The 57,671-nt window shown below is 59.5% G+C and carries 46 protein-coding genes (1 of these 46 cut by a window edge); 13 read left to right on the top strand and 33 right to left on the bottom strand.

Annotated elements, in window-relative coordinates; genetic code table 11:
* Positions 1-13: 13 nt before the first annotated feature.
* From FBAL_RS16345 to FBAL_RS16365, 5 genes are all read right to left on the bottom strand, one after another.
* On the bottom strand, positions 14-880 hold the full coding sequence (locus tag FBAL_RS16345) for a hypothetical protein (RefSeq protein ID WP_013346698.1): 867 nt from the start codon (positions 878-880) through the stop codon (positions 14-16).
* On the bottom strand, positions 867-3,293 hold the full coding sequence (locus FBAL_RS16350) for a fimbria/pilus outer membrane usher protein (RefSeq protein ID WP_013346699.1): 2,427 nt from the start codon (positions 3,291-3,293) through the stop codon (positions 867-869). The genes FBAL_RS16345 and FBAL_RS16350 overlap by 14 nt, the downstream gene beginning before the upstream one ends.
* Positions 3,293-3,979 (bottom strand): fimbria/pilus periplasmic chaperone, encoded by a 687-nt coding sequence (locus tag FBAL_RS16355; RefSeq protein WP_013346700.1) that lies wholly within the window; start codon positions 3,977-3,979, stop codon positions 3,293-3,295. Before FBAL_RS16355 ends, FBAL_RS16350 begins: the two co-directional genes overlap by 1 nt.
* Positions 3,980-4,042: 63 nt before the next feature.
* Positions 4,043-4,582 carry a hypothetical protein gene (locus FBAL_RS16360; RefSeq protein ID WP_245544359.1) on the bottom strand — a complete coding sequence of 180 codons (540 nt, stop codon included), beginning with the start codon at positions 4,580-4,582 and terminating at the stop codon, positions 4,043-4,045.
* A 130-nt stretch (positions 4,583-4,712) separates the two neighbouring features.
* A complete protein-coding gene (locus tag FBAL_RS16365; protein ID WP_013346702.1) occupies positions 4,713-5,390 on the bottom strand; it encodes a response regulator transcription factor in 678 nt (225 codons plus the stop codon).
* 385 nt (positions 5,391-5,775) lie between these two features.
* Here FBAL_RS16365 and FBAL_RS16370 point away from each other — a divergent pair, with 385 nt between their 5' ends.
* The gene (locus FBAL_RS16370; protein WP_013346703.1) at positions 5,776-6,132 is read left to right on the top strand and encodes a YibL family ribosome-associated protein; all 357 of its coding nucleotides are present in this window, start codon (positions 5,776-5,778) and stop codon (positions 6,130-6,132) included.
* A 60-nt stretch (positions 6,133-6,192) separates the two neighbouring features.
* Here the strand turns inward: FBAL_RS16370 and FBAL_RS16375 are convergent, their stop codons facing one another.
* From FBAL_RS16375 to hrpB, 8 genes are all read right to left on the bottom strand, one after another.
* Entirely contained in the window at positions 6,193-6,474 is a 282-nt protein-coding gene (locus tag FBAL_RS16375; protein ID WP_013346704.1) for a YihD family protein, read from the bottom strand.
* A 103-nt stretch (positions 6,475-6,577) separates the two neighbouring features.
* A complete protein-coding gene (locus FBAL_RS16380) occupies positions 6,578-8,056 on the bottom strand; it encodes a VWA domain-containing protein (RefSeq protein WP_013346705.1) in 1,479 nt (492 codons plus the stop codon).
* Complete coding sequence (locus FBAL_RS16385; protein ID WP_013346706.1) at positions 8,046-9,677, bottom strand: AAA family ATPase; 1,632 nt, start codon at positions 9,675-9,677, stop codon at positions 8,046-8,048. The genes FBAL_RS16380 and FBAL_RS16385 overlap by 11 nt, the downstream gene beginning before the upstream one ends.
* Before the next feature lie 116 nt (positions 9,678-9,793).
* Positions 9,794-10,786: a succinylglutamate desuccinylase/aspartoacylase family protein gene (locus FBAL_RS16390; protein ID WP_013346707.1), complete on the bottom strand. Its 993-nt coding sequence runs from the start codon at positions 10,784-10,786 to the stop codon at positions 9,794-9,796.
* An 8-nt stretch (positions 10,787-10,794) separates the two neighbouring features.
* Positions 10,795-11,385, bottom strand: a complete 591-nt coding sequence (locus FBAL_RS19705; protein ID WP_013346708.1) for a 3'-5' exonuclease — start codon at positions 11,383-11,385, stop codon at positions 10,795-10,797.
* A gap of 80 nt (positions 11,386-11,465) precedes the next feature.
* Entirely contained in the window at positions 11,466-12,944 is a 1,479-nt protein-coding gene (gene yfcC, locus FBAL_RS16400; RefSeq protein WP_041251339.1) for a putative basic amino acid antiporter YfcC, read from the bottom strand.
* A 156-nt stretch (positions 12,945-13,100) separates the two neighbouring features.
* A complete protein-coding gene (gene mrcB / locus FBAL_RS16405; RefSeq protein ID WP_013346710.1) occupies positions 13,101-15,500 on the bottom strand; it encodes a penicillin-binding protein 1B in 2,400 nt (799 codons plus the stop codon).
* Positions 15,501-15,519: 19 nt separating this feature from the next.
* On the bottom strand, positions 15,520-17,997 hold the full coding sequence (hrpB, locus tag FBAL_RS16410) for an ATP-dependent helicase HrpB (protein WP_041251340.1): 2,478 nt from the start codon (positions 17,995-17,997) through the stop codon (positions 15,520-15,522).
* Between the two features lie 82 nt (positions 17,998-18,079).
* Here hrpB and thpR point away from each other — a divergent pair, with 82 nt between their 5' ends.
* The gene (thpR, locus tag FBAL_RS16415; protein ID WP_013346712.1) at positions 18,080-18,637 is read left to right on the top strand and encodes an RNA 2',3'-cyclic phosphodiesterase; all 558 of its coding nucleotides are present in this window, start codon (positions 18,080-18,082) and stop codon (positions 18,635-18,637) included.
* Here thpR and FBAL_RS16420 read toward each other — a convergent pair.
* Both FBAL_RS16420 and pepB read right to left on the bottom strand, forming a co-directional pair.
* Positions 18,612-19,091: a DM13 domain-containing protein gene (locus tag FBAL_RS16420; protein ID WP_013346713.1), complete on the bottom strand. Its 480-nt coding sequence runs from the start codon at positions 19,089-19,091 to the stop codon at positions 18,612-18,614. The genes thpR and FBAL_RS16420 overlap by 26 nt on opposite strands.
* A gap of 150 nt (positions 19,092-19,241) precedes the next feature.
* Positions 19,242-20,519, bottom strand: coding sequence for an aminopeptidase PepB (pepB, locus tag FBAL_RS16425; RefSeq protein ID WP_013346714.1), 1,278 nt, complete (start codon positions 20,517-20,519; stop codon positions 19,242-19,244).
* 91 nt (positions 20,520-20,610) lie between these two features.
* Between pepB and sfsA the strand changes: the two genes are divergently transcribed.
* From sfsA to panD, 8 genes are all read left to right on the top strand, one after another.
* Positions 20,611-21,324: a DNA/RNA nuclease SfsA gene (sfsA, locus tag FBAL_RS16430; protein ID WP_013346715.1), complete on the top strand. Its 714-nt coding sequence runs from the start codon at positions 20,611-20,613 to the stop codon at positions 21,322-21,324.
* 165 nt (positions 21,325-21,489) lie between these two features.
* Positions 21,490-21,936 carry an RNA polymerase-binding protein DksA gene (dksA, locus tag FBAL_RS16435; protein ID WP_013346716.1) on the top strand — a complete coding sequence of 149 codons (447 nt, stop codon included), beginning with the start codon at positions 21,490-21,492 and terminating at the stop codon, positions 21,934-21,936.
* A gap of 44 nt (positions 21,937-21,980) precedes the next feature.
* Complete coding sequence (gene gluQRS, locus FBAL_RS16440; protein WP_013346717.1) at positions 21,981-22,859, top strand: tRNA glutamyl-Q(34) synthetase GluQRS; 879 nt, start codon at positions 21,981-21,983, stop codon at positions 22,857-22,859.
* Between the two features lie 120 nt (positions 22,860-22,979).
* A complete protein-coding gene (pcnB, locus tag FBAL_RS16445; protein WP_013346718.1) occupies positions 22,980-24,329 on the top strand; it encodes a polynucleotide adenylyltransferase PcnB in 1,350 nt (449 codons plus the stop codon).
* The gene (folK, locus tag FBAL_RS16450) at positions 24,326-24,802 is read left to right on the top strand and encodes a 2-amino-4-hydroxy-6-hydroxymethyldihydropteridine diphosphokinase (RefSeq protein WP_013346719.1); all 477 of its coding nucleotides are present in this window, start codon (positions 24,326-24,328) and stop codon (positions 24,800-24,802) included. Before pcnB ends, folK begins: the two co-directional genes overlap by 4 nt.
* 103 nt (positions 24,803-24,905) lie before the next feature.
* Complete coding sequence (gene panB / locus FBAL_RS16455) at positions 24,906-25,700, top strand: 3-methyl-2-oxobutanoate hydroxymethyltransferase (protein ID WP_013346720.1); 795 nt, start codon at positions 24,906-24,908, stop codon at positions 25,698-25,700.
* A gap of 23 nt (positions 25,701-25,723) precedes the next feature.
* Positions 25,724-26,581, top strand: coding sequence for a pantoate--beta-alanine ligase (gene panC, locus FBAL_RS16460; protein ID WP_013346721.1), 858 nt, complete (start codon positions 25,724-25,726; stop codon positions 26,579-26,581).
* A gap of 66 nt (positions 26,582-26,647) precedes the next feature.
* A complete protein-coding gene (gene panD, locus FBAL_RS16465) occupies positions 26,648-27,028 on the top strand; it encodes an aspartate 1-decarboxylase (protein WP_013346722.1) in 381 nt (126 codons plus the stop codon).
* 59 nt (positions 27,029-27,087) lie between these two features.
* On the opposite strand, the gene FBAL_RS16470 is transcribed toward panD, so the two are convergent.
* From FBAL_RS16470 to FBAL_RS16485, 4 genes are all read right to left on the bottom strand, one after another.
* The gene (locus tag FBAL_RS16470) at positions 27,088-27,633 is read right to left on the bottom strand and encodes a hypothetical protein (RefSeq protein WP_013346723.1); all 546 of its coding nucleotides are present in this window, start codon (positions 27,631-27,633) and stop codon (positions 27,088-27,090) included.
* Between the two features lie 264 nt (positions 27,634-27,897).
* On the bottom strand, positions 27,898-28,563 hold the full coding sequence (gene trmB, locus FBAL_RS16475; protein ID WP_013346725.1) for a tRNA (guanine(46)-N(7))-methyltransferase TrmB: 666 nt from the start codon (positions 28,561-28,563) through the stop codon (positions 27,898-27,900).
* Entirely contained in the window at positions 28,563-29,333 is a 771-nt protein-coding gene (locus FBAL_RS16480; RefSeq protein WP_013346726.1) for an ABC transporter permease, read from the bottom strand. Before FBAL_RS16480 ends, trmB begins: the two co-directional genes overlap by 1 nt.
* Positions 29,330-30,268, bottom strand: coding sequence for an ABC transporter ATP-binding protein (locus FBAL_RS16485; RefSeq protein WP_013346727.1), 939 nt, complete (start codon positions 30,266-30,268; stop codon positions 29,330-29,332). The genes FBAL_RS16480 and FBAL_RS16485 overlap by 4 nt, the downstream gene beginning before the upstream one ends.
* A 192-nt stretch (positions 30,269-30,460) precedes the next feature.
* On the opposite strand from FBAL_RS16485, the gene FBAL_RS16490 reads away from it, so the two are divergent.
* Positions 30,461-31,054, top strand: a complete 594-nt coding sequence (locus FBAL_RS16490; protein ID WP_013346728.1) for a tellurite resistance TerB family protein — start codon at positions 30,461-30,463, stop codon at positions 31,052-31,054.
* Here FBAL_RS16490 and FBAL_RS16495 read toward each other — a convergent pair.
* Positions 31,051-31,839 (bottom strand): CLCA_X family protein, encoded by a 789-nt coding sequence (locus FBAL_RS16495; protein WP_013346729.1) that lies wholly within the window; start codon positions 31,837-31,839, stop codon positions 31,051-31,053. The genes FBAL_RS16490 and FBAL_RS16495 overlap by 4 nt on opposite strands.
* 324 nt (positions 31,840-32,163) lie before the next feature.
* On the opposite strand from FBAL_RS16495, the gene FBAL_RS16500 reads away from it, so the two are divergent.
* On the top strand, positions 32,164-35,277 hold the full coding sequence (locus FBAL_RS16500; protein WP_013346730.1) for an Ig-like domain-containing protein: 3,114 nt from the start codon (positions 32,164-32,166) through the stop codon (positions 35,275-35,277).
* Positions 35,278-35,331: 54 nt separating this feature from the next.
* On the opposite strand, the gene FBAL_RS16505 is transcribed toward FBAL_RS16500, so the two are convergent.
* The 6 genes from FBAL_RS16505 to FBAL_RS16530 all read right to left on the bottom strand — a co-directional run bounded on the left by FBAL_RS16505 (position 35,332) and on the right by FBAL_RS16530 (position 43,916).
* On the bottom strand, positions 35,332-35,691 hold the full coding sequence (locus FBAL_RS16505) for a hypothetical protein (RefSeq protein WP_013346731.1): 360 nt from the start codon (positions 35,689-35,691) through the stop codon (positions 35,332-35,334).
* Between the two features lie 316 nt (positions 35,692-36,007).
* Positions 36,008-38,206, bottom strand: coding sequence for an OmcA/MtrC family decaheme c-type cytochrome (locus FBAL_RS16510; protein WP_013346732.1), 2,199 nt, complete (start codon positions 38,204-38,206; stop codon positions 36,008-36,010).
* A gap of 289 nt (positions 38,207-38,495) precedes the next feature.
* Positions 38,496-39,074 (bottom strand): hypothetical protein, encoded by a 579-nt coding sequence (locus FBAL_RS16515; RefSeq protein ID WP_013346733.1) that lies wholly within the window; start codon positions 39,072-39,074, stop codon positions 38,496-38,498.
* A 166-nt stretch (positions 39,075-39,240) separates the two neighbouring features.
* Complete coding sequence (locus tag FBAL_RS16520; protein ID WP_013346734.1) at positions 39,241-41,568, bottom strand: putative bifunctional diguanylate cyclase/phosphodiesterase; 2,328 nt, start codon at positions 41,566-41,568, stop codon at positions 39,241-39,243.
* A gap of 9 nt (positions 41,569-41,577) precedes the next feature.
* The gene (locus tag FBAL_RS16525) at positions 41,578-42,486 is read right to left on the bottom strand and encodes a transporter substrate-binding domain-containing protein (RefSeq protein WP_013346735.1); all 909 of its coding nucleotides are present in this window, start codon (positions 42,484-42,486) and stop codon (positions 41,578-41,580) included.
* Positions 42,487-42,530: 44 nt separating this feature from the next.
* Entirely contained in the window at positions 42,531-43,916 is a 1,386-nt protein-coding gene (locus FBAL_RS16530; protein ID WP_013346736.1) for an aminotransferase class V-fold PLP-dependent enzyme, read from the bottom strand.
* 574 nt (positions 43,917-44,490) lie between these two features.
* Here FBAL_RS16530 and FBAL_RS16535 point away from each other — a divergent pair.
* On the top strand, positions 44,491-44,955 hold the full coding sequence (locus tag FBAL_RS16535) for a rhodanese-like domain-containing protein (RefSeq protein ID WP_013346737.1): 465 nt from the start codon (positions 44,491-44,493) through the stop codon (positions 44,953-44,955).
* 220 nt (positions 44,956-45,175) lie between these two features.
* Here the strand turns inward: FBAL_RS16535 and FBAL_RS16540 are convergent, their stop codons facing one another.
* From FBAL_RS16540 to dpdJ, 7 genes are all read right to left on the bottom strand, one after another.
* The gene (locus FBAL_RS16540; protein WP_013346738.1) at positions 45,176-45,958 is read right to left on the bottom strand and encodes a class I SAM-dependent DNA methyltransferase; all 783 of its coding nucleotides are present in this window, start codon (positions 45,956-45,958) and stop codon (positions 45,176-45,178) included.
* Between the two features lie 352 nt (positions 45,959-46,310).
* Positions 46,311-47,432, bottom strand: coding sequence for a DGQHR domain-containing protein DpdB (gene dbpB, locus FBAL_RS16545; protein WP_013346739.1), 1,122 nt, complete (start codon positions 47,430-47,432; stop codon positions 46,311-46,313).
* 11 nt (positions 47,433-47,443) lie between these two features.
* A complete protein-coding gene (gene dpdA, locus FBAL_RS16550) occupies positions 47,444-48,703 on the bottom strand; it encodes a tRNA-guanine transglycosylase DpdA (protein WP_013346740.1) in 1,260 nt (419 codons plus the stop codon).
* A gap of 75 nt (positions 48,704-48,778) precedes the next feature.
* Positions 48,779-49,636: a hypothetical protein gene (locus FBAL_RS16555; protein ID WP_148226769.1), complete on the bottom strand. Its 858-nt coding sequence runs from the start codon at positions 49,634-49,636 to the stop codon at positions 48,779-48,781.
* A 584-nt stretch (positions 49,637-50,220) separates the two neighbouring features.
* Positions 50,221-52,581 (bottom strand): protein DpdD, encoded by a 2,361-nt coding sequence (dpdD, locus tag FBAL_RS16560; protein ID WP_013346742.1) that lies wholly within the window; start codon positions 52,579-52,581, stop codon positions 50,221-50,223.
* Positions 52,578-53,129, bottom strand: coding sequence for a phospholipase D-like domain-containing protein DpdK (gene dpdK, locus FBAL_RS16565; protein ID WP_013346743.1), 552 nt, complete (start codon positions 53,127-53,129; stop codon positions 52,578-52,580). The genes dpdD and dpdK overlap by 4 nt, the downstream gene beginning before the upstream one ends.
* On the bottom strand, positions 53,126-57,671 hold the 3' portion of the coding sequence (gene dpdJ / locus FBAL_RS16570; protein ID WP_013346744.1) for a protein DpdJ. The gene runs 2 nt beyond the window's last position; 4,546 of the gene's 4,548 nt are visible here — the last part of the coding sequence; the start codon is cut by the window's right edge — 1 of its three bases falls inside, at position 57,671; it ends in the stop codon at positions 53,126-53,128. The genes dpdK and dpdJ overlap by 4 nt, the downstream gene beginning before the upstream one ends.

The raw sequence follows: 57,671 nt of genomic DNA on the forward strand, positions 1-57,671 counted from the left end.
GGGTCTGCTCCGCTCAGCGAGCAAACAGGCTGATGGTCACCACATCCTGGTATTTGCCCGCCCGGGCATAGGGCTGGGCCTCATTTTCAAACACCAGTTCAACCCGCTGACCGCGCACCGGCCGCTGGGCCACGTCGATCTTCACCTGATCCGTCAGTTGGTACTGACGCTTGGCCACCTTCACCACGTAAGGCACCTCGATATCGCTGTTGCGCAGGTGCTTCAGCGAGCCCTGGTTCTGGGACGACAGGCTCATCTGCACAAAGCCGTTGCTCTCCACCACCACCGGCAGAGTCTGACGATTGGTGCGACTCAGGTCGCCCAGCTCCAATTTCACTGACGGCCCGGTTCCGCTGATCCAGCCAGTGCCTTCGGTGGGCAATTTGGCCCGGACATAGGGCGCCACCGCCAAATCAAAGTTCAGGTTGCGCGGCCCCTCCGCCTTCTGGCCGGTGATCTGGGCGCGCAGATCCCCCGCGTAGTTGCCGGGCATCAGGTCACGCCCGCCGGGAATGTGCAGCCAGAACTCCAGTCTCTGCTTGCCGATCAATGGCATCACATAACGGTCCCGCCCGGTGGGGCTGATGTTCTGACGCAGTGCGTTGGTGATCTGGTAGGCCGGATTGGCGGCCGGGCCGGTCAGGGTCAAACGCCCTCCCCGGGCCGGTTGCAGCACAAACTCCCGCGCACAGCGCGCCAACGAGCGGTCCATCAGCAGCGTGGCCGGCACCCAGGTACCGCGGTCGCCTTTGAGATCTGAGGTGGCGGAAGCGGTACGAAACTCCACTTCCCAATTGCCCTCACAGGGCTCAGCCCGGGCGCCGAGCGGCAGCAGGCAGGTTGCCAATACTGCCAGTCCTATCATCCTACGGATTGTCACGACACTCCTCCTTCACGCATTCCACGTGATATGTCCCTAAGTTGATCAGGCTGGAATCGGACGGTGCGATCTCCAGCGACAGTGGTCGGAATCGCGGGCCCAGCACCACCAGGGTATAACGCCCCGGGCTGGCGCCCTGGATATAGAACCGGCCGGTTTTGTTGGTAAAGAAAGACAGTCTCAGGTCGCCCTGCTGCAACTCGCCCTGGCGGTAGCCAATCGGTGCGCCGGTTTCATCCAGCAGGATGCCGTGCACGGTATACGCGCTATCGGAACCCACTTCGACAAAGTGGCCGGTGGCCGCACCCGGTGACAGGGTGTAGCGGCTCTGGCCCCAGTCATACCCAAGGGGGGCGTCCTCAACACCGATGTCGACCATGTTGTTGGCGTAGGCCAGGTCCAGCGGTATCAGGCTGCCAAGCCAGGGCGTTGCCTCCGCCAGGTAACCCCCTTGGGAAACCCCCACCTGCGCCGGCGCTTCCAGTGTCGGATGCAGCTGAGTCACCAGGAAGGGGCCCGGCTGTGCCCGTCCCCACCCCACTTTGCCATCCGCAAAGCCGATGGCGGTATTGGCCCGGATTGACGCGGTATAGAGCGGCTCACCACCGCTATGACTGCGGCTTCGCTCCACCTCGCCTTCCACCCGAGCCCGGTTGGCGGTGTAGTTCAGCACCGCGGTTTCCCGGTCCTGGAAATCGTCGTATTCGGCCTGGGCCCGGAAGCCCATGCTGCCAACCCGGTCGTTGTTGGAGCGGCTGACGTTCAGGCGCGCCCGGTTGTTGTGGGTGTTGTAGTTGGCGCCCACGGTATAGCCGTGCTGGGGATGCGCCCAGTACCAGTCGAAGGTGACAAAATAGGCGACCTCATCCCCCTCCAGCTGCGGGTCGTTGTTGTAGCTGACCCCGCCACCGAGAATGAAGTCGCCGTAACGCCAGTTCACCTGGGATGACGCGCTCAGGGTCTCTCCGGCAAATTCGTCATTAAAGTAGGAGCCGGACAGGGTGGCGTCCCACTGCTCATTGATGGTCCAGACGTAGTTGGCCAGCACCCGGTCGTAACTCAGGGGCTGCTGGGTTTCCTCCCACATCCGGGCGGAAAAGTCGCTGGCCCGCTCCAGGGTCATCCGCAAATTGGGGGCACTGCCCTCGGCACTGCCGATAATCCGGCTTTCAAAGCTCAGTGACGCAATATGGCCAAAGTCCAACTCGTCGCTGTGACTGCCCGACAGGCGGGCGGAGAAATTGCCCCAACGGGTGCCCATGGTGGCCGTGGTGCCCAGAAGGTAACCGTACTGGCCGATCACACCGTTAAGGCCCAGGGTCAGGTTTTCACTAACGCCATATTCCACAAAGCCGTTGGCGGCCCAGCCGTCCTGGTATTCCACCCCATCATCACCAAACAGGGACGGCACACCGGCACTGAAGGCGTAGTTCACCATCCCCTGCTGCAACAGGGTGTTGTTGTAGAACTGGGAGAACACCCGGGTTTCGGTGCGGCCGGACAGGTAGGTGATGCGCACCACGATGTCGTTGGCGCCATTGGCCATCGGCAGGTTGGTCAGATTGAAGCGCCCCGCCTCCTGACGGCCACTGAAGATCACCTGGCCGTTGATGGAGATCTCCACATCCGCGGATTCCTGCAGCACCAGCAGTTGATTGTTAGTGGGGCCGATGGTGCGCTCCGGCTGCAGGGTGGCGTAATCACTTTCGATGGCGATACCACCAAAGCTGCCACCGGGAAGATGGCCGGCCACGCCGCCCTCAATGTCCCCCACCGACAGGCGGTAAGGCTGGTAGGGATTGTCGTAGTAGGCGCGCCACTCACCACGCAGCACACTGGTACTGTCGTCCTCCAGCTCCAGATAGTTGGCCAGTTGCAGGTTGACGCCTTCTGCGCCGCCAATGTTCATCTGCGCCAGCCACTCCAAACTGGAGAAGCGGCTGTTGTCGCTGTCCTGCCAGCTTTCGTTATGGGCCAGATTAAAGCTGTTCAGCCAACTGAACCCGGCGCTGGGGCTGGGCGCGAACTGGGTGGTGTCTTCGCCAAAGTTGACCGAGATGTCCCCGTGCGCTTCGGGTGCGATGCTGGCCTGAAGAGAGAGGGTGGCCGGATCCAGCGTCAGGGTGATGCCAGCCGCTTCCAGCTGCTCAAAGCGGATTTCGCGGCGCGGGCCCATCTCGTTTTGCAGCAGGGTCCAAACCTCATCGGAAACCCGACGGCCCAACAGCGACTGCAGCGCCGGCAACTCCACCGCGTAGACTGCAACGCCTTCGAACACCACCGGCACATCGCCCAGTCCATTGCCCGCCAGTTGCAGCGGCAAGGTCATGGTCATCGCCGATACGCTCAGGGGCAACAACGCCAGCCAGCCCCACAGGCGGCGCCCCGACAGCTTAACCAGGGCCAGGGTCATCAGCGGCGTTCCTTCACCTCAACACTGGCCTGGGTGACGGTGCCCTTCATCAGGCTCTCCACTGCGACGCTGACGTGCTGCTTAGGGGCCAGGAACTGGCGGTCGATCAACGGTTTAATTTGTTCCCATTGCCACTGGTACTGGCCGTTATCGGCACTGACACTGAAGTTCAGCTGGGGGATGATCACCACCCCGGTGCCCTGGTTTTCCAGGTAGAGCTGGTTGCCGTCACGGATCTCCGCCAGCAGGCGCTGTTCGGTCTGGTCCGGGCCGACAAACACCAGCGCGCCAACCTGAAACAGCATGCTGATGGCACTGGCGTCAGACTCGTCCTCGATGGGCAACTGGCTGAACACCACGCGGTAGGACTGGGTTTCGGACAGGGGCTGGCCGATGTACTTGGCTTTCACGGATTGGGTCTGACTCGGCGGGATCAGCACCTGAGGCGGAAACACAAAGAAATCGTCGGAATCGAGCAGCACCTCCGGCTTATCACCGGTGACATCGCGGTACTTAACCTGCACTTCGACCGGCAACGGCTTGTCGGAGGTGTTGACCACCTGAAAGACGTGTTCGCTGTTGCTGCCCTTTTCAGACAGAAACGCCACCATCGGCAGCAACTCAAACGCCTGCAGTGCCGGTGCAAACCCCAGCAACACAGAGAGCAAAACGGCGCCTAGCCGCATAACAACCTCCTAAAAAGGGGCCTTGAGGCCCCTTTGTTTTTGATGAATCCGTCAGCGCCGGGATTACATCGGGTACAGAGACACGTACATGTTGGTCTTGTACTCACCGGCTTTTTCCCAGCCGTTCAGCTCCGGCTTGATCTTCAGTACGTTGTACTGGCCAGCCTTGCCGGAATCGGTGCTTTTGCTTACGTCGATGCCGGTTTCAATCGCGTGGTAGTTTTCAGGGGTACCCGCGTTTTGCTGTTCGTTGATTTTGCCTTCTACGTTGTTGATGGAAACGATCAGCGGAATCACATCAGTGTTGTTGCTGGTGTTGGTCAGGGCAGCGGCGCCAACAACCAGCATGCCTTTGGCGTTGTCATTGTTACACCAGGCCTTAAAACGGAACTGCTCAGCACCGCCATTGGCCAGGTCCAGCTCAATGCTCTTCTCCTGCTTGGAGAACATCTGGCAACGCTGAGGTACGCTACCGTTCAGTTCCACGTAGAAAGTAGAAGCGCCATTCGGGTGGTCATCCGGGTTGCTGGACCAGTTGTTGGCAGCGGCACCAGTGGTTACCAGGGCGGTCATCATTACAGCGGCAACAGAGGCTTTCATCATTCATCTCCTTTGGATGCGGTGTCCATGGTTTGGATTCGTCTCTCAGGAGGTAATGTACTGCCGGGCCCCGGTGGCTGATATTGGCCACATGGCCATTGTGCTGGTCAATTTCGACCTAATTTGGTCCTGGTCAGGCGGGGACGCTGAGTGCCTGCCTTTTCTCCCCAGGACCGTCAAGTAGCAAGGTTGTGAGCTGGTGCCGACTTTGCTTGTGGGTTTTCTGCAGGATATTGGAGACGTGGTTCTTCACCGTGCTGAGACTGATGTTCATCCCCAGCGCAATCTCCTTATTGCTTTTGCCCTGCAGCAGGTAGTGGAACACCTGCTGCTCCTTGGCCGACAACTGGTACTGCGCGCCCAGCACGTTGACCGAGTGGCCACAGTGCCCGCCCACGTTCACCAACTGCTTCAGTGACGACGACATCGCTTCGCGGCTGAACCAGAGCTGGTCCGCCAGCAGCGCCCGAATCGCCCGCGGCAGCATCTCCAGGGTGTAATCCCGGACGATGAGGCCGGAGAACCCCAGGGCAATAAAGCCCACGGCGCTCTCATCATTCAGCGGGTCGGAGTTGACGATCAGCCATTTGCCGCCACGTTCAAGCGGGGAGATCAGCTGGGAAGCGGGATTGCCGAGGCTGGCTTTGTCGTAGATCACCAGATCGTTATCCTTCAGGTCCCACAAGGTTTCGAGGTGGGTCACCTGATGGAACTGGTGTTGGGTAAAGATGGTGGAGAGTCCGGACACCAGCATATTGGACCAGCTGGGGTTACCGGAGAACACGTATTGAGAGACTGCTGCGTGCATCATCACTGTCATCCTTGATAATGGCGGTTGTCTGAAGCCAGCGCGGTCGAAATGACCACTAACCGGCACAACCCTGCCCCTTCATAGATTGGACATCATGTCCCTGACCCGAACGGCTGAAGTGTTTGAAACTATAACGTTTTCGCCAAGGCGCCCATACTAAAATCGGCGCCACACGCAGTGGGATCCCTCTGCATTTATCGATTGCACAACACTCCATTTGCACAGAAAACATTTTATTCACATTTCCTGCTGTGCCACCTAAGGGGCATTTACCTTGCTGTTCTCCCCGCTTCAAGTAAACGCGTTGAGGTGAAACTTGGTGGCTGGGCAGTGGTATACTTGCCCCATTACCTTCCCCCGGCTTCGCGCCGCACTGAGGACCCCCATGAAACTGAAGCAGGAGCTGCACCAGCTCAATAACAAGCTCAATGGCGCCAAGCGCAAACTGGATGCGGCCCATCGCCGCGGTGACCAACCGGTTATCGACCAGTTCAATGAAGAGGTTGCTGCGCTGACCAAGCGCATCGAAAGCGTGAAAACCACCCTGAACCGCCAGGTGAACCAGCAGGGCGCCAAGGTGCAATCCCTGCCGTTCCATCGCGCTCTCAGCAAAGAGGAGCAGGCGGACCTGGGCAAGCTGAAGAAAACCGTGCGTGGTCTGGTGGTGGTGCACCCGATGACCGCGCTGGGTCGCCAGATGGGCCTGGAACAGGTCACCGGTTTCGCACCGAAAAAGTTCTGAAGCTCAGAACGCAAAACACCCCGCCAAGGCGGGGTGTTTGCTTATTGGGGCTGTGCTGACTCAGCGCTCGCTGTCGTCAAAACCGCGGGCCTTGAGAATCGCCCCTTTCCAGTCGAAGTCCTCGACATAATCCTTGGCGATGCCGGGGATCATCTTGCCCTCACCGGTCTCTTTCATCTTCAGATGGTAGATCAACACGTCGTCGGTCAGCTCCGCCAACGGGCCGGTGAAACCCGCTTCTTCGGCCAGTTTGGCCAGCATCTGGGTCAGGTTGAGATCCTGATGTTTCTGCCACACCGGCTCCAACAGCTCCAACAGTTCATCAATACGGTGGCAAGACATGGGCGCTCCTCTACTACCTGGCCGCTAAAAATGGGAAAACGGGCACATTATGCCCCAACAACGTGAGGTCGCTCCAGCATCTTGCTCGGCCTGGACGAGATTTTCAGCGTTTTTGCGCTTTTACCCGCCCCCAGATGGAGGTTTCCAATGGCCACAGATGGTTCATCTGGTCCAGCAGGGCCGGGTTGCCCTCCCGGGACAGCGCCACCGCATGAAACCGGTTGCCACGCTGCTGCGCCGCTTCCAGTGAGGACAGTGCCTCGCCTTTAAGCCGCGGCGCAATAAAGTCAGAGACCACCACCACATCGGCATTGGCAAAAGGCACCAGGTTCAGCGCTTCGCAGGCGTGCTCGATGCACTGGCCGATGTCGGTGCCGCCGTGAAAACGGTAACCGAGAAAATCCCGGGCCTGGCTCAGGCCGTGGCTGCCCAGCAGGTCAAAGGATTTCACGGCGGTGGAGAAGATCATCACCCGGCAGTCACGGTCGGCTTTGACCGCCTCACGCATCAACGAGAGGGCCAGCGCCTTGGCGCAGCGCTCCGGTTGGCCCGCCATCGAGGCGGAGGTGTCGATGCAGAGGATAAAGGGGCCACCGTTGTCCTCCACATCGGCGTGACGATGCCGGAACACCGGTTTCAGGTGCCCTTTCTCCGGCGTCTTGCCCTTCATCTCGTAGATCAGCAGCTGGGAGTCGATCAGCTGTTTGAAGAACAGCAACTCAAGCTCCTCGCTGGAGAGCAATGAGGTGGCCACCGCCAACAGCCGGCCCAGGTCTTTGCCCTGCTGCACCCCTGCCACCTCCTCCGGCAGCGTACTGAAACGCTGCTCGCTGACGATCGCTTTCTCCTTTACCCGTTTTAACGGGCCCCGGTTCGAGGCTTTGGCCATCTTGCCGATCTGGTCGGCCAGACGCTTGATCTCCGGTTGTTTGCCGAGGAAGTCCGCCAGCTGGGTCAGCCCCTTCATCTGGCGGCGGGACAGCGGCACATCGGCCATGTCCCACAACCGCCCCACTTCCGAGGGGTGAGACACCGGGATCAGTGCACTGAGGTCTTCAGTGCCATCCAGTCGCCGGTAGAGGTCCGCCAACAGCTCGGCCCGCTGTTCATCCAGCAGCGCCAACTGTTCGGCCAGATAGCGCTGCTCCAGGCTCTGCTCCCACTGCGCCACCAGTTCCGCGTGGGCCTGCTCCAGCGCAGCGTGGGACAGCTTGGGTAACTTCTCCGCCAGCCCCCGCAGCACCCCCTCCATCGGAGAGTGGCCCTTCAGCTGCAACCGGAACGCCGGGATCTCCTCCGCCAGCGCTTCCGGGTCCAGCCCTCGACAGCGCTCCAGCAGGGTAATCTCCCGACGCCCGGCAGCGGGCAGAGACTGGTGCAACACCACCGCCTGCAGGCGGTCACCCCAGCGGGTCACCTCGCGCTCCAGCGCGTGATTCAGCCCCTCATGACGCAGGCGGCGTTCCCGTTGAACCTGACCGATCACCTGCCGTTGCTGTCGGTCCATCACCCGGCCCACCAGGTTTTTCAGGGCCTGTTGCTGGGCCGGATCCTGGCGTTCCCGTTCGGTATCAAACGGCATCGTAAGCGGCCCGAATGCGCGCCCCCAGCGCCTGCGCCTGCTCGATGCCCTGCTCCAGTGCCGCCAGCTGCTCAGCCAGATCATCGAGGCTGTCAGTCACCATGTCGGTCAGGTCGGTATCGATAAAGTTGTGGGGCATGGTGGCGTTGAAGTTGCGACGGTGGATATTGGCGTCCTGCACCAGGGTGCGGGTTTCCGAGACGATGTGCGCCAGCGCGTTATCCCAGCCATCGCGGGTGTCACGGCTGACCGCCCAGGGACCCAGCACCGCCAGCGGGATCTCCGCCCCGGCCACATCCTTGATGATCAGGCGCTGCTCCGCATCCAGTCCGAGCTGAACATGGTAGGCGTTGCGCTCCAGGTCATTGATGAACACCGCGGCGGTGCCTTCACCGGCGGCCACCCGTTTCTGCAGTTCACCTTCCGCCACCCGCAGCCGCAGCAGCGGCTCTTCAACCTCCTGACTGACCGGGCCACAGGGGATCAGCGGCAGCAGGGTCACCATGGGGCCTACCGCCGCCCGGTTCTCCTTCAGCGCCTCGTCCAGATTCAGTTCTACCCGCTCACCGCGCAGGCCGCTGGTGCGCTTCAGCCCCGGCGCCATCCCTTCAGCCCGGGAGCGCTCCAACCGCGCCAATTCGCCCTGCAGGAACAGGATTTGACGCTGGGTTTCCCCCTGCTCAAACGCCACTTCCCGGGCGTATTCGCTCATGACGCCCTGGATCCGCTCACGGGTGGCCATATCGCGCCACAAACAGTTACGCAGGATCAGCAGGTCGGTGGGGGAGACGGTCATGCGGCCGTTGTAGTAGGCGGATGCACGCAGCAGCGACACCGACTTTTTCCAGCGTCGATCGGAGATGTAGAGGTCCAGCTCCGGGTTGGCTTCCTGACGTTCGTCCACCAGCAGCTTCAGTTGGTACAGCTTCTCGAACACCGGCTCCGGCAGGGTGACGTTTTTCACTTCCCGCTGCCAGCGCTCGTACTCCTCTTCGGTGATCTTGAGCCCCTCGGGCACCGGGTCACCGTAAACGTCGGAGGTGTCATTGATCATCGCCTGGAAGTGGCCCTTCTCTGCCACCTTGTCGGCGTAGACCCGGAGCAACATGCGGTCGTACAGCGGCTCCAGGCTGGAATCGCCATCCGGCAGCTCGTTGGAGGCGGTGATCAACAGCCGCATCGGCACTTTGATCTCCTGATTGCCGTTGCGGTAGACCTTCTCATTCACCACGGTCAGCAGGGTATTCAGAATGGCCGGACCGGCTTTCCAGATCTCATCCAGGAACACCACGGTGGATTCCGGCAGGTAGCCTTCGGTAAGGCGGACGTAACGTCCCTCCTCTTTCAGGGCCTGGATGGAGAGGGGGCCGAACAACTCCTCGGGAGTAGAGAAGCGATTCATCAGGTATTCGAAGGCGGTGCCCTCTTTAAAGGCGTGCATGATGCGGCGGGCGATCAGGCTTTTGCCGATCCCCGGCGGGCCCAGCAGAAACACGCTCTGACCGGTCAGGGCCGCCAGCAAACAGAGCTTAAAGGCGCGATCGCGCTCGTAGACCCCGGTAGAGAGCGCCTGAACCAGGCGAGTGATGCGGGTAGCTAATCGCTGCGCGTCGTCGGACATCCGTGCAAAACCTTACTGAAAATGAGTTGTTATGAAACCTACACCCTGCTCACAAGCCGGGCAACGGGGGGACCTCACAAAGCAAAACGCGCGCCCCTCAGGCGCGCATTTTTTCATCAATTGTGCAGCAAACGTACCAGCAGAGTGCCGGGTTCGCGCATTGGATCATCGTTGATGCTGAGCACCCAACCGGCAATCGGCGCGTGATAGTGGCGGGCTTCGGCGCCGAAAGCGTCGTACTGAATCGCCACCAGCTGCCCCAATGCCACCGCCTGCCCCAGTGCCACCTGAGGCAGAGCCAGTCCCCCCAGCTCCGCCCGGATGGTAGTGGTGGCCCGGCCCTCTGCCGGCACCGAGACCGGCTCGCACCCTTCGGGGGTGGGTCGTGCTTCGGTCAGCCCCAGCTGATGCAGCACCCGGTGCAGGCCCGCCACCGCACGCTGCACGGTGTGGCGCTCGGCGATACTGCCGCCGCCCACCTCGAGGGTGATGCAGGGCACATCATGCTGATTCCAGACGGTTTCCAATACGCCGGGTTCGCCCGGGTCATCCTGCAGGCAATCCGGTCCCACCGCCCGAGCCATCGCCAGCGCCGCCGGGATGCGGTAATCGGCGAAAGCAAACAGCGGGTAGCGGGCGCCACGGGTCTGGGTGTGCAGGTCGATGGCGTAGTCAGCGTTGCCTTTGAGCAAGCCATGCCACAACCGGTGCAGGTATCGCTCGGCGCTGTTGCCCTGCTCGCGGCCGGGAAACAGGCGGTTGAAGTTGAAGCTGGAGCTGTCCGGGTCGGTCGGCATAAAGTCACGGTGGCGCGCCAGCATCCCGGAGGGGTTGAGCCCGGGCACCAGCACCACGGTGCCGCGCAGGCTGCGGTAATCCAGCTCCCGCCCCAGTTGCTGGGCGGTCAACACACCATTGAGTTCATCGCCATGCACCCCGGCGGTGACCATCACTCTGGGGCCCGGCTCACTGCCCCGGTAAACCAGAACCGGCACCAGCCAGCTTTGCCCGATGCCATTGGCCAGCGCCTCAAAACGGAAGGTATGACGGCCCGCAGGCAGGCTGTCCAGCTGCAGTCGGTCGATAATGGGGGCAGATTGAAAAGGCATAACGCTCCTTACTGTTCGTCGTCCGGGCACAGGGCCGGGTACAGGTCACCGGCCCGAATCATCGCCATCACCAGATTAGCCAGGGTCAGGGCGTCGGCTTCCGCGTTGTGTTGTGGCTGGGCCACTTCCACGCCGTAACGAATGGCCGCGCTGGTCAGTGAAGCCCGCTCCCGGCGGTGCGAACAGAAGTTAAATCGGTAGTAATCGGCCAGGTTAAGCAGGCCGTTATGGAAGGGGTAGTCCACCCCTTTGGCAGCAAAATCCGGCGCCATCCAGGAACGCTCATCGCCCCAGCTGACCAGGCCATTCCAGCGCTGGCCAACGCCCCACTTGGTGGTCAGCAGCTCCGCCGCCTGCGCCAATGGCATGCCACGCTTATCCAGGGTGCTCTGGCTGATGCCGGTCAACTGGTAGCAAAATTTGCTGACGGGATGGCGTACGTTGGTGATGTAGTAGCTGCCGGTGCGGCTGACACAGAACCGCTCAATGTCGATCTCCGCCAGGCCAAACTGGATGATCTCCAAGGTTTGCGCCTTCTGGTATGCCGGGTCATCCCAGCAGGTCAGTTCGGTATCAATACAGAGAATGCGCTTACCCATCTCAGCCTCTTATTAGCAACAAAAAGCGGGCCCGCTGGCCCGCTTAATTATCGCTGTGTCAGTGCACTGCGACCAAGCCGTCAGGCGTAGCCAAACAGGTGGGCACCCACCACGGCAACGCTGGCCAGGACAAACAGCAGCAACATAAAGCGCCAGGCGAAGCGAGCCCAGTCGCCCCAGTCTACCCGGCAAACCCCAAGGGTGGCCATCAGCGGGGCAGACGTCGGCACGATCACGTTGGTAAAGCCATCACCCAGCTGGAACGCCAGTACCGCCACCTGACGGGTGACGCCCACCAGGTCGGCCAGCGGCGCCATCAGCGGCATGGTCAGTGCCGCCTGGCCGGAGCCGGAGGTCACAAAGAAGTTGAACACCGACTGGAACAGCAGCATAAACCAGGCTGACAGCACTTCCGGCATGCCACCAATGGTGTTGCCGGCGCTGTTCAGGATGGAGTTCAGTACGGTCGGCTCGGTGGCTTCGCCACCGCCCAGCAGCAGCAGGATACCCTTGGCACAACCCACCAGCAGCGCGGCTGGCAGCATGATGGCGGCGCCCTCTTTAAAGGAGGAGGCGACGTCGTTCATGGTCATGTTGTTGAGGCGGAAGAACACCCCAATCAGACCGGCCACCAGGCCCATGGTGAAGAACTGGGAAGCGATCTCCGGGATGTACCAGGCGTTCACTACCACGCCCCAGATCACCCACACCATGGTGGCAATCACGGTCAGCAGTACGAGAGTATCGCCCAGGCCCCAGCGGCTGGAGGCCAGGTCGCCCATCGGCTGGTCGCGGAAGTGTTTGTCGGTGTGGAAGCTGTAGGAGCGGGTCGGGTCGGCTTTGACGCCACGGGCGTACCACATGGTGAACAGGATGCCCACCAGAGTGAAGCCCACCCACAGGGCGATGCGGTATTCGGCACCGGACAGCACCGGTACGCCAGCGATGCCCTGAGCCACGGCCACGGAGAAGGGGTTCATCCAGGAGGCGCCGAAACCCACCTGGGTGGCCACGTAGGTCACCATCACGGTGGTGACGCCGTCGTAGCCCAGGCGGATCATCAGCGGCGCGATAATAATGGCAAACGCCACCGCCTCCTCACCCATACCAAATACGGCCCCACCCAGTGAGAACAGGGTGAACATCACCGGGATAAACAGTGCTTCGTTACCGCGGGTCTTGTCGATAAGACGCAAAATGCCGGTGTCGATGGTGCCGGTGCGCATCACCACACCAAACGCACCGCCAATCACCAGCATAAACATGATGACGCCAATGGCACTGCCCCACTTGGAGCCGGAGACCAGCCCTTCGAACGGGAAGTTGAGGAAGCCTACCCCGCCGCCGCCTTCAAACAGGCCGACTTTGTTGTAGAGCACCTCACCGTTCTCATCCAGCGCATACTGGAACGAGTCCGGATCCACCACAGTGCGGGTTTTTTCCACCCCTTCCACCGTGTAGTGGATCTCTTCAGTCTGGAAGCTGCCGGCCGGGATGATGTAGGTCAGAGCCAGCGCCAACAGCGCCACACCGAAGATCAGGATAAGGGTATCTGGCATTTGCCAGCGTGAAGAAGCCGCCCCAGGGGCGGCTTGCGGAGTAGAGCCGTCATTCATTCTTGCGTCACCATGACATGTTATCGTTATCCGCTGCATAGTATTTCATATGCAGTGAATAACAATGTTCGAACGGCCAAAAATGCGCCGTTCGTCCCATTAGAAACTAAAAATCCGCTCCAGCCAGTTTTTAGCCCGTTCACCCCCCTGGCAACCACGGGGGTCAGGCCAGCTGGCGGCGTCCGCCGGCAGCGCTACCGCATCGATGCAGTCCGATGCCACCGGCACGCCGGAGGCGGTCTGGAAATGGCCATTCACAATGTTCCCCGGACGGGTCAGCACCAGCGACAGCGGCTCCCGCTCATCCAGGTAACGCTGGTACAGCGGCAGCGCAGCGGAGCTGCCATAGAGCCCGGCATCGGAGTTGTCGTCGCGGCCGACCCAGGTCACCACCACGTCACGGTCATCAAAGCCGGCATACCAGGCATCACGACCGGCGGTAGTGGTGCCGGTTTTGCCCGCCAGGGTGGTGTGGGGGAACTGCTGCTTCAGGCGTCGTGCCGTACCGCGCTCCACCACCTGAGTCATGGCGTAGTTGGTGAGCCAGGTGGCCTGGGGCGACAACACCTGCTCTGAGGTGCTCTTCTGTTCCACCAGTCGCTCGCCCTCTTTGTTCAGCACATGGCCAATGGCATAGACCGGGCGGTAGCGACCACTGTCGGCGAGGGTCTGGTAGAGCTGGGCCACCTGTAACGGGCTGGCGTCCAGCGCCCCCAGCAACAGGGCCGGGTTGGGGGTGATGCGATCGGGCCAACCGGATTTGCGCAGGGTGCTGATCACCGGCTCAAGGCCGATGGCCATCCCCAGGTTCACCGTAGGCACGTTGTAGGAGTACACCAGGCTGTCCAGCAGGCTGGCCTGGCCGCGGAACTTCTTATCCACGTTCTGGGGCGACCACACCTGGCCACCGCCACTTTTCAGGCTGATCGGCTCATCCTTCAGCGGCGTCGCCAGGCTGAACTGCTGCGGGGCTTCCAGCGCGGTTTCGTAGACAAAGGGTTTCAGCAGCGAGCCCACCGGACGGCGGGCATCCAGTGCCCGGTTGAAGCCGAGGTAGCTGGGGTCACGGTCGCCCACCAGTGCCAGCACCCCGCCGTTATAGCGGTCAACCACCACCATGGCGGCCTGCAGCTTGTCGTCTTTGCGGTCCCGTACCATCTGCGCCATCCCCTGCTCCACCGCTTTCTCGGCGGCACGCTGGGCCAGCGGATCGAGGGTGGTGTACACCTTCAGGCCGGACTGATTCAGGATGTTGTCGCCAAAGCGCTGGGCCAGCTCACGCTGCATCATGGTGCGGAACGCGGGCAGTTTATGGCGCTGGCGCCAGTTGGGGTCGCGCAGGGCCAGATCCATCTGGGTGTAGGTGCTGTACTGACGCGGCGAGATCAGCCCCTCTTCGATCATCAGCTTGAGCACCAGATCACGACGCTGCATGGCGCGTTCCGGGTAGCGCCAGGGGTTGTAGTAGCTGGGCCCCTTGATCATCGCCACCAGCAGCGCCTGCTGGGCCAGGTTCAGCTCATCCAGCGGCGTGCCGAAGTAGTGCCAGGCCGCCAGCCCCACACCATGGATGGCGATCTTGCCATCCTGGCCCATGTAGACCTCGTTCAGGTAGGCCTCGAGGATCTCATCCTTGCTGTAACGGGCGTCGATGATCAGCGCCATCAACGCTTCGTTGGCCTTGCGCACCAGGGTGCGATCACGGGTCAGGAAGAAGTTTTTGGCCAGCTGCTGGGTCAGGGTACTGCCCCCCTGCACGGTGCGGCCCGCCTTAAGGTTGGCCAGCGCCGCCCGGGCAATGCCGGTAAAGGAGAGGCCGTGGTGCTGGTAGAACTGGTTGTCCTCGGTGCGCAGCAGCGCCGACACCAGCGACTCCGGGATCCCCTCACGGGGGACAAACAGACGGTCTTCGGTGTTGCCGGTGATGATGCGATCCAGCAGCAGGGGTTCGAGCTGCAGGAAGCCGAGGTCACGGCTGTCACTGGAGCGCACCAGTCGGGTTACCCGGTTCTCACTGAAGTGGACCATCACCCGCATCGGCGACTCATAGCCGTTAGGGCCATCGAAGGCACGACGGTAGATCTCGATGCGCCCCACCGCCACGGCAAATTCGCCCTCAGAGGCCGCGGTGCCGGTATTGCGGTAGCCCAGCAGTGCCAGCTCCTGCTTGAGCTGCATGTGGGTAACCGGCGCACCGGGATAGAGACTCATGGGACGGGCAAACACCTGCGCCGGCAGATACCAGCGCTGGCCCTCAAACTTGCGGGCAATCTGGGTATCCAGGTAGAGGCCATACAGGGCAACAACGGCCAGGCCGACCAGCGCCAGCTTGCCCATCATCAGCGCGGCACGCCGCCACCATGAGCGCTGCGCGGCCGGTTTGGGTTTCGGCTTGGCCTTTGCCCGGGTGCCGGTTTTGGCCTTCGCTTTGCTGGTTGAGGGCGCGCGTTTGCGCTTGGTTTCCGCGCCCGGCGCGTTGTTGTTCGGAGTCTTTGCCATCTCAGTCAATCAAATTCGGTTACGTCAGGTGCCGCTTGGTCTTGCGGGTCGGCGCCGTATTGGCCGGATCGTCCGGCCACAAATGCTTGGGATAGCGTCCCTTCATCTCTTTCTTTACTTCACTCCAGGCTCCAGCCCAGAACCCGGCCAGGTCCTGGGTGATCTGGATGGGCCGCTGTGCCGGTGACAACAACTCCAGGGTCACCGGCAAAGCACCACGTGCCAGCCGCGGGGTGTCGCTCTGGCCATACATCTCCTGCACCCGAACCGCCAGCTTGACGCCGCCACTGTGGTAATGCAACGCCAGGGCGCTGCCGGTGGGCACGGTCAGCCGCTCAGGCAGCTCACTGTTCAACAGCGATTGAGCCTGCCACGGCACCTGGTCCAGCAGGATCTGGTAGAGGTCCAGCTGCTTGAGCTGGCCGGTCTTGGTCAGGCCCGACAGGTAGGGGCCCAGCCACTGCTCCAACCCCGCCAACAGCGCGCTGTCGCTCAGATCCGGCCAGGATTCGGTGGTCAGAGTTTGCGCGGCCAATGCCACGCGGGCCTGCAGGGTACGGGCTCGGTCGCTCCAAGGCAACGCTTCCAGCCCTTTGCGCCGCAGATGATCCAGCAGCGCCAGGCGATAATCCGCCTCGGTCAGGTCCGACAATCGCTCTCGACCCACCACCAGGGCCCCAATGCGGGTCTGGCGCTCCGCCTTCAGGGCACCGCTGGCGCTGTCCAGGCCGGCGTGGCGAACCGTCTCAAACAGCCCCGGTTGCACCGCTTTCAGAGCGTCCAGATTGAGCGCTGCCGCCAGGTGAATGCGGGCATCGCCCTGACCGGCCCGCTCATTCAGGCTGGCCACCACCAGATAGGGCTCGGCGCAGAGCGGGTCGGACTCCTCCAGCGTGGCGCCCGCGCCCCCGGACAGCAGGAAGCGATGTCCGCTGCCGCCCCGCCCCTGGGCGATGCGGTCAGGATAGGCCAGCGCCAGCAACCAGCCCGCTTCACTGTGGTGAGCGGGTTTGCTGGCGTGGCCCTGACCCAACTGGCGCCACCACTTGTCCGCCATCTGGCGATAGCGACCGGAGCGGGCCGCGTCCAGTCGGCGGCCCAGATCGGCGCCCACCTGACGGCCACGCAGCGGGTCACCCTCCTCCAGTAAGGCGGCCAGATCGCAGGCCAGCCGCAACAGGCCCGGCTCCTTCGAGTCGGTTTCCCAGGCCGCGGCTTTCACCAGCATGTGGCCCAGTCGCGGATCAGCCCCGAGTCGATGCACCCTCTGGCCCAGCGCGGTGATGCGGCCATCCGCCGCCACCAGCTCCAGCCGTTGCAACAGCGCCCGGGCACGTTGCACCGCACTGTCCGGCGGTGGACTCAGCCAGGCCAGCTCATTGACGTCGGTGGTGCCCCAGGCCGCCAGCTCCAGCACCAGACTAAGCAGATCGGCCCGCTGGATCTCCGGCAGTTCCGCCTCCGCCAGCCCCTGCTGCTGGGTTTCGCTCCACAGCCGCACACAGTGGCCCGGCGCCAAACGCCCGGCCCGGCCAGCACGTTGCTCGGCGGAGGACTGGCTGATGCGTACCAGCTCCAAACGGGTCTGGCCGGTGCGCAGGTTCAGGCTGGCGCGGCGCTGGTAACCGGCGTCCACCACCACGGTGATGCCGTCGATGGTCAAACTGGATTCCGCCAGATTGGTGGCCAGCACCACTTTGCGGCGCCCCGCCTCCGGCACGGCCACGGCGCGGTCCTGCTCGGCGCCGGACAGCTGGCCGTAGAGCGGACAGATATCGACATTGTCCGCGACCTGGCCCTGCAACTGCTCGGCGGCGGAACGGATCTCCCCCATACCGGGCAGGAACACCAGCAGGTTGCCATCCTGGCTGGCCAACTGGCGTTTTACCTGTGCCACCAGGGACGGTAACCAGGGCTGGCCGGTGGCCACCGGGGCGTACTCCACCGACACCGGAAAGCTGCGCCCTTCGCTCTCCAGCAGCGGCGCCTCGGGCAACAGCTGGGCCAGCGGCTGGCCCTGCAGGGTGGCCGACATCAGCATCACTTTGAGATCATCCCGCAGGCCGCCCTGCACTTCCAGTGCCAGCGCCAGGGCGAGATCCGTGGCCAGATGGCGTTCATGCACCTCATCAAACAGAATCAGGCCGACGCCGGTCAGCTCCGGATCAGACTGGATCAGCCGGGTCAGCACCCCTTCGGTCACCACTTCCAGCCGGGTCTCTGCACTGACCTGAGTCTCACCGCGCACCCGCAAGCCGACCCGCTGCCCGACCTTTTCACCCAGGCAGCGAGCCAGGTAGCGGGCGATCATCCGGGCCGCCAGACGACGGGGTTCCAACAGCAGGATTTTGCCCTCGACCTCGGGCCAGTCGAGCATGGCCAACGGCAAAGCGGTGGATTTCCCCGCACCCGTCGGGGCACGAAGAATCAACTGATTGTGTCGGGCGAGGTTTTGGCGGATGCTGGGGAACAGATCCTGGATCGGCAATGTCGACAAACCGAGACTCTCAAGGGGCAAACAAAGGGCCCTAGTGTACTGTCCGGCCCCCGACACGCCAAGCTAGCCACAAGGAGACCCCATGGCGGAGCGACTCTTTTTCTCCGTCCCGCTAAGCCGCATCAGCCAACTGGAGCTGATCCGCCTGCAGGCCCGACTGGGCGCCGAGATGAGCGGCCCGGCCCGGGTGGTGCCCGCCGCCAATTTTCACCTGACCCTGGCCTTTCTGGGCTCGGTCAGCCAACAACAGAAAGCGGCCCTGCTGGCGCGCTGGGAATCACTGGTGGTGCCGGAGGTGTCTCTGGAGCTGGACCAACTGGCCTACTGGCACCGGGCCGGAGTGATCTGCGCCACCACCAGCCGCACCCCGATGGCGCTGGGACAACTGGCCCATCGTATGCGTCAGGACGCAGCCGAACACGGCCTGCATCGCAGCCATGCGCCGTTCCGGCCCCACGTCAGCCTGTTTCGCAGCGTCAGTCAGTTAAGCCGGGAGTTGCCCGCCATCACGCCGGTGCCGCTGCACATTAATGAGGTGGACCTGATGGTGTCGGTGTTTGAGCCGCACGGGGTGGAATACCACAGCGTGCGGCGCTGGGGTGGCGCCGGGAGCCTCAGCCCCGGTAATGAGCCGCGGTAATAAACTGGCCGAAGGACTCGCACCAGATGATGACGCTGGTGTAGCCGGCCGGGTCGATCTCTGCGGGCAGCGCCAGCAGGAAGTTATCAAAGGTTTTCACCGCCCCCACCCGCACCATCTGTGCCTTCAACCGGTTAAAGTCCGCCTCGGTTTCGACAAACTCCGGTGACAGGTACAACTGGTAATCCGGGCCCGGGGCCAGCTTGCCCTCCAGCGCGATGGCACCGTTGCCCAGGGTGACGATGCCCTCCCCCCAGTGCAGGGCATCGCTGTCGGCCAGATCACGAACGAACTCGCCGCGATACTCCGCTTTGGCGGCCACCGCCGCCAAAGCGCTGGCCTCAGGCGCTTCCGGTGCAGTCAAAATGGGCAGGGCGTAGATCCCTCCGGCAAAACCGGCCAGCGCCACCAAGGCGTGGCTGATCAGTAACAGCAGGGGCTTCCTGAGGTTCATCGCGGTGTTCTCCTGATGGGTGATTGAAGAGATAAACCGGGAAAAACCGATTTGCCTTTCATCGCTCAGGAAAACGCCTCAGCCAGAAACCACAACGCCCCGCCGGGACAGCCCGGCGGGGCGTTGAATTCAGACCGGTAAAACCGTCGGTCAGGCTTTCAGCAGCAGGTTGGCGATGGTCAGCATTCCCATGCCGGTGGCGCCGGTGGCGTGCTGGCCATTGTCACTGTCGGCGTAGCTGCCGGCCAGGTCAAAGTGCAACCAGCCCTTCGGCGGCGTGCCGGCAAAGCGACTCAGGAAGCCCGCGGCGTTGGACGCGCCACCGGTGCCGCCACCTTTTACCGCACGGCTGTTGGCGGTATCCGCAAAGGGAGAGGGGCACTTGTCGGCGTGGAACGGCTCCAGCGGCAGGCGCCACAGGCCTTCGTCCACCTCGGCGGCGGCATCCAGCGCGTCTTCCGCGGCTTCATCATCGAGGCTGAACAGGGCGTTGTAGTCGTCACCCAGAGCCACGGCAGCGGCACCGGTCAGGGTGGCCGCATCGATGATGCGCTCCGCACCGGACTCGTTGGCGGCGATCAGGCCATCGGCCAGCACCAGGCGCCCCTCGGCATCGGTGTTGACGATCTCAACACTGGTGCCGTTCTTATAATGCAGGATGTCGCCCAGCTTGTAGGCGTGGCCGGAGATCAGGTTCTCGGCGCAGCACAGGTAGAGCTTCACGCGCTTGTCCAGGCCACGACGGATCGCCAGCTTCAGCGCCGCCGCCACGGTGGCCGCGCCACCCATGTCGCACTTCATCGCCACCATGCCGGCGCTTGGCTTGATGCTGTAGCCGCCGGAATCAAAGGTGATGCCTTTACCCACCAGCGCCACGCTGACCGGCGCGTCATGCTGGCCAGTCGGGTTGTAGTCCAGCTCCAGCAGCACCGGCGGACGCTCAGAGCCGCGGCCCACACCGTGCACGCCCACCCAACCGGCAGCCAGCAGGGCATCGCCCACGATCCGGCGGGAGGTGATGTGGTCCGGCGCCAGCCCAGACAGGCGCTCCGCCACCTCATCGGCCAGCACTTCCGGGCTCAGGGCTTCCGGGGTGGCGTTGGTCAGGTCTTTCAGCCACAGCTGGGCATCGCGCTGAGGCTCGAGCTGATCGTCGTGGGAAGCCCACTCGATCTCGCCGGGCACCTTGGCGGTGCCAAAGCCACAAGCAAAGCGCCACTGCAGCACCGGGTCCCACTCTTCACCCTGCAGGGTGACAGACTGGATGCCCTGGGCAGTGATTTGACGGGCCGCCGCCTGCACCTGGCGGTAGAGGTCGCCCTCACCCAGATGGATACGGGCGGTGTTGCCCTGAAAACTGACTTTGGCGTTACCCCATGCGGCCGGAGCCGGCTGGTTGTCCAACACCACGATAATGCGATCAGTCATTGACGAGGTCCTTTTCTTCTCACTAATAATGTGGGCCTCAGTGTACACAAAGACATGGCCGCCCACATCCACCAAATCTCGACAGGACTTCATGGAATTTTCTCCCCCGCTTTACTCAGCAACTCTGATCAAACGCTACAAGCGATTTCTGGCCGATATCCAAGGCGATGATGGCAGCGAGATGACGCTGCACTGCCCCAATACCGGTGCCATGACCGGCTGTGCCGAACCCGGCTGGCGCGTCTGGTACTCCGACTCCGGCAACCCCAAGCGCAAGTACCCCTGCACCTGGGAGCTGGTGCAGAACGATCAGGGCCACTGGATCTGCGTGAATACCGGCCGTGCCAACGGCCTGGCGGAGCTGGGGATCCGCAACGGATTACTGGAGAGTCTGGCGGCGGACGCCGACATCCGTCGGGAAGTGCGATACGGCTCAGAAAACAGCCGCATCGATCTCTTGTTGTCCGGCAATGATTTGATAAGTTGTTATATTGAGGTTAAAAGTGTCACTCTGTTGGGCGATAACGGACGTGGGTATTTTCCTGACGCTGTCACCGCCCGGGGCCAGAAACATCTGCGTGAGTTGATGGAGATGGTCCAACAGGGGCATCGGGCCGTATTACTGTTTGTGGTGCCACATACCGGCATTGAACGGGTGTCACCCGCACAGCATATTGACCCGGAGTACGCGCGCTTATGTCGTGAGGCGGTCGGGGCCGGTGTCGAGTTTCTGGCCCTCGGATGCGATATAGATGCAAACGGGATACGGCCCATCAGGGCGCTTCCCGTCGACCTTTTACCCTAGGCTGCTACACTTGCGGCCTTAACCGAACGTGACGCGAAACACGGTGGTCTGGTTCGAGTTAGCAATATGGCTCGCAGGGAATTGCGCAAACGAGAGCCATTTGGTATAGATACCGCCCCAAATTGATAATCGCTTCTCGTTTGACAGAGTAACAGGAGACGCCTAATGCCGCAGGGCACTGCAAAGAAGATTGGTGTATTGGCTTATGCCAACGTGGAGCCTTACCGGGAGCAACCTGGTGAGGAGTACATGAACGAGAAGCAGCTGGCTCACTTCAAAACCATTTTGGAGGCTTGGCGTAACCAGCTGCGTGAAGAGGTAGACCGTACCGTCCACCATATGAAGGACGAAGCGGCCAACTTCCCGGATCCGGTGGACCGCGCTGCTCAGGAAGAAGAGTTCAGCCTCGAACTGCGCACCCGCGACCGCGAGCGCAAACTGATCAAGAAGATTGAAAAGACTCTGATCAAGCTGCAGGACGACGACTTCGGTTTCTGCGACTCCTGTGGTGTCGAAATCGGCATCCGTCGTCTGGAAGCGCGCCCGACCGCTGACCTCTGCATCGACTGCAAAACGCTGGCAGAGATCAAAGAGCGACAGATGGCAGGCTAACCATCTGATAACGGGAGGCTCAGCCTCCCGTTTTTCTTTTCAGCATGACCACACCCTACATCGGGCGCTTTGCGCCATCCCCTTCCGGCCCCCTCCATTTCGGCTCACTGATTGCCGCTGTCGGCAGTTACCTGCGCGCCCGCGCTCAGGATGGCCAATGGTTGGTGCGCATCGAAGACATTGACCCGCCCCGCGAAGTGGCCGGCGCCGCTGACCAGATCCTCCGTACCCTGGAAGCCCACGGCCTGCACTGGGACGGTGAGTTGGTGTACCAAAGCCAGCGTAGCGAGCGTTACGACGCCATCCTGCAGCGGCTGACCGACGCCGGTCAGTGCTACCCGTGCAGCTGCACCCGCAAACGGATCCAGGCGATGGGTGGGGTTTACGATGGCCACTGCCGTCGGCATGGGCCCGAAAGTGGGCCGCAGGCACTGCGCCTGCATAACACCGTGGCCATTGACCACTTTAATGATGGCCTGCTTGGCCCCATTAACACCGACGCGCCGTTTGCCGGAGAGGACTTTATCCTGAAACGCCGGGATGGCCTGTACGCCTACCAGCTGGCCGTGGTGGTCGACGACCACGACCAGGGCATCACCGAGGTGGTGCGCGGCAATGACCTGCTGGAAGCCACGGTACGTCAATGCACCCTGTTCACCCAGCTGGGCTGGACAGTACCGGCGTTCCTGCACCTGCCTCTGGCGGTGTGGTCCGACGGCAACAAACTGTCGAAACAGAACCACGCGCCGGCGCTGGATGACCGCCAGCCCTCCGCCAACCTGGTGCGCGCATTGGCGTTTCTTGGCCAGGCCACCGAACCCGACTGGCAGGCTCTGCCACCGGATGCGGTGTTGGCGCAGGCAGTGTCACGCTTTGACCTGAGCCGCATCCCCCGTCAGCGTAACCTGCCGGCTCCGCTTTAACGGCTTATCATTTAATCACCCTTGGTATATCATGGCGCGCCATAAGCCATCCGGCCCTAACGCCCTGGCATGCCCACAGCAAATTCAACGAGGTGTCCCATTCTTAAGCGCCTGACGACAATGGCTAAGCGCCTGATCGGCGGCCGCTCCAACGCGGCGCCCATCGAGCCTAAGCTCGAGATCTTTCCCCGCAAAGCGCACCGGATCTCCCGTAATGACATCAGCGAAAACGCGCTGAAGGTCCTGTATCGCCTGCACAAAGCGGGCTACGAAGCCTACCTGGTGGGCGGCGGTGTGCGTGACCTGCTGCTGAGCCACCAGCCGAAAGACTTTGACGTGGCTACCAACGCCACCCCGGAGCAGATCCGTAAGCTGTTCCGCAACTGCCGCCTGGTTGGTCGCCGGTTCCGCCTGGCCCACATCCTGTTTGGCCGTGACATCATCGAGGTGGCGACCCTGCGTGGCCATCACGCGGAGTCCAGCGACAAGCACGCCCGCGCTGACGACAGCGGTCGTCTGCTGCGTGACAACGTCTACGGCAGCATCGATGAAGACGCCGAGCGTCGCGACTTTACCGTTAACGGCCTGTACTACGACATCGCCGACTACAGCGTGCGCGACTACTTCGGTGGCATGGCTGACCTGAAGGCCCGCCGCCTGCGTCTGATTGGTGACCCGGAAACCCGTTACCGTGAAGACCCGGTGCGGATGCTCCGTGCCGTGCGTTTTGCCACCAAGCTCGATTTCACCATCGACACCCAGACCGGTAAGCCGATCCCGGCGCTGGCAGAGCTGCTGTCCGACATTCCGGCGGCGCGCCTGTTTGAGGAATCGCTCAAGCTGTTTCTGGCCGGCAAAGCCCTGGACAACTTCCGCCTGATGCGGGAATACGGCCTGTTTGCGCCGATGTTCCCGATGCAGGAGAAGCTGCTGCAGCAGGATAAGGACGGCAAAGTGCTGGCCCTTATCGAAGCGATGATGAAGAACACCGACCAACGGGTTGCGGCCGACAAGCCGGTGACTCCGGCCTTTATCTACGCCGCCCTGCTCTGGTACGTGGTGGAAGATTTGGCCCAGCGCCGCCGTGACCGTGGTGTCGCTGAATATGACGCCCTGACCGCCGCTTCCGGTGACGCCATCGCCAAGCAGTGCAAAACCGTGTCGCTGCCGCGTCGCTTTACCACCCCGGCGATGGAGATCTGGCAGCTTCAGGGCCGCCTGGAGAAACGCGCCGGTTCTCGCGCCTTCCGTGTCTACGAACACCCGCGCTTCCGCGCCGCCTACGACTTCCTGCTGCTGCGGGCCGAGGCGGAAGGGGGCGAACTGGTGGAGCTGGCCCGCTGGTGGACCCAGTTCCAGGACACCGACGATCAGGGCCGCCGCCAGATGGTGCGCGCGCTGGGCAATGAAGGCGGCAAGCGTCGCCGTCGTCCCCGTCGTCGTAAGCCGCAAGGCAAGGCTAGCGAGTGATTCGAGCTTACATCGCGCTGGGCAGCAACCTCGAGGCGCCCGCCCAGCAACTGCAACAGGCCCTGTCCGCCCTGGACGAACTGGCGGACACCCGCCTGGTGGCCTGTTCCAGTTTCTACCGCAGCCCGCCGATGGCGGGCATGGACCAGCCCGACTACCTCAATGCCGTCGCCGCCATCGATACCTCGCTGGCCCCGTTGGCGCTGCTCGACGCCCTGCAGGGCATTGAGCAACAGCAAGGGCGCGAGCGCCACACCCGCTGGGGCGCCCGCACCCTCGACCTGGATATGGTGTTGTACGGCGATCAAGCTATTGAACACGAACGGTTAACCGTGCCCCACTACGGCATGGCTGAGCGCGCTTTTGTGCTGATCCCGCTGTTTGAGCTGGCCCCGCAACTGACCCTGCCGGATGGCCGCCAGCTCGCCACCCTGCTGGCCCAGTGCCCACCGCAAACTCTCTTTATCCGGTAACGCCCCGGTTACCGGATATTCTCCACTTTGTCACCTCCGGCGTTGAATCCGCCTGCCAGTTGTCATATAACGGCATCTCTTTGGGCAGTAGAGCTTCAACACTATGGACAGGATCACCACCTCCACCCTGAACCGCTATAAGCGTGAAGGGCGAAAATTCGCTGCGCTGACCGCCTACGACGCCAGCTTCGCCGCGGCCTTTGCTGAGCAGGGCGTGCCGGTGCTGCTGATTGGCGACAGCCTGGGCATGGTGCTCAACGGTGATGAGGACACCCTCAAAGTGACCGTCGAGGATGTGGCCTACCACACCCGTGCCGTCAGCAAAGGTGCCCCCAAGGCGCTGGTGATCGCCGACATGCCCTTCATGAGCTACGCCACCCCAGAGCAGGCCTTCGACAGTGCCGCCACGCTGATGCGGGCCGGTGCCCAGATGGTCAAGCTGGAGGGCGGCGACTGGCTGCTCGACACCGTCCGCGGTCTGACCCAACGCAGCGTCCCGGTCTGCGCCCACCTCGGCCTGACCCCGCAATCCGTGCACGTGTTTGGCGGCTTCAAGGTACAGGGCCGTGGTGACGACGCGGGCAAGGCGATCCTCGACCAGGCCCTGCGCCTGCAGGACGCCGGTGCCGCCATGCTGGTGCTGGAGTGTGTGCCCACTGAACTGGCCCGCACCGTCACCGAGGCGTTGTCGATCCCGGTGATCGGCATCGGTGCCGGCCCCCACACCGATGGCCAGATCCTGGTGATGCATGACCTGTTCGGCATCACCTCCGGCTACATCCCCAAGTTCGCCAAGAACTACCTGGCTCAGACCAACAGCCTGCAAGCCGCTGTGGCCGCCTTCGTTGAAGAGGTGGAGCATGGCCGCTTCCCCGGGCCGGAGCACTGCTTCAACTGAGCCACACCGACAGAGGAGTCGTTATGCAAACCCTGTCTGATCCCCATCGCCTGCACCAGCTGGTTCGCCAGTGGCACCAGGCCGGTGAAAGGGTGGCCTTTGTCCCCACCATGGGCAACCTGCACGATGGCCATATCGCTCTGGTGCACCAGGCGAGAAGCCGGGCTGATCGCGTGGTCACCAGCATCTTCGTCAACCCGATGCAGTTCGGCGCCGGGGAAGACCTCGACGCCTACCCGCGCACGCTGGAGCAGGACAAACAGCGCCTGTTCGACGCCGGCTGTGACCTGCTGTTCACGCCGGAAACCGAACTGCTCTACCCCGCCGGGCTGGCTCAGCAAACCTACGTTGAGGTGCCGGGCCTGTCCGATCTCCACTGCGGCACCAGCCGCCCCGGCCACTTCCGCGGCGTCGCCACCATCGTCTGCAAGCTGTTCAATCTGGTGCAGCCGGACATCGCCTGCTTTGGCGAGAAGGATTACCAGCAACTGGCGGTGATCCGCACCATGGTGCGCGACCTCAATATGCCGGTGGAGGTGATTGGCATCCCCACCGTGCGGGAGCGCGATGGGCTGGCGATGAGCTCTCGCAATGGCTACCTGACCGAGGCCGAGCGTGCCCAGGCGCCGGAGCTTAAGCGCACCCTCGACCTTACCGCCCAGGGCATCCAGAGCCTGGGCCTGACCGACCGCAACACGTTGGAGCAGCAGGCCGAAGCCCGCCTGCGCCAGCACGGCTTTACCCCCGACTTTGTCCGCATCTGTCATGGCCAGACCCTGGCCCCGGCACAACCCGGTGATACCCAGTTGGTTATCCTGGCTGCGGCGCAGCTGGGCCGGGCCCGGCTTATCGACAATCTGACGGTGGATCTCACCGGGTGATTTGGTGATAATGCGCCGCTTAACAATTGCGACACAGTTCACAACCAGGAAGTAACGGAACCGCTTATGCAACGCATCATGCTGAAGGGCAAACTGCACCAGGCCCGCGTCACCCACGCTGAGCTGGAGTACGAAGGCTCCTGCGCCATTGACCAGGACCTGCTGGACGCTGCCGGCATCCTCGAGTACGAAAAGATCGAGATCTACAACATCGACAATGGCGAGCGCTTCAGCACCTACGCCATCAGTGGTGAGCGTGGCTCCAAGATCATCTCCGTGAACGGCGCGGCCGCCCATAAGGCCAGCCCGAAAGACCGCGTGATCATCTGCGCCTACATGGTGATGGATGAGGAAGCGGCCAAGACCCACAAGCCGCAGCTGGTCTACCTGAACGAAAACAACGACATCAAGGGCACCGCCAACGTCATCCCGACCCAGGCAGCCTGACCCTCCTGATGCGCAAAAGGCCCCGTTTCGGGGCCTTTTTTGTGCCGGTCTGAACAGCGCTAGAACGCGATGGCCAGGTCCCAGAACAGGGTGGGTTTGCCAATCTTATACTCCCGGCTGCCGTTCTCTTCGAGGTAATCCACCTGGGGGAAAATCGCCAGCCCCACCGAGAAGCGGCGGTAACTGAACTCCAGCTTGGGGGCGAACACCGGCAGCCACTTGCGGTCGGTGCCCTGGAAGATCTCATCCTGGTATTCGGCGATGGTGCGGTTGGCGACACCCAGCACAATGCCCGCCGCCACGTAGTCGTTAAAGGGGTAGTTCCAGCTCCAGCTGACCGCGTACATGTCGTTGTCGAAGCTGTCTTTGAGGTAGGAGCCGCCGACCTGGCAGTACCAGCGTTCGCTGCCGTGGCACTGATTGATGCGGTAGTAGTAACCGATGCTCTGGTGGGTTTCGTTGTAGCTCGGTGAATCCTCGAAGGGTTCATCTTCAAGGTGCTGAGACCAGCCACCGAAGCGGATCTGGTGATGCCACTCGTCGTTCGCGTGTGCTGTCCCTGCCACCATCAGGACACACAGTGCCCCAACTTGCGCTCTCCCCATTTGGCGTCCCCGGATGCGTTCGTCAAATGAAGAGTGTAGAACTCAGTTAAGCAGGTACCACAACAATCCCTGACTGCTGAGCACCACCGTCATGCCCACCAGTATCACCGTCCAGCGGTGTTGCCCCCTAGTCATTGTCGCTCCCTAATGGCGAAGTTCGCCGTTTTGCTTATTAAGCCAGGAACAAAGCCAGATCCATGCCAGCTGTAAAAAGCCGGTGGATCATGGCTTTACATTAGTCATCCTAGGGGACTTTGAGCAAAGTTACGACTTTTTAGTGAGATCGCATACCAGACGATGCAGGGGCTGGCCGGATTCACCGTACTTACGCTCAAACGGCGTGAGCGGTGGTTCGTCCGGCAGCGACACAAATTCCCCCTGGTGGCCGGCAATGGCCAGCGCCGCCTGAAACTCCTCCAGATAGAGGCGCCAGTTGGAGCGCAGCTCAAGCTGGCCTCCCAGTGCCAGCAGCGACGGGAACAGCGGACCACCATGCCAGCGCCGCTGCAGGTGGGCCGATTTGGGCCAGGGGTTGGGGTAGAGCAGATAGTGGTGGGTGGGCGCCCAGCCGTCCTCCACCATCATCCGCCACAGGTCGTTCAGGTTGCCCCGCACCACCCGATAGTTGTCACTGCCGGCGTGATAGTGGTCATGCTTGTCGACCCGCGCGGCGGACTTATCCAGCCCCAGCACGATGGCCTCCGGGTGGCGGCGTGCCAGGTTGGCGGTGCTCTGGCCGACGCCACAACAGGAGTCCAGCACCAGCGGCCGGCCATCGGCCTCCTTCCACGCTTTCAGCTCAGCAAACAGCTCTCGACTGTAGTCGGCGTACGGCGCCCGGAACGGGTGGGTCAGGTGACGGCGCACCACGTGATCGAGGTTGTCGTGAATGCCGGCCTGGTTGGACTGGATAGAACGTGAGTTCCCCATCAGCTGCGCAGTCCTATGCCCTTGTCGATCAAACGATAGGCCACCGCAAACAGCACGGTGATAAAGGCGGTGAGTACCCCCAGCGAGGCCCACAGGCTGACGTCACTGACACCGAGGAAACCGTAACGGAAGGCGTTAATGGTGTAGACCACCGGGTTCAGTTGGGACACCCCCTGCCACAACGGCGGCAGCAGCGAGATGGAGTAGAACACCCCGCCCAGGTAGGTCAGCGGCGTCAGTACAAAGGTGGGGATGATGCTGATGTCGTCAAAGGTTTTGGCGAACACGGCGTTAATCAGGCCGCCAAGGGCAAACACCACCGAGGTCATCAGCAGGGTCACCAGCAGCACCGGCAGGCTGTGGATCTGGATATCCACAAAGAACAGCGCCACGGCGGTGACGATGGCGCCGACGCAGAGGCCGCGAGCCACCCCGCCCGCCACGTAGCCGAGGATGATCAGCACGTTGGGCACCGGCGCCACCAGCAGCTCTTCGATGTTGCGCTGGAACTTGGCGCTGAAGAAGGAGCTGGCCACGTTGGCGTAGGAATTGGTGATCACCGACATCATGATAAGCCCGGGCATGATGAACTCCATGTAGCTGAAGCCGCCCATCTGGCCAATCCGGCTGCCAATCAGGTTACCGAAGATCAGGAAGTAGAGGGTCATGGTGATCGCCGGCGGCACCAGAGTCTGCACCCAGATCCGGCTGAAGCGGGTGATCTCCTTGCGGACCAGCGCCTTAAAGGCGATCCAATAGGGGTGACTCATGCCTGTGCCTCCTGTCGGCCATTTTCCACCAGTGACACAAACAGCTCCTCCAGTCGGTTGGCTTTATTGCGCATCGACAGCACGGTGATGCCCTGCTCGCCCAATTGCTGGAACAGGCCATTGAGGCCCACCTCTTTGGCCACATCCACCTCCAGGGTGTTGTCGTCCAGGCGGCGGCACTCGAAGCCCTCCAGGTAGATCCGGCCGCTGTCCGGTGCCAGATCGAGCACAAAGGTTTCTACGGTCAGTTTGGCCAGCAGCGCTTTCATGGTGGTGCATTCCACCAGCTCACCCTTATCGATGATGCCGATATGGCGACACAGCATCTCCGCCTCTTCGAGGTAGTGGGTGGTGAGGATGATGGTGACGCCCTGCTCATTGATCTCTTTGAGGAAGCGCCACATGGAGCGGCGGATCTCGATGTCGACCCCGGCGGTGGGCTCATCCAGGATAAGCAGCTTGGGTTCGTGCATCAGCGCCCGGGCGATCATCAGACGACGCTTCATACCACCGGACAGCTCACGGGCACGGGCGTTGCGCTTCTCCCACAGGTCGAGTTGGGCCAGATACTTTTCCGCCCGCTTCATCGCTTCGGCCTTGGGCACACCGTAGTAACCGGCCTGGTTGACCACGATCTGCAGTACCGTCTCGAACTGGTTGAAGTTGAACTCCTGCGGCACCAGGCCGATGCAGCGCTTGGCGCCGTTCAGGTCGTTATCGATATTGTGGCCGAACACCTCGACGTCACCGGCGCTCTTGTTCACCAATGCGCTGATCACCCCGATGGTGGTGGATTTGCCGGCACCATTGGGGCCCAGCAGGGCAAAGAAATCGCCCGCTTCAACCGCCAGGTCGATCCCTTTCAGGGCTTCCACCCCACCGGGATAGGTCTTGCGCAGGGACCGGATCCGCAGGGCGCAATCTTGTTGATTCATCGATCTCTCCCTCACTGCTCAGGCGCCTATTATAGGTAGCCGCCCGGTAAGAAAAAACGCCAGTTCCGATGTGGACTTAGCCAAACCGTGGCAACCCCGGTTCACCCGGCACCTGGCGGTTGAAATTTAACCAGGCTTCTGGGAAGTTGTTGGGCAGCGCCCATCCCCGACTTCATCACATGGAGGTGATCTATGAAGTACCCCGGCGTCCGTGCACTGCTGATAGGCCTGGCCATGATCATCGGCACCTTAGTGGTGCTGCTTGCCACCGACCGGCTGTTCTACGTGGTGCTGATCATCGGCGCCATCAGCCTGCTTAAAGGGCTGTTTGAACTGCTGGTTTACGCCTTTAAAAGCAAAGAGAAAAAGGCGGAACACCATGCCCACCTGGGCCTGAAAACGGTGTATCAGTCGATGCTGCTGGTGGCGATGGCCGATGGCAAACTGGACCAATCAGAACTGGTCACCATGGCCGACATTTTCCAGCAGTTAACCGCCCAGAACATCTCACCCGAAGAACTGAAAGCCGGCGCAGAGGCAGTTGGCGCCGACCCCGATGCCTTTATCAAAGAGCTGAAGCGTAACGCCAGCCAGGTGGAATTGGATTTCAAAACCCTTGCCGTTCGCGCCGCGGTTCATATCAGCGTCTGCGATGGCGCACTGGCCGAAGCGGAACAGGCTCGGGTGAACGACATTGCCGGAGCACTGGGATTCTCTCCGGTGCAGGTGGAACAGGTTTACGGAGAGCTGCTGCAACCGCAAACCGCCGAAGTGGCCCCAGCCTAACGGGACAGGGCCTGTCCCAGCGGCGCAAAGTAACCACGAATGGCCAGATCGATACGCTTAAGGTGAGCCTCGTCCGGGTAGCCTCCTCGCCTGGCCACTTCACTTTGCTTGGTGCCGCTGACCAGATAGGCGTTCTTAATCTCGGTGCGGCTTTGCACCCAGGCCTCAAACGCCCGCGCCATCATTTCGGTCGGCAGGCTGAAATAACGCCGGCCCACTTCCCGGTCCAATGCCACCGAACGCCGCACGTAGTCGTGTTGCTCCTTACCATCGTCGGTCAGCAGCACCGTCGCCAGCAGTGCCTGCAAGCGTTGATTGAGCGGATGGGCCTTTACCGCCTGATTGGCCAGCCAGGCGTCACTGGCAAAGCGCACCGATTTTCCCGGCTCGAACAGATGGTCGCGGATGTAGTGGTCAAAGGCGTGCCACCACTCATGGGCCAGCGCACCGGCCCCGGCGTTTTTGGCCAGTGCCAGGGTGCGGGTGCCCGGCGCATAGTGCGCCTGCACACCGGGCTGCCCCCCAGTGCCAAAGGCGAGGTTCAGTGACTGCCTCAGCCCCAGTGTGGATGGAGGTACGTTCAGCAGAAACGCCAGATCCGCCAGCGCATCAAACACCAGATTGGCGGCCAGCTGACTCTCTTCACCGGTGACCCAGCGCCCCACCACCAGGCCGCCAAAGCCAAACTGATCCCGCACCTCACGGAACCCCATCGGCTCACCACAGCGATAATCCGGTCCGCGCCGGTAGTAATCCCGATAAAGGCCATTTTTGGTGCTGTCCAAATGGCGACTCCTGATGCTGCACTGAGAACGGCTGACAAACGGCCATTATGGAGTGCACGCCCCGACGACGACAAGCCGCCCTCCCACGCCCCGGTTAACTCAAATAACCCTCAGGGTCACCGGCGTGGCGTCATCCCCCAGTTCGCCAAAGCTCCGGCAGATCGGGCCTGTGGCCAGTTCGGCGGCCTGAAGCCAGCCGGACCGTGGATGAGGTTCATAAATAGAGATGGTTCTGCAACGAGCGTACTGTTATGTTTTTGTTGCCATTTTATGGGCTCGGCAGGATGGCTGACGCCCGGTATCTGCAAAGCAAGGAACGCAATCATGAACCAGTCAGTGTTGCTGGGGCTGCTGTTGTCGGCACAAGTTGCCGCGCAACCCCAACTCGAAAACCAACATCAGCAACCGGTGCGCCTTCAGGGTGAAAAGATCAATTACGGCCCGAGCCAGTGGCAAGCCCGGCCTCTGGAAGCCGTCGATACTTCCGTGTCTCCCCTCAACGCGTCTGTGCCGACCGAAGACGCCCCCACGTACCAGTGGGGTATCCACACTATGGGCACCGGGATCGGCGCTTCCGGCACCATCGTCGGCGACTTTAATGGTGATGGTCATAACGAAGTATGGCTGGGCACCGGAAGTGGCTTCGGTGCCAATACCAACCTGGTCAAACTGCAGGTCACAGACGGCGTAAACATTCTGCAGAAGCTCCCCTTTGATGGCGCTCTCTCCGCCCTGACCCACGTCAGGCTGACGGAGTCCGACACCGACCTTGCCGTATTTGCTGTCAACAACACTCGCCTTGTGGTGATGAATCTGCAGACCGAGCAAGTGATTCTGGAGGTCCTCCTGCCTGTCGTTCGTGGTCAGGTCGATACCATTCTCTATGGCAACCTGTTTGGCGACGATGCTTCGTCGCTGCTGGTGCATTTCAGTGAAGGAAGCACCTTTCGATATGACCTCGCCAGCGGAGAAAAACTGGCGGAATATCAACTGGGCCTTGGTCCTGTCGTCGCTGGCCACTTTACCGCCACTGAGCAAAAAGAGCTGGCTTTTGCGGATGGTACACTCTTCCGCCTCGATGGCGACAGCGCCACCCAGCTGTCCGGCTTCCCCACAGAACTGGGACCGATGCTGGTTGTTCTGGATATCGATGGCGATGGTCTGGACGATGTGGTGGCCGCCAAAGACTGGTACCAACTTACCGCCTTCCGCCCCGCCAGCCTATCAACCCTCTGGCTGACAGAGGCCGAGCTGGATATCGACAAACTCGTCCTGCTCGATGTCAATGAAGACGGGCAGTTGGACGTGGTTTACGGCGATGGCCAATGGGGCGGGATTTACGCCCTCAATGCGCAAACCGGCGAGTCATTCTGGCAAGTAGATAACCCGGAACACGGCGTGTCCAGCATCCTGATGGCCGATCTGACCGGGGATGGCAAACAGGAGTTTGCCTGGGGGGCCGGTTACAGCAGCACCGGCTCGGACCACCTGTTCGTCTACAACCCCAAGACGTTGACCGAGGTGGCCAAAAGTGAAGACTGGACACCGCCCATGATGGGACAGATTGCCGACCTGAATGGCAACGGCACCCTGTCACTGGTGTTTGCCAGCCACGAAAGCAACAGTGCCTACGACGAGTCTGTCGTTGGGGTGTATGACTTTGCCAGCGGTGAACCACAGTGGAATAACTACGACAACTCGCCCTACCTGCACACCTGGGGGGGGATGGGTGAACTGATGGTGGTCGATCTCGATGGGAATGGCCGCAAGGAGATCATCCTCGGCTCCAACTACCTGTACGACGGCCGAATTCATATCCTCGACAGCAGTAATGGCGCCCTCAAAAGGAGCATCGCTACAGAGGGTTCCAGAATCACAGCATTGGCCTATGGTGACCTCCACACCGATGACACCAACACCCTGTTGGCCGCCGACGCCAGCGGTTATCTCTATGAGCTTGATCCGACGCAGGACGTGCCCTTCTCCAGCCGAAAGCTGGACCAGTCCGGGATCGAACGCCTGCAGATCGGTCGCATCGGTGAGCAGACCCGAAACCACCTGTTTATTCTTAACAGTGTCGGCAAAGTCAGCCATTTTGATCCCGGCACCAACCTCACCACGCCGTTGAGCCACACAGAAACGTTTATCGATATCGAGATTGGACACAAGGGCACCGAGCCGGTCCTCTGGGGCCTGACAACTAACGGCGCTATCTCGAGCATCCACCAAGACGGCACCACCACGGTGCTGGCTCAGGTCTGTGACTCCTACGAGGATTCCGTTGGCCTGTCCCGCATCGGCCATTCCCAACTGGTTTACGCCTGCCGGTCCCACTTTGGCGCCGTCAGCATCGCGGATGGTGAGATCCTGTGGCAGCAAACCAGTCACAATATGCAGTTCGCCACAACCCATCAGCAGGTGGGTGATGAAAGCTGGTTCCTGACCCAGGGGGAATCGCTGAGACTCTACCAAATGGGCGCGCCACTGCCGGACATCACGCTGGACAGCAAAAATCTGCAAACCCACGGGATCACGACATTGGAAGACAGCCTGGCCCCCGCCATCGGTGAGGTGGACCACTTCATCGTCGAGCAGGGCCCCACCAAAGGCATCATCACCTTCACCGATCGGCAACAGGGCACTTTCCGCTATCAGCCTTATGGCCAGGAGTTGGGCAATGACAGCATCACCTTCAGCGCGGTGGTTGGCCGACACACCCTGCCAAGCGCCCAGCTGAACATCGAGCTGGTGAACACCCCGCCGGTCGCGGACGATCTGACGATCACCAGCCACTGGCGCGACACCCTCAGTCTCGCTTTGCCGGGCAGTGATGCGGACGACGAGCCGCTGGTTTTTGAGCTGATTACCCAGCCTCAAGTTGGCACCCTGACCTTCACCGACCCAGCCACCGGCAACCTGACCTACACCCCGGACGGCAACACTCTGAACCCGGTGTCGCTGCAATATCAGGTTCATGATCAGTTTGATACCTCAGCAGCCGGCCTGGTGCAGATCACCTTGTCCAACAACGCTCCCGAGGGCAAGGACAGCCATTACGACAGCTACTATCAAACCCCGGTAAACGGCCGCCTTATCGGCTCTGATCCGGACCAGGACCCAATCCAGTTCAAACTGGTTTCTTCACCGGAAATTGGCACAGTGACGCTGGACCCGGACACCGGCCTGTTCCTCTATCAACCCAGTGGGAACGACTCCTACCAAACCGCGTTTACCTTCGTGGTGGAAGATCGCCACAACGCCTCAGAGCCTCACACGGTCACGCTGACCATAACCGGCGAAGCCAACACCGATGAGGGCAGCAGCGGCGATCAAGACAATGAGAGCGGGAGTGGTGGTGACAGCAGTGGCGGCAGCCTGGGCCTGGCCTGGCTGATGATGCTGGCCATGTTGCTGCGTCGCCGGGTCACGTTGAAATAACCCTGAACCAACAAAAAAAGCCGGCCTCATGGCCGGCTTTTTAATGGCGTCTGTTCAAGCTTGGCTGCGGCGCTGGGCCCGTTGGGCATCCAGCAAAGCGTCATCCAGTGCCCCTTTGCGTACCGCTTCCAACAACTTGTTGGTCATCTGCTGGGCCTGGTGCCGGGGCACCCGCAAGCGGCTGCACTGGGGGGCTATCTGCTCCAGCGACAGCACCTTCTTACCCAGTTTCAGGGTCAGAATGCGGTGGTCATCGCCGTCGCTGGTTTCAAACACCCGGGCCCGGGTCCGACACTCCTCCAGTGTCAGTTCCCAGATCCGCTTTTTTACCTTGTTGCCCGCCCCTGGATTCACCAGAACATAGGGGCGCAGGCAAGCCAAGGGGCTGGTATCGCCTCGCTCTAACTCAGTCATGTTATCTCCCTGCATTGTCCACCGTCGTTATCTTTGCCCTGTCTACTGCGGGATGACGGGTGAACCATCGCCAACTTAAATGGCGTGCTTAAGGGTTGTCCATGATCCCCATGGCAGCGCGGTACACGGAAGGAAACCAATTTGTAAAAATTTGGTGAAGACCGCAGTGCCGTTATCAAACGGAGAAAACCGCTTATCAGAAATCCGCAGGATTCGGGATCTTCCGACAAGCCGAAAACAAGCAAGGCACCCGAAGGTGCCTTGAACATTTGCAGGGACTCAGTAGCGGGGTGACCGGCGGCCACCCCAGACTGAGTTACAGCTCATGGCCGTGGTGAGCCATGACTTTCTCAGGGCTGTGACAGGTGGCACAGGCTTCCTGAGCCGCTTTGGCGTCGTCTTTCACTGCACCAAAGTAGCCGCCGTTACCCTCAATGTGGGCCATCGCGGCATCAGACAGGTACTTCTGGTGACAGCTCATGCACGCCGCAGTGTCGGAGGAGGCGTACCAGGTCTCCGCAGCCGGATCACCAATCTTGGCAGGCAGCGCGTGGGCCTGGCCGGCGTTACGTCCCAGCTCGAAGCCGTAGTTCAGACCGCCCCAACCTTCAGTGGCTGAGTGGCAGGTCATGCAGTCGGTCTTCAGCAGAGTGCCGCTGCCGCCGTGGCCATTGTCATGACCTTCGGCTTTGTGCGCTTTGTACATAAAGCTGGTGGACTTCAGGCCGCCAGAAGCGGAGTCGCTCTTCAGCTTCTTGTCGTTGGTGTGGCAGGAGATGCAGTTCACGCCATTGGAGTCATGGTAGAACTCCATGCTGTGACAACCAAAGCACTTGCCATCGTCAACAATGGCGCGACGGTTGGCCACTTCGGCATCGGCATCACCCAGTACGGCGCGGTAGGCATCGGTCTGTACATAGGCCGGGTAAGCACCCTCGGTGGTGCAGGCGGTGCGAACGGCGCTGTGCGGCTCAAAGCACACCTTCAGTACCGGCAGGATCTCCAGGCTGCGGCTGGCGATGTCAGCGGGCAGGTCCAATACATAAGTCTTGGAACCTTTGACCTTCTGAGTCACCACGCTGAATACGCCATCGGCATAGACGGTAGAGCCATCACCCTTCAGGCTGAAGCGACGGTGGTCGTAGGTGGTGCCCACGGTGGTGGTGCCGTCGTCAGAGGCGATCTCCTGCGCCGGGTAGTCTTTCTCAACGTCCCAGCTCACCACCATGTAGGGGTTGGAGTAGCCCTGTTGGTAGATCTCATCTTCGGTAACGGTGTTGCCCTGGTCATCCAGCACTTTCACGTCGAAGGTGAGCAGGTTCTGAGCGTTGATGGCAACGTTGGAAACCTCAACACTGTAGCCCTTGGCAGCGGTGTACGGCGCCTTGGCAACGGTGTGATCAACGCTACCGTGACAATCCACACAGCTCATGCCGTCCGGCACCTGGAAGGCACCGTGCTGAACCGGGCTGTCAGTGTGACAACCGGTACAGGCGTTGCCGTTGGCGTTGGCCATCCACAGATCAGCGTCCACCAGCGTGTCATCGGCAACGTGGCAAACCGCACAGTCCATAAAGGGCTTGGTCGGGAACGCCGGGTAATCGAAGGCGTGCGGGCCGTGGTAGCCCTGTACGGTGTAGGGCATGGCAACTTCTTCGCCATTCTCCATGCCTTTGCGGTTCGGACCCATATGGATGGCGTGGATCATATGACCCAGCTCAACAGAAACGCCGTTGGGGTCAGTCACCAGGCCGTTGTGACAGGACTGGCAGTTCTCCATGTCGAGACGGCGGCCACCGTGGGCCTTGAGGCTGTCAGGCTGGTGACAGGTGTAGCAGGTTTCCATCGCCACCAGGTCGCGGGTTTCGATCCCTTCCTGCGCGTCGGTGGAGGGGATCCAGTCGTAGTGCGCGTTCTCGGCCAGTTCATGGCCGGAGGCATACTCAAACTGCATCTCGATGGCGATGCGCTGGGTCAGGTCCGGATCGAACACAACGCCAGCCGCGTCTTCGTAGCTGCTCAGGTCCGTCACGAAGGTGTAGGTGTAGGTACCGTCGCCGTGGTCCACCAGACACTCAGGGCAATCTTTGAGTTTTTCAAAGCCCTGCTCAAAAGTGGTACCCGCGTCGTTGGTGGCTTCGTTCAGCAGCGACATCCACTGCTTCAGTTCACTGGATTCAACCAGTTCCAGCTGCGCCAGAGAGAAGCGGAAGTCGTGGTCCGGGTTCTCGCCGCTCAGCCCGAACAGGCCAACGCCCTGGCGGTTGGCCAGGTCAAAATCGACGGTAATGATGCCGTCGGCGTAGCTGGCGCCACTGATCTGCGCCAGTGCTTCTTCTGCCATATCGATATGCAGGCCGGACGTGCCAGGCTTGCCATCTTCACCGGGGTTACCGGGGGTGCCAGGCGCCCCATCCTGGCCATCTTTGCCGTCGTCGCCAGAACAGCCTGCAAGGCCGAGTGCCATGGCAGAAGCCAGCACCAGCCAAAGGGGGTTTTTATTGGTTTTAGTCATCTTTCATCATCTCCATAGAGCTTTTACCCTCGTCACTGAGGAAACTCGATGACCACCATAACCCGACATAAAATAAGGTTAATTGACCCGGCTCGCACAAAAATTCGCCGCATTGTCGCGCCAATATTGGCCTAGACGTTACTGGAATAACCCTAAACTTTTCCGTTATTTAGCCATCGTTTTTACACCATTCCAGCAACGCATTGCCGCCATCATTCGATGATTGGTTTGCTGGACTGACCGCCACTTTCCGATACAAAAAAGCCCCCGATGTCGGGGGCTCTGAAAGTCAGAACGCGTCGCTGTCGCGGGCCGCCTGTTGTTGCTGGCTGGCGTCCACCAGGGTATTCCATTTGGGCGATTCGAAGATGGCGCGTACCCGGCCCTGGCCCCGCCGAACCCCTTCGATTTTCACCATCACGGTATCGCCGGATGCGTCACGGCCAAACCAGATCCAGTAACCGCAACCGTCGTAGTCGAGGCACTGGTAAAACTCGTCCGGCTCATTCCACAGCGCGTTGCCCACGGACTCCAGTCGGTTCTCCTCCTGGTAGCCGGCGCCCAGCAGCGCATTCACCAGACTGGCGTACAGTGCTTTACCCTCGGTGCCAAACGCGTCGTTCTCAATCTCGATGCTGTTCATCACCACTTTTTGCAGGCCGGACTCGCTGGTGCCAAAGCCCCAATAGCTGGACGCGCGGGAGTGAGGCTTGGGCGGGTTTTCAATGCTCAGCACACCGATGGGGTTACCGGCCTCCACCTGTTCCATTCCGGCCATACTCTGGCCCCATTGCAGGCCAAAGGGCGCCCGGGCCATCACCGGCAGGGCCGTCATGGCGCCGAGCAGCGCCACCATCCAGATTCTCATTCTATTCTCCTTGTTGCTCGCGCCGGAGCAAACTGCTTTGCAAGGCCATCGTCTCTCGACGTCGAAACCGGCCATGCTAAAGAAAGGCTTAGAGCGGTTAAATCCGGGTTGCTGTGTGTTTGCTCATCCGTAGATGAAACCACACCAGCCGAGTGGGCTGTCCGCCTCAGGCGGGCGTTTCAGCGCCATGTGCCCAGCCGGATAAACCCGCCATATCGGCACGCAACAGGCGCTCAAACTCCGCCGCCGGGACAGCCGGGCTGTAGAGGAAGCCCTGGCCACACTGACAGCCGTGTTCCCGCAGGAAGCGCGCCTGCTCGGCACTCTCTATCCCCTCCGCCACCACATTCAGGCTCAACGCCTTGGCCATCGCCAGAATCGCCTCCAGCAGGCTGCGATCGGAGCTGTCGCTGTCCAGCTTTTTCAGGAAGCTGCGGTCGATCTTAAGCTCACTGAAGGGGAACTGCTGCAGGTAACTGAGCGCGGAATAGCCGGTACCAAAATCATCGATGGCCAGGCCGATGCCCATATCCACCAGCCCCTGCAGGGTGCTGTGCAGGTCTTTGTGGTTACCCAGCAACAGGCTTTCCGTCACCTCCACCACCAGGCGTTGGGGCGCCAGTCCGGTGCGGGCCAGCGCTGACTCGATGCTGTGCTGCAGCGGCTCGCAGTGGTGGAACTGGGCACTGGAGACGTTCACTGCCACGGTAACCGGAGCGATCGCCTGCCAGCGGCTGGCCTGGGCACAGGCGGTGGAGAGCACCTGCTCCGCCAGACGGTGGATCAGGCCATTGCGCTCCGCCAGCGGAATAAACTCCGCCGGGGAGACCGGGCCCAGCAGGGGGTCGGTCCAGCGCACCAGCGCTTCGGCGCCGATGATGCGGCTGCGGGCCAGATCCAGAATCGGCTGGTAGTGCACCTCCAGCGTGTTCTGCTCAATCGCCACCCGCAGCCGGGCGTCCAGCTGCACCCGCCGCTGCACCTCCAGGTTGATCTCCGCATCGTAGAAGCTGAAGTCATTACGACCGCGCTCTTTGGCCCGGTACAGGGCGGCGTCGGCGCGCTGGATCAGCTCCTTGGCGCTGCTGCCGTCGTCGGGGAACAGGGTCATGCCGATGCTGGTGCTGACGTAGAAGGTTTCCCCCTCAACATGGAACGGCGCATCGAACAACCGCAGGATGGAACGGGCCCGCTGAGTGGCGTGTTCCCGCCCGGCACAGGCGGGCACAATCAGCAGGAACTCATCACCACCGAAACGGGCTACGGTGCAGCCCTCCGCCAGCGCCAGACTGAGACGGCGGCCACTGTGCACCAGCAGCTGGTCGCCCATATGGTGGCCCTGGGTATCGTTGATGTGCTTGAAGTTATCGAGGTCGATGAACATCAGCAGCACCTGGCTGCCGTCACTGCGGGCCTGCTCAATCGCTTCATCCAGCGCACGCTGGCCCGCAAGCCGGTTGGCCAGCCCGGTCAGGATGTCATGGCTGGCCTGATAGGCCAGCTGTTGTTCCGACGCCTGCCGCTTCGCCACCTCCTGATGCAGCAACCGGTTTTGCTGAGACAGGCTCTTCTGCTGTTGCCTGGAGAGGCTGACCTTGGTTTGCAGCACCAGGTTGTTGTTGCTGATCCGCAGCAGGTAGAAAAAGCCCATTACCACCGGAATGGCCAGCAGCGAGATGGCGGCAATAAACCAGTTGGAGGTGAACAGATCGCGGTTATCCAGCGACTCGAACCAACCCCGGATCTCAAACGGGGTGTGCACCACAGCCACCCGTTCGTAGAGATTGTCCGGGTCCGCTGAGGCGGGCTCTTTGAAGGAGTTCCACGCCAGCATCGGCCCCACCGGGGTCATCAGCTCCAGTCGGCTGGCCTGAAAGCTGTGTTCCTGGGTGGTCAGCAATCGCCGTATCTGCTCGGGATTGATCTCCGCCAGCAGGGTGGCCTGGGGCTGATCATTACGGAACACGGTGACCAGCTGCATGATGGCCAGCTGATCATCCACCCGGGTGGCCCACAGGCGGGTGCCCGTGCCTCCGTGATACAGCTCCGCCAGCGGCAGAGTGGCGAGCGTGGGGCCATTGGGCAGGGTGTCGGCGAGGATGGTGCCGTTGAGGTCCAGCAGGATGATGCGCTGGAACACTGGCTCCGCCTCTTTGAGGTAGAACGCCTGACACTCCTCCAGCAGGTCTGTCAGCGTATGCAGGCTGGCACCCAGGCCGTAAGCCATCGACATCCCCAATGCCCGGTTGGCAAAGAAGGTGTAGAGCGCCTTGTCCTCGGCCAGGCTGGCCAGCTCCGCCTGACTGTTGTCGAAGAAATACTGCATGTCGCGGGCGTAGTTACTGACCCGCAACGCCACCTCGTTATCCTGGTGGCCGCGCAACCGGGTTTGCCCCTCGTGGGCCACCAGTAGCAGCAACACCAGGTAGCTGATCAGCAGCAGCCCTCCGAACAGGAAGGCGGTTTGAGCATTGGGCCGACGAAAGATGGACATAGGTGCGCGCTACAGATTGTCAAAAAACTCGGGGAAGAAGTAGAACACCGAGGGAAAGTGCTTCTCGGCCAGGGCCTGATACGTGCCGTCGGCGATGATGCTGTCGAGGTACTGGTCAAAGGCGTGACGTAGGGCCGGGGCATCTTTGCGGAACGCCACCCCCATCTCCTGCGGCTCGGACACCGGCCCGATCACCTTGATCTCACCGGGCCACTTCTCCAGCGCAATCAGGGTATCAGCCACATCCAGAAGGGTGCTTTCCGCGTCTTTGTTCATGATGGCGGGGACCATCTCGTTCAGTTGCCGCTCCTGGATGGGGAACACCAGTCGGGCCTGGGTTTGGCGCAGTTGGTAGAGGTCCGGGTCGAGGCAGGAGTATTTCATCGCCAGCACGGTGTGGTGGGCCATTTCCGACTTCACCAGCGCGATGTCCTGACTGCGGTTGCCGCTGGGCTCAATCGGACTCATCGGTGAATCGCTGCGGGCCACCAGCCAGACCGCCGAGGGGAAATAGGGCCGGGAGAACGCCACCAGCTGTTTGCGCCAGGGCAGAATCGTGACGCCGTTGGCGATCACGTCACCCTCGATGGGCTGGGGCGGCCCAATCACCAGCTCGCCCTTCTCCAGCCAGGTGCCGATGCCGGTTAACTGACCAAAGGCGGTGCGCCAGCTGGTGGGGACGTATTGATAGTCAACGCCGATATAGCGGGCGAAGCCCTGCATCAGATCAACGTCGAACCCCTCAGCCTGAGGGCCGTTGGGGGTGGTGTAATTGGCAACAAAGTGGGCGTAGGGGACGCCTAAATGGCGCAGAACGCCGGCCTGTTTGACCTGTTCAAGATCGTGCGGGAACGCCGAGGGTGCAGCCAGCACCAGCAGGGCCAGCAACAGGCGGGGAAGTAAACGAATGGCTTGCATAGTATGTCCAGCAAAGGGGGCCATAACGGCCCCCCTTTTATCGCTTACGCCAGCTCCCGATAGACTTTGCGCATGGCGGCCACCAGGCCATCCACATCGCTTTCATCGTGGAACAGGTGGGTGGAGATGCGCAGGGCCTGAGTCGGGATAACGTCATCCTTGTACAGGCGGAAGTCGGTGGTACGGATGATGTAGCCGTACTCCTCGCGCAGGCGGTCACGCATCGCCAGCAGCAGTTCGCCGTCGGTCTGGTCATCAAACGGGTTGACGCTGGTCAGGCCGCAGTTGAGGCCCTCAACGTCCGGCGAGTAGATCTTGGCGTGGGGGAACGCCTTGGCCAGCTTGCGCTTGCAGCGGCTGCCCAGTTCGCGCACGCGCTGTTCAATGCGGTCACGGCCGATGGTGTCCCACATCAGGCAGGAATCGGTCAGTGCCTGCTTGGCCGGGAAGTGGTCGTTACCGATGTACTGCATGCGCTGGCAGATGCCCATCTGTGCCGGAGCCAGGGAGCTGTTGATCAGGTACAGCGGTTCTTCGACGCCCCAGAACTCTTTCAGGCGCTTGGCTTCGTCACGCACGTACAAAATGCCGGTGGCACCCGGGCCGCACTGCCACTTGTGGCCCGGACCCGCATAGAAGTCACAGTCCATATCGTGGAAGTTCAGGTCCATCATGCCGATGCCGTGGGCGCCGTCCACCAGGGTGGGGATGCGGTTCGGGACCGCCACTTCCTTACAGATGCGCTTGGCCGGCAGCACGGTACCGGTTTTGTAGGTGATGTGGGAGAACGCCAGCAGACGAACGCGGGAGCCATACACCGCCACAGCGTCGGCGAATACGCGGATGAAATCCTCTTCGGTGACACTGTTGGCGCCGGTGTCTACCGGGATCTCCAGCTCCACCACTTCCACGCCAAAACGCTGGCTGGCCACGGTCAGAGGCGAAGTCAGGCCCACGTGCTCGTGGTGGGTGGTGAGAATCACATCGCCCGGCTCGAACTGCAGGCCACCAATGATGGTGCAGATGCCATCGGTGGTGTTGCGGCTCAACACGATTTCGTGCTCATCGGCACCGAAGCCCGGTGCAATGGCTTTAATCATGTCACCCACGTGGGCAAAGCCACCGAACTTGCCTTCCATCGCCCAGGGGTCACGGGCCACGATTTCGTTGTTGGTGTCGAACCCTTCCAGAACGCGGCGCGGCATGGAGCCAGTGGTGCCGATGTTCATGTAGGTGGTGCGACGGGCCAGCACAAACTCCTTCTTCACCTTGTGCCAGAAACGATCGTCGTTTTGATGGCCGTGACGCTCCAGATGAAGCAGGTCGTCCGCCGCCAGCGCCTGGGTCGGCAGCGCCATGGCAACGGCCAGGCCGGTGGTGGTTTTCAGAAAACGACGGCGGGCCTGCTGCGGCTCGTGGTTCGGTGACATGATTAACTCCCTTTAACTGCGGGCTTTACCCATAAAGGTCAAATATCCCTGGCGGGGTCGCCAAGGTCTGAAAGACTGCGAGACGATACTCTGGATAAGAGAACGGTTATCCAAGCCAGATCATGGAATTGAAGTCGCTGTCGAATAAGCCTCACTCGAACGTCCACAAAGCGAGCAGATGGGAGAATTAACATCCAGATGGGTTGATGGATTCAGCACCACATGCTGCAACAAGGGCCGAAGATCGACCTCACCCTGCGACCACCCCAACACCCCTTTCTCAGTGAACAGTCAAAGCGAAATCCCGCCCCTTAGAGGCCCGCCCCACCTTCGCACCTAAAAACAACTCAATGACCAGTGACCATCCGCGCCTTGAGAAAAGTAATTCCCCTGTAATTGCAATTAATTCAGGTTTTTATAAACAAAAAAACGTCACAGGCAGGGCAGTCTGGCCCCCTTTTTGATTCAGGAGTTTTGATGACTTAAGGCTCGATAAAGTGTGAAGTCGCGCCATTGAGGCTCTCCCCGCGAGCGACCTAATCTGATGTCGTCCAATCGATACAAGGGAACGACGATGCAACTGAAATCCATCTCACTGATTATGCTGCTGGGTTGCAGCCTGAGCGGTGGCGCCATGGCTTACGACAGCGCGCTGGCGCAGAGCTACCAGAAGCAATTTGCCAATGTGGAAGGGGCCGCCGCCGGTAAAAACCTCGGCCTGATGAGCCCAGCCGCGTTTGTGGACGCCACAAAAGCGGGCAAAGAGATGGTGGCACTGGATATCCGCACCGAAGCGGAGATGGCCCTGTTCGGCCTGACACTGCCCCACAGCCTGAACATCCCGGCCAACGAGCTGTTTCTGCCGGAAAACCTGGCCAAACTGCCCACCGACAAGCCCGTGGTGGTGTTCTGTAAATCCGGCGCCCGCGCCACCGCACTGGGCACCGCCTTGCGCCACGCCGGCTTCGACAACGTCAAGATCCTGAAAGGGGGCTTTAAAGGCCTGGCCGCGTACCTGGGCCCGAAAGAAGCAAACTGATCCACCCTCTGCAGCAAAAACTGAAACTCATCTCTCCAGTCATCCACTGTGGATAACGGCAGCCTAGGCTGCCGTTTTTTTATAACGCCAATCCTATGTACGCGGGGGATTGAACCACCGAAACGATTCTCACCGACGCTGCAGCAGATTAAATGGGGGACAGAGTAAGACTGGAAACCGAAAAAATGCCCCAGTGGAGAGCTCCCACTGGGGCACAAGATTAGGCCGCAACCGGATTGGCGGGCGCCAGGGCGGCCAGGTCGCGTTTCACGCAAACAAAGATGGCGTTACCGGATTGCTCATCCCAGGGCAGCAACTTCTGGTAGTCGTGCTCAAAGATGGTCACCTCGAACCAGGGATCCAGCAGGGTTTTGAGTTGGATAAAGTCCACCGCCACCATGGCGTGTTGGTCGCTCCACACCTGAGTTTGCTCACCATCGCGCTTCTCGATGTGCAGGCGCAGCGCTTGCTTCTCCCCTTCCCCGCCGTAGAACCAGCCGGACTCAAAGGTGAATTCGCTGCCCTCAAAATCCGCGCGATGACGCATGGAGGAACGGTTGTCGATTTTGCTTTTATCGACCGCGTTAAAACAGAACACACCATCGTCGGCGAGAGCATTGTAGGCACTGGCGATGCACTCCTTCAGCTTGGCCACCCCATCGTTGTAGTGGATGGAGTAGAGGAAGCAGGTGATCAGGTCCAGCGGTGCCGCCACGGAGAACTGGCTCATGTCGTCCACCGAGAACGACGCTTCCGGGCAACGGGCCTGGGCGCGATCCAGCATCGGCTGGTTGATGTCGAGGCCCGCGCAGTCGTAGCCCAGATCCAGGAAATGACGGATATGGGGGCCAGTGCCGCAGGCCAGGTCCAGGTGCTTACGACCACCGTTGCCAAAGATGCGGTGCAGACGGTCGATGCAGCTGCTTTGGCCGTGGTAATCGATATCGGCACACATCAGGTCGTAGTAGCCGGACAGGTCGGTATAAAGGGGAGCGGCGGACATGCTTGCCAGGGAGTAAGAAAAAGGTGGCGCATAGTACATCTGGCCAAAGGTTCTACAAAGTGAATTTATGTTTATCTATTGGATTTAGTAGAGGTCCGGGTTTGAAGGCGGTGGAAACAACCCGATGTTGAGTATCGGTAACGCTTTGACATATTGGCTGAAATCAAGAGAGATGGATATGAACGGGTGAAGGATAGCGCCTTGGTGCAAGGCGCCAAACCGAGAGCAAGGAGATCTCCGAAGATAGTGTAGAAGGCGCAGGAGCAGTTCCTGCACCTCTTGGAATTTGGTGATGCGCTACAACGGGACCATGTAAAATGAGCTAGTGCACCCTGTCAAGAAAGGAGACAAGTTACGCCTTTGCGTAAGCACTAACCAAGTAGTCAGTAACTAGGGCGATGTCTTTAGAAAGATTCTGCAACTCGTTCCATTTTCTTACAATCTGGATACCGTCCACATCAGTACCAAAATTCCAAACTCCCTTACTCCAGAAACATTTAGGCTTAATTGCCTTCAGTTCATCAGCGAACATCTCCACCGTTGGGACACCATCCCAGCCCTGGGTATAGCCATGATGTGCCTCGTAGATTTCATCCATCAATGCACCAAGTGACAAAACCCCAACACCATGCAACAAACGGGATTGACGTGGAGGTAGGTCCCACTCATCCGCAAATACAACCTTAACAGCAGACCAAAAGTTGTTGAGCATCTGAACCATCTTAGTCTCATCTCCCATACCCGTTTCAGGGTCACGGAAATGGTACAAAGCACCTTCACGCAGGCTGCCATCGATCATCTTAAGCAAAGAAGTATCTGCAATGACACCCGCAGGGTTGGTAGCAGTTTTGATTCTACCCTTTAGTGGCCCATCACCGAAATTGAGGCGTTGAGTCAGTAGCGAAGGAAACTTTTTCGCCTGAAGGTCTGATGGCAAACGTCCTTCAGTATGAGGGGCGAGCTCATGTAACAAAGTCTTCGGCAGCGGTTTAGTCGAGTTGACTAACATAAACTGCTCACGTTGCTCGGCATCGTTAGTCGCGATGAATGCAGACACAGGCATGGTAAAGGATTCAACTTCGGCATCACGCAATGCAGCAGTACGCTGCTGTCCATCGACAATAAAGCCTGGCTTCTCGAAATCATCATCACTGCTGTGTGGGATTACCAAGTGACCAATGCTGTCATCGGCGTCACTAAAAGGCTCGAAGCGGACACGCTCATCGAACGCAATGATCACCGGGTTGGGGATCATCGGGTTTTCACTCTCAATGTATCTCTGAATCTCCCGGATGTGGTTTTGTACCTCAGGGCGCTGATATCCTTTCAGTTCTTCATCACCACGCTTAATCCTAGAGATGGAAGCAATGTCAGTAATTTTCTTACCTTCAATGGCAAGGCTGAACAAGAGACGACCAGGCCCTTGTTTGATGCGCAGGGCCGGAACCCTGATTTGATTAACAGAATCGGACATTATTAAAACCTTTAAATGGTTACCTGCGCGGTGGCGACAGTTTGCTGTAGCTTACGATACAGCACTTGAATATTGTGGAATCCACGGCGACGATTTCTCTCTGCACCACGGAAGATAACTACGTTGATGCCAATACTTTTACAGACATCACAGCCACATTGCTCCCAAGGACGCTCCTGTAGCGTGCGTAGATAACTGCTCCTGATCTTCTCAGCCTTTTCATTACCGGCATGCAGTTTCTCGTAAGCCATCAGCGTTTCGAGTGCCTCTTCTGTAGAGATCTCGCACTTGCCATAGGCACGCAATGCCTTCAATGCACTTCGCTCAAGAACCCGCGCAACATCTTGATCTACTTCACCAGACTTGATCTTTCGGCTCAAAGTGACGTTACCGTCTAGTTGAGGCACCCTCAAAGCGACATACGCCTCGCCATCCATTACGTGAAAGTTGTTCTTCTTGTCCTTGAAGGCTTGCTGCAGGGGGGTCGTCGAGTCGATGCTGGTTACGCCTAGGCTCATAAAGTCCTGAAAGTATTTTGGACGAGCAATACCAAGCAAGTGGACCTTTGTATCTGGCTTTAGAAGCGACTTTACTTCCTGAAGTGTTTCGAGCAGTTGTGCGTCCTTCAAGGGAACCATACCCCCCATGGTGATGCGGGTATACCCCATCTTCAGCAATGCTCTGACAGACTCGGCATAAGTTTCTTTATTCCATCCATGCGCAACACCAAAGGGCTGAAAATGGGCCCCTTTTGATTTGGCCAAGAACTCTTCAGCCAAGTCCAAGGTCAAAGCCTGCCGACGCTTACACTCCTCCAACTGCTCCCCTTCAATGATCTTTTTGGGGGTGTCATAACCAAACACAATGTGATCCAAGGAGACCCCAAAGTCGAACTGACTGTCTTCGTAAAAATCGATGATTTCCTCAACGGTATATGGCGGGTTCTCTTGATTTACATAGGTAAATGCCCCGCAATCTCCCATCGACATCATCGATTCCGGTAACCGAAAGAAGCGCTTCATCTTGGCTCGATAGAAGCGCAAACGTTGAGCACGTGTGTACTTGCTCTCGCCATTGCCGAGACCATCCACAACAGCCTTAGACACCAGCATGCCGTCATAGGGGAAGCTATAATCCCGCTTAAACACCTCATGAGGGTACAGGTCGTCACGCTGGCGAACTCGGTGTTCATTCCGAGTTTCCTTAAGGAAATCAAAGCTAGGATCTACAAAATCCTGACTATCAGGAAAGAAGTACTTCAACTTTGACAACTTGCCGCTCCTACCATTTTTGTGACGAAAAAAAGCGCGGTAGACTACCATAATGAACCGGTTGATTCATCACCTTCACTGCTGTTCTTTGACGTTGCGAAATGCCGCCATGAATCGTCTCTGTTCGAAGCTATTCCCTTCGGCCCTAAACCGCTTCAGCAGAGCGCTGGCACTGACCTTTGGCTCTTGCTTAAGCGCCTTTGAGATGTAGGCCTTCACCTCCATTTCTGCTCTTCGTACTCCGGGTTTACGCTCTGAGCAGGATTTGCTTACGAGAGTGGGTGTGAACTCCGATTTGATCCTTTGAAAACTAACGTTTTGTTCCTCTGAAACCCATTGCACCACACGCTTCGCTAGCGAGATGTTGAGGGTAATCATGTTACAACCCAGCGATTCTTTCATTAAACCTTGGCTGCGCAATAGAACATGCTCAAGACTATCAAATTTAGCCTTGCCAGAAGTAATCACTAGGACCTGCTCAGAGGCGTAAGCCAAGTGTTCAAGACCTTTAGAAAGGTCCTCTTCCACTGCTCCTATGTAATCGTTTGAACCGCAAATCACGAAACGGTCATTAGGATACTGTTGCATCAGCAACATAATGCTCTGAGGTGATTGCCTAATCCTCGACCATTTGTTTTCCGTCAACTCTCTCCACCAAGAACGATTTGCTCCCAATCTAGAGCCAGGCTCCAATGAGATAGAGTCAATAGAGCCTGAAGCAAAGGTTGCTTGGTAGTTCGGGATTAGGGTCTCGGAATGAAGTAAACCCAACCCTGCAGACATGACCCACAGTTGGGCATCGAACTCCTCCATGCAAGACTTTGCAACGCTCCAATGGCTTCCTTTGTAACGCTGGTATGCAGGCAATAGGTCGTCCACCGCCACCGAATCGACAAACTCGCACCAACTTTTTGCGAACGCCTCTTTTGACACCTGAGTACGAATCTCATGGAGGGAGAGTGTAACTTTTCCGCGATGCTTGCTGTTGCTACAACTGGTTACTAAGTGGATTTTACGCACAAAATTGACTTTTACGAAGACGCTGATGGGTCATTATAGAATGAGCCTTCGCAAGAAGCTAGCCAAGCAAGTTACTTTTCCTGGTACTGGTAATATGTTTGCATTCAAACTTGTTAGAGTGTGATGACTACAAATCAAAAGTACAGCTCTAACCATTGTGAAGCGCATACAAAAAACTTAATTTGCAAGGTAATTGGAACAAATCTCGTTAACATCAATAATTATCCAACCAATTAATTCTTCCATTTTCTAGCAACCTTTTTCTCCCACACCCCCATATCCATGAAAATAATAATTAAATCATTTGGCACACTTAACCTGAGAGGCGCGATGAAGCAATTGCGTTCTATGAGTAGCCTAATTCTCTTACATCCTCAATTGCGTCAGTATAGGATGAAAGTGAAGCATCAAGAATAACGATTATCTCCTTATGCCGTTACTCTTGATTAGCTTCGCCCCGGTGTTAACCGGGGCAAAAATGTTAGGATACCAATTGGTTATGCGTTGATAGCCTCAGAGGACTGTTGTGCATACTCCAGCAAGCAGCGCAGCATGCTGGAACTCCCCTTTCCACGCGGTTGTAATAATGGTTTGTTTCCTCGCGCATCTTTGATGGCGTAATACGCCTGGTGTGCAGCACTAAGCCAGGCAAAAACAAACAAATCCGCTTCCTTGGCCAACGCTTTCAACGGCTTGGTTGAAGTCTTGTCACTATTGATATGTACATCAACTTGAGGATATATCTCTTCTAGTTGTTTCTTAACCCGCTTTGCAACAGACTCGGTCAAAGTATATAAACCAATCTTTTTACCATTAAGTGTGGTAGTTAATTGCAGAGTTGATTCGGTTTGCTCATCTTCGAATACCGATTCAGGCTGGGTGTAACTGAGCCCGGCTTCTTTGGCGAACAGCACCAGGTAACCCCACTGCTCCGCTTTGTAGCGACTAGCGTTGGCACAGAATGCGCTGTAGACGCTAGCGAACAGTACGTCACGCTTTTGCTGCTGCGGGCACGGGTGCAGAACGAACAACTCCAACATATCCAGCCAGATATCACCGCTGTCAGTTCCCGAGCCGCTGCTAGTCTGCAGTTCACACAGGTAGTCGATCAGGTCACCGTATCCTTCAGCTGTAACCGTGCCCTGCAGATAACCACGCGCTAGGTCAGTGGCAAAGATCATGTCCTCCGAGGAACTTTGCTCGTCCAAAGAGAGCAACTCGATGAGCGCCAGCCACACTGGTTGCCAACGGGTCGCCGACTCATGCCGGAACAGCCAACCCGCAATACACGGCAAGCATTCGCGCACCACTTGTGCCGCCTGCTCATTAGCACTGTCACCACATTGAATGACCAGTTCACTAAACAGCCTGCTGTCTAGTGCTGTGTCAGGCCAATCCTCTGCCCCGTCTTCGGCACAGTCTTTCGCGCCATTCCAGTCAGGCTGAACCAGCAACTGCTGCAACCAGTCATGCCAAGTAACGATACCACAGGCTTCCGAAGAGAGTTTAGCGCTGACGGCACCTAAATACTTGGCATAGGCCGGCTTAACCAGCAACTTTCCCCGTTCGTCCTCATCCAACCGCTCAAACAGTTGTTGCGCTTGATGTGCCGACTGGGACGAAGAAACAGCCCAGGCACACTTAAGCGCCAATGCCGCTAGTTGTATCGCTGGCGTGCCTTCCCATTGTGAAGACCCCAAGACTTCCAGCACAGTTACCGGGTCATCATCGGCCTCCAGTCGCAAGCGATCGAAGTCGGTGTAATCTACATGTGTTAAAAGCTCACTTGAAGGCCCTGCTATTGGAGCTGCACGGTATTCATCTGTACCTCCTGTTTGTCTAGCAGGCGTTTGAGCCTCGGGAAATTCGGCTAATAAACGCTCGATCCATCGTCGATCGCCTTCGCTAGGACAAAAGGAGTGCTTCGCCAGTTGCTCAGCCCGGCTACGAACGCTTTCCGGCTTAGCTTCAGTATCTGACAGCAGCCACAACAAACTGCTCTTTACCGCACTGGCCGAGGTAACCCTAGGGTTTGCCAAGAACAGTCCCTGCAAACGTTTTGCAAGCGTCGACTGGAAAAACTCCCGCTGTGCAGACAAGTCATCCTGTACCTCGAAAGTCAGCAATTGGTATCCGTAGACTGCTTCCATCAAGGCTTCAGTTAATGCTCGAGGTCTTGGCAGGTCCAGTACGATGCGCAGATCCGGATGCTCCATGATCTGCTGCCACTCTCCTGCCAAAGCATGGCTGCGCAGCTCTAGGAACAACTCATTCTGGTCACCAATGCCACCGGCACGGCGCAATTCGGTAAGGTATCTCATCGCCTGACTGCCGTCGCGACGATACAATGCCAGGTTAATGTCACGCAGGATCCGTCCGCGGTGCCTAACCAGGCGCTGCTTCAGCGCAGGCCTCTGGGCCAATTGGCAACGCAGCCTCCCGAGTGCAGTGAACACCGCATCGATATGTTCCCTGCTTGTAGCCGAGAAGCGATAGACCTTACAAGTGCGAGCATCGCCATAAGTATCGATAATTGCGCTCTCGACCGGATCCTGAGCACTGAGCTCATACGGTTGCTTGTCGAAATCGGTGTAAGAGGCTCCGACGTGCGCCGTCAGTAACTCCCCTAATTCAACCCGCGCAGTATCCGAATCGGTCAGCGCGTACCAGCACATACCGCCTTGATAGACTCGCGGAAGGATCACTGGGAAGCGCTGGTTGATTACGTCGTCAAGCCACGGTTCGAGACGCTCAAGCGTGCTGGGTTTGAGCGTGCGGTTGATGATTTCCGGCCAGGTGATACGGTTATCGGCGGCAAAAAAACGCTCGAGAAATGCATGCTGCTGAGGCAATTTCATTGCTCACCTCCGCTGTTATCATCGATTGCGCTGTAATGTTTGCGGAACGTCAGCATCGCCTCAGCAATCGACTGCCTGTCAATACTCAGGTTAATCTGCTCGTCATTGATTTCTACCCCGCCAAGGGTAAGGTTCATCGAGCCATGCAGGTAGTAGTGCTCACCCAGGATCCCTTTAGTGTGAAGTTTCTCTTTTTGCAGCACGCTGAGACGTTCGCAAACGCCGTAAGCTTCGGCCCGCTGATGCAGGTGCCGCAAGAAGCGCGCATTGTGAGCATCGCAGTTGGTGACTAGCTTCAAGTGCCCCCCGTTGACCAGCATACGTGTCAGCATCTCGGTGATTTGCACCTTACGCCGCCCCCAAGCTGGCTCAAGAAAATCGAAGTTACCCGCTCGATTGTCCAGTAGGTCGAGATCCGTTACCCACGGCGAGACCAGCCACAGAGTGCTGCTTGGGCGGATCACTTCGGCGGTCAGCAACCCGCACAGCACGTCTTGGATCTCGGCCTGGCGCGAGGTGCGGGATTTAAAAATACGTCGGGTTGTCATTGCACCGCCTCCGCGATCTCCACCTGGGCGCAAATCTCGTGCTGCTCACGGCGTATCGACGCCACCCGTGGATAGAAAAATAAGCCGTACATGTCCACCGGTTTCACCAGCAGTTGGGCCAGCGCCAGGTTAATGTCCTGCTCGGGTTTGGCGACTAGCTCACACTTTCCATGCTTGTCCAGCAGACTATGACAGCGGGTCATCCAATCGTCATCGGACAGCGCGACCTGCTCGCAGGCTGAGCCAACACAGGCGCGCACTAGCAGTCGCTCAGTCGTTCCGGCAAAGGCATAAGGGTTGTAATAGCTCAGCCAGGCATCGCGGATAACATGGCCACGGGGCCATAACAAGCCGTTGCAGACTTTGAAACGCCAGCTTTGCAGATCCTGCTGGCCCGCAGCAGCCTGGGGCAACAGCTTGTCCAGATGATTGCTTAGCGAGCAGGTAAACGCATATACACGCTGTGGCAACTCGATGCCCAGACGCGCTTCTTCGACGCGCCAGTCCTGCTGTAACTGCAGCAACAACCGGTCGCTTTGCTGATTGCTACCCGGGCGCAGCAGGCGCGAATTAACTGCCGACATAAAGCTGTGGCTGGTCAAAAAGCCTCTTTGCTGCAGCGCGCCAAGAAAGTCACGCTGCGCCTGCAGTTGGCTTTGGTGGTCGTTTGCTGTGCGCATGGCCTGTATGGACGCCGCCATGTCAGCGTCCTGCTGCAATACACCGAGCAGTTGGTAAACGTGGTTGTCCATAGTCTCGTAATCACCGGCGCGCAGATTAAAGTCCAGCAACTCGAAGAAACGACGCGGATCTTCAAAGTACACCTGCTGAATGCGCTCAATGATCCCACCGCCACCAACCGTGGATTCAGACAGCCAGATCTCCATTTCATCATCGTCCAGCACTTCGCGTCGGGCTGGGCCAGGATCAAGATCCAGTACGACATCTTGCTCGTCGGCATCCTGACACAGCTGCATTGCGGTTTGCTGCAACGCAGCCCCCAGCGTGGTCTGGAAGCACTGCTGGAGCCATTCCAACCAACCGGCATCTGGTTGCTGCCACAATAATTCAGCCCACTGAGCAAGCTTTTCAACAACTCCATCTCGGCCTAACAAATCGCGCAGATTTTGTTGCAGGTCCTGCTCGCCTTGCTCGCCAGAGGTACCCGGCAGCGTCTGGAAAATGCAAGCCGGGATATCTTGAAGTGCCACTTGTGCAGTGCCATTGCGCAACGCCTGTAACGCCTGCTCCAGTGAACACTGGCTTAACACAGCCTCGCAACAGAGCCCAGCCAACAGGGATTCGGCCAACCACCCGGCCAAAAACACATTTTCGGTAAGTGTTTTATCGTTTCGTACTTCGTCGATAAATCGCGCTGTACGCACACCAAACAGCAGCGCCTCATCCTTCATCAAATCATCAAGGTGGAACTCCGGCATCCGGCAGCGAAACGCAACTGCATCCACCCACAGCGAAAAAGCCAGGCTGGCCGGTTGGTCTTCATGCTGAAATTCGAAGTTAATCGCAGCGCTATCTTTGTCTCCTTTAAACTTGAGCTCTGCCCGAGAACCGGTCGCCAGGCGGATGACTTCAACTGGGCGATGCTGCTGATGAGTAAAGAATTCGACACCACAGAACACCTGCCGCCACATGTTTCGCTCTGGCAATTCAGCACTTTCGCGAGTTGCAGGTGGGCGGATTTCCGTATGCCAATTTAGAAACGCCTGCGAAGTATCCTGCAAATTCCATTCGTCGGGCGGCGTGGAAGTATTCACCTCGTATGCGCGGAAACATGGAATTGTCTTTACGCCACCAGCGGTATCAATCTGGCAAACGCCCATCGCTTCGAGTCGATCAACTGGACAATAGTCGGTAATCGGGAACACATGATCCCCGGCAATCGGCTCGAAGCCCTCCGGTACCATCCAGTGTCGCTGACGAATACTTTCGGTGGCAAATCGCTTGCTAATCCGCCCCGGGGCAAAGTCACGCATCCCCTGCAGAATGGGCATCTGCGGTGCCGGTGCGCCAGGTTCAATGTCAGCCTCGGGTAACCGAACCATCAATTCTGGCAAGCAAAGTTCACTGAACAGAGCCGCCGGCACAAATTCCGGCATGGGCGCATTGCGGCGACAATTGTCGTTTTGCTTAACGCCAGCTTTTTCCCAACTGGTGGTTAAACGTCTGAGCACAGTCGGCAAAAAGGCCGTCAGAATAGCGCGTGGCGGTTGCCACAACAGGGACTGGATCAGCTTGTTATGCTCCGGATTGGCCAATTCCAGCCCAAGCGCGTCGGTGAGATAATCCGTCAACTTCAAGGCCTGGGCCGGCTCTCGCAGCAGTCGCAGGATCTCTTCTTTGAGGACCGTTTGACGCCTGGACAACGCAGCATCCCCTTGCGGGCAGGAGAGATCTTCCCAGATCCCGCCCCAGTCTATTGGGCTAGCGACGCCTGGTCGCTGGGATAACCAGTCCATGGTGGCAAAAGCTGCCTGGATGCGCAGCACATAACTGTTATGAACGGGCAGTCGCCGTGCTTTCAATTCGGGATCAAACAGATCTTCATAACACTGGAACGCCATGCGGTCACGGCCATAGTCAGACAGCACCACAACTGTCCACGGACGCATGCGACGCTGTCGACCGGCTCGGCCCTTACGCTGCAGAAACTGTGCGTTGTCACGCGGTGCCTTGTGCTGAATCACCGCACCAACAGTTGGGTCATTAAAGCCCACTTCCAGCGACGCAGTGGCGACGATCACCTCCGCTTGCTGATCCACCCCCGCATCTTGCGACGAGGTGCGTTTGACATTAGCGCGGTCGTTCTCATCTAGGTTATGACCAATGGCCAGCGGTAAGTCCCAACTCTGCCCATAAGCAAAGCGCTCTTGATCACCGTATACCGGTTGACGTAACAGGGCCAACGGATTCTTTTTGGCATTAATGTTGCCATTGGAATAACGCCCTTCCGCATCAAGCAACTGGAAATACAGACGGTTGATCACATCAATGTCGTCAGTAAACACGAAGTTGCGGGTACCGTACAAACCATCACTGACCGGACTCTGAACATTGTCCATCACGCGCTTGGCCAACATGGACGCCTGAATAGTGGTAGACAACAGGCTGGAGCGCGACGCTGGATCGCCGCGCAGTGCGAGCATGTACTCCGCCCCCTCCTGCTCCATCTCGTCTTCTAGCGGGCTCACTTCGGCAACTTGGTATTCTTTGAGCCCCACCAGCGAAGCAAGGAATCTTGGCGCCTGCTCCAGGGTCGCCGACAAACCAACAAAGTGCGGACTCGCTCTTGCCATATGCCGCCAACGGCGCAGCAACATACCAGCCTGGGCTCCCCCAACACCGCTGTAGGTGTGCACTTCATCCAGAAGCATCAGCGTCGGTGGCGTAACCTGCTTGCCGATACCAAACAGCTTGCGGCTGTTGGGGTTGCCCATTTGCCGGTTTAGCATCTCGGTGGTGGTAAACAGCAGGTCCGGAACATGTTTCTCCATGCTTTGACGGGTCAGGGCGACCTCATCTGGCTCAATGCGCTTGTTGCAACTGTCACAGCACAGGCGCTCGATGCCCTTTCCATGATCATCATCCAGCCACACCATGCTGCCCTTGCACTTTTCATCCGGGCAGGGAATGTACTGGCAGGCATAGCCAGTTTGTCGCCGTTGCCAGGCTTTTTTCATGTAGGACTGGAACACCGAGTTTTTCGAGGTCGGCGCCATGCCGAAGTAGGCGCCAATGCGCAGTTTAGGCTTGCCCTGCTCGGCCAGCACAGCATCCAGTTTGCGCGCCTGGCGCCAAGTTTCTATGAACTGGTCCTTGAGCAGTTCGTTGCGCGGATAGATGGCCAGCGCCTGCACGTGGCCGCCGCGGTTGGCGACCAACTGCCCCGCAATGTGGGTCAAGGCGGGCAGGTAAAACGCCAGGGTCTTACCGCTACCGGTACCAGCACAGACAATCGAGCCCGAAGCCCCCTTGCGCCGTACCCCGCGCAGCACCGAATCGCAGGCCTGCTGCTGGAAACGGGCCAGGTCGAAAAATCCATGCTCATGCCTGAGCAACTCGCCCAGCAACCGACGCTCGACTGCTGACAATCCAGGCTTTTTGCTCAGCGTATCCAGCACTTCGGTAGTGGACAGGTCGCGGCGCGGGTATTTGCGCTTGCGTCGTAAGAAGCGATAATCGGAGACTAGGGTCGGCGCCTGTTTCCAGGCTTCCCCTCGCGCGTGTTTGGGAAACTGTTGGCGTAGTGTGCTGAACAGGCGGACCGACTCGGCCATGCGGGTGCGGTAGCAGGCTTCATCGTCAGCGTTTGTCCAACTGACAAACAGCCCCTTATCCAGCATGGCATCAATTACGTCATACGGCTCATGTGCTTCTTCAGCACTATCAGCACCGGCCTTCTGAATGTGCTCGATGGCTTCAAGCACTTCATCTTCTGAAAAATACCCCTGGCTGTTGCCCCAGGTCAGCAACAGGGCCTCCCGGGACTCCAGTTCGTCCAAGAGTTGTGTGATAACTTGCTTC

Source organism: Ferrimonas balearica DSM 9799, assembly GCF_000148645.1.
Classification (GTDB): Bacteria; Pseudomonadota; Gammaproteobacteria; order Enterobacterales; family Shewanellaceae; genus Ferrimonas; species Ferrimonas balearica.

Excerpts from the sequence above, each read along its gene's own strand:
- FBAL_RS16510 (WP_013346732.1), bottom strand. The coding sequence starts at position 38,206 with ATGACTAAAACCAATAAAAACCCCCTTTGGCTGGTGCTGGCTTCTGCC.
- dpdK (WP_013346743.1), bottom strand. The coding sequence starts at position 53,129 with ATGACAACCCGACGTATTTTTAAATCCCGCACCTCGCGCCAGGCCGAG.
- dpdD (WP_013346742.1), bottom strand. The coding sequence starts at position 52,581 with ATGAAATTGCCTCAGCAGCATGCATTTCTCGAGCGTTTTTTTGCCGCC.
- FBAL_RS16525 (WP_013346735.1), bottom strand. The coding sequence starts at position 42,486 with ATGCAAGCCATTCGTTTACTTCCCCGCCTGTTGCTGGCCCTGCTGGTG.
- FBAL_RS16390 (WP_013346707.1), bottom strand. The coding sequence starts at position 10,786 with ATGCCTTTTCAATCTGCCCCCATTATCGACCGACTGCAGCTGGACAGC.
- FBAL_RS19705 (WP_013346708.1), bottom strand. The coding sequence starts at position 11,385 with ATGGGTAAGCGCATTCTCTGTATTGATACCGAACTGACCTGCTGGGAT.
- FBAL_RS16540 (WP_013346738.1), bottom strand. The coding sequence starts at position 45,958 with ATGTCCGCCGCTCCCCTTTATACCGACCTGTCCGGCTACTACGACCTG.
- thpR (WP_013346712.1), top strand. The coding sequence starts at position 18,080 with ATGGCGGAGCGACTCTTTTTCTCCGTCCCGCTAAGCCGCATCAGCCAA.
- FBAL_RS16375 (WP_013346704.1), bottom strand. The coding sequence starts at position 6,474 with ATGTCTTGCCACCGTATTGATGAACTGTTGGAGCTGTTGGAGCCGGTG.
- FBAL_RS16505 (WP_013346731.1), bottom strand. The coding sequence starts at position 35,691 with ATGACTGAGTTAGAGCGAGGCGATACCAGCCCCTTGGCTTGCCTGCGC.
- FBAL_RS16420 (WP_013346713.1), bottom strand. The coding sequence starts at position 19,091 with ATGAACCTCAGGAAGCCCCTGCTGTTACTGATCAGCCACGCCTTGGTG.
- FBAL_RS16490 (WP_013346728.1), top strand. The coding sequence starts at position 30,461 with ATGAAGTACCCCGGCGTCCGTGCACTGCTGATAGGCCTGGCCATGATC.
- yfcC (WP_041251339.1), bottom strand. The coding sequence starts at position 12,944 with ATGCCAGATACCCTTATCCTGATCTTCGGTGTGGCGCTGTTGGCGCTG.
- FBAL_RS16370 (WP_013346703.1), top strand. The coding sequence starts at position 5,776 with ATGAAACTGAAGCAGGAGCTGCACCAGCTCAATAACAAGCTCAATGGC.
- FBAL_RS16470 (WP_013346723.1), bottom strand. The coding sequence starts at position 27,633 with ATGGGGAGAGCGCAAGTTGGGGCACTGTGTGTCCTGATGGTGGCAGGG.
- FBAL_RS16365 (WP_013346702.1), bottom strand. The coding sequence starts at position 5,390 with ATGATGCACGCAGCAGTCTCTCAATACGTGTTCTCCGGTAACCCCAGC.
- pcnB (WP_013346718.1), top strand. The coding sequence starts at position 22,980 with ATGGCTAAGCGCCTGATCGGCGGCCGCTCCAACGCGGCGCCCATCGAG.
- FBAL_RS16520 (WP_013346734.1), bottom strand. The coding sequence starts at position 41,568 with ATGTCCATCTTTCGTCGGCCCAATGCTCAAACCGCCTTCCTGTTCGGA.
- FBAL_RS16485 (WP_013346727.1), bottom strand. The coding sequence starts at position 30,268 with ATGAATCAACAAGATTGCGCCCTGCGGATCCGGTCCCTGCGCAAGACC.
- trmB (WP_013346725.1), bottom strand. The coding sequence starts at position 28,563 with ATGGGGAACTCACGTTCTATCCAGTCCAACCAGGCCGGCATTCACGAC.
- FBAL_RS16350 (WP_013346699.1), bottom strand. The coding sequence starts at position 3,293 with ATGACCCTGGCCCTGGTTAAGCTGTCGGGGCGCCGCCTGTGGGGCTGG.
- pepB (WP_013346714.1), bottom strand. The coding sequence starts at position 20,519 with ATGACTGATCGCATTATCGTGGTGTTGGACAACCAGCCGGCTCCGGCC.
- dksA (WP_013346716.1), top strand. The coding sequence starts at position 21,490 with ATGCCGCAGGGCACTGCAAAGAAGATTGGTGTATTGGCTTATGCCAAC.
- panB (WP_013346720.1), top strand. The coding sequence starts at position 24,906 with ATGGACAGGATCACCACCTCCACCCTGAACCGCTATAAGCGTGAAGGG.
- sfsA (WP_013346715.1), top strand. The coding sequence starts at position 20,611 with ATGGAATTTTCTCCCCCGCTTTACTCAGCAACTCTGATCAAACGCTAC.
- dbpB (WP_013346739.1), bottom strand. The coding sequence starts at position 47,432 with ATGTCCGATTCTGTTAATCAAATCAGGGTTCCGGCCCTGCGCATCAAA.
- panD (WP_013346722.1), top strand. The coding sequence starts at position 26,648 with ATGCAACGCATCATGCTGAAGGGCAAACTGCACCAGGCCCGCGTCACC.
- FBAL_RS16500 (WP_013346730.1), top strand. The coding sequence starts at position 32,164 with ATGAACCAGTCAGTGTTGCTGGGGCTGCTGTTGTCGGCACAAGTTGCC.
- gluQRS (WP_013346717.1), top strand. The coding sequence starts at position 21,981 with ATGACCACACCCTACATCGGGCGCTTTGCGCCATCCCCTTCCGGCCCC.
- FBAL_RS16385 (WP_013346706.1), bottom strand. The coding sequence starts at position 9,677 with ATGTCCGACGACGCGCAGCGATTAGCTACCCGCATCACTCGCCTGGTT.
- mrcB (WP_013346710.1), bottom strand. The coding sequence starts at position 15,500 with ATGGCAAAGACTCCGAACAACAACGCGCCGGGCGCGGAAACCAAGCGC.
- FBAL_RS16355 (WP_013346700.1), bottom strand. The coding sequence starts at position 3,979 with ATGCGGCTAGGCGCCGTTTTGCTCTCTGTGTTGCTGGGGTTTGCACCG.
- FBAL_RS16530 (WP_013346736.1), bottom strand. The coding sequence starts at position 43,916 with ATGTCACCGAACCACGAGCCGCAGCAGGCCCGCCGTCGTTTTCTGAAA.
- panC (WP_013346721.1), top strand. The coding sequence starts at position 25,724 with ATGCAAACCCTGTCTGATCCCCATCGCCTGCACCAGCTGGTTCGCCAG.
- FBAL_RS16515 (WP_013346733.1), bottom strand. The coding sequence starts at position 39,074 with ATGAGAATCTGGATGGTGGCGCTGCTCGGCGCCATGACGGCCCTGCCG.
- FBAL_RS16535 (WP_013346737.1), top strand. The coding sequence starts at position 44,491 with ATGCAACTGAAATCCATCTCACTGATTATGCTGCTGGGTTGCAGCCTG.
- FBAL_RS16380 (WP_013346705.1), bottom strand. The coding sequence starts at position 8,056 with ATGCCGTTTGATACCGAACGGGAACGCCAGGATCCGGCCCAGCAACAG.
- FBAL_RS16360 (WP_245544359.1), bottom strand. The coding sequence starts at position 4,582 with ATGATGAAAGCCTCTGTTGCCGCTGTAATGATGACCGCCCTGGTAACC.
- FBAL_RS16480 (WP_013346726.1), bottom strand. The coding sequence starts at position 29,333 with ATGAGTCACCCCTATTGGATCGCCTTTAAGGCGCTGGTCCGCAAGGAG.